Raw genomic sequence first — 55,876 nt, 5'->3', positions numbered from 1 at the left:
GACGGCGGCTCGCCCGGGCGCTGCTTCTTGAACAGCTCGATCAGCGCGCCCTCCTCCGAGCGCGTGACCTCCGTGTCGGCCTCGACCGTGTTGCGGATGTAGAGGCTGTTGTCGAAGAGGTTGAGGATCTCCTCGTCGGTGCTGTAGCCCATCGCGCGCAGCAGCACCGTGACGGGCAGCTTGCGCTTGCGGTCGATGCGGACGTAGACGCGGCCCTTCTTGTCGATCTCGAGCTCGAGCCACGAGCCGCGAGCCGGCATCAGGTTCGCGACGAAGACCTGCTTCTCCGGGTCCTTGGGCTCCATCAGGTAGGCGCCCGGGGAACGGACCAGCTGCGTCACGACGACGCGCTCGGTGCCGTTGATGATGAACGTGCCGCGGTCGGTCATCCACGGGAAGTCGCCCATGAACACCGACTGCTCGCGGATCTCGCCCGTCTCGCGGTTGATGAAGCCGACCGTGACGGTCAGCGGCCGCGCGTAGGTGAGGTCCTTCTCACGGCACTCGTCCAGGGACGCCACCGGCTGGTCGAACGTGAACTCCCCGAACTGCACCGCAAGGTTGCCGGTGTAGTCCTCGATCGGCGAGATGTCGTCGATCGTCTCGCGCAACCCACCGCCCTCGGAATCAACCAGCCAGGCGAAGGACTTCTTCTGGATGTCGATGAGGTTCGGAACATCGACGGGTTTGTCGAGGCGCGCGAACGTGCGTCGCGTGCGGGGAGCGTCAACAGAAGCCAAGACGGCGACTCCTCAAGAGGGTCGTAGGGCGGCGGGGGAGGTGGCCTAGAGGTGCCAGAGGCATACAGGCGCGACCAACCAAGATAGCACAGGGGGTCTCGGACCCCCCGGCGGGGGCGCTCGGCGCTCACGGACCCCGCCCGGCCCGGGTCCCGTATGTGGCGGGAAGGGCACTGTGGACGGCTGCGACTATCGGCCGAGTGGCATCATTTTAGCGCCCCGATCAAGCGCGCGGTACCCCGCCGACGAGCAGGCTGTTGCGCCCGCGAATCCGGCGTTCGGCTGGACGCTCGACCAGATGGTGCAGGAGCGCCGCGCCCGCGATCGCCAGCGGGAGGCTGACGATCAGATGACCTGAGGCGGGGAGGTCGAACGCGTCGATGAACCACAGGTGCACGAGGTAGAAGGCGAACGAGACCTCGCCCAGCCAGACGAGCCAGCGGCGTCGGAACGGCGTCCCGGCGCCGCCGCGGTCCGCCTCGGCAGCGGCCGCGATCAGCAACGCGAACGGGACCAGGGTGACCGCGGCGACCCCGAACGCCGACGGCGCCACACCGGCGGCGACGTAGGCGACCCCGGCGACGACGAGCGCCGGGAGCCAGCCGAGCGGGCAGCGGCGCCCGCGCAGCAGCTCGACGGCCAGGAGGGCGCCGAGGAGGAACTCGAGGATGCGCACGAACGGCGCGTGCCGCACGAACCACACCCACACGCTGTCGTCCGTGCGCAGGTAGTCGGCGCCCGGATCGACCACCGTGGCCACGGCCGCCATCCCTACCACGCCGGCCACCGCCGCGACCGCGAGCCCCGCACGTGCGCGTGAGCCGAGCGCCGCGAGCCGGTGCGCCCAGAACGGGAACGTGACGTAGAAGAAGACCTCGCACGACAGCGACCAGGCCACGCCGTTGATCGCGAAGTAGTACCGCTGCTCGGGGATCCAGTCCTGCACCAGCGCGGCGCCGACGATGAACTCGTCGGCCGACCAGGACAGGCCCTTGGCGGTGACGATGATCGCTCCGATCACCCACGCGACCAGGTGCGCGGGATAGATGCGCGCGAACCGGCGCCGATAGAACCGGCGCGCCCCCACCCGCTCGCCGTGGGACCACATCAGCACGAAGCCGCTCAGGATGAAGAAGAACGACACCCCGGCCGTGCCCTGCTTGGTGAAGTGGTCGAGCGTCGGCCCCACCGGCAGGTGGTGGAGGAAGACGACGAGCGCGGCGCCGAACCGCAGTCCGGTGAGCGAATCCAGCCGAGGTGCCCGCGTCGCAGCGACCACACCCGGGTGTATACGTGATTCGCCGCGTCAGCGCGCGCGGCTGGCGCACCTCTTGAACGTGCGCGACGCCTTGAGCGTCTGCCCGCGGGTGGTGGTCACGGTGATCCGGACCGTGAAGGTGTTCCTGGACACGCTACGCAGGTAGATCGAGCGCTTGAGCTTGGCGCGGGACAGGCGGATCGTCCGCTTGCCGTACTTGATGACCGCCGAGCGCAACGTCACGCCCTTGGGCGCACGCAGGCGCAGACGCACGTACGGCCGGCTCGCGCACCGCCGGGTCGTGGATACCGACAGCAAGCCGGTCGCGTTCCTGACCGCGGCCTGCGGGGTCGTCGTCGCCGGCGTGGTCGGTGAGGAGGGCGCGGTCGGCAGGACCGGCGGGGGCGGCGCCGTCGCCGCCCCGATGCAGTTCTCGGCCTGGCACTCGGCCTCCGAGAGGATGGTGATCCGGAACCGGCCGTAGTTGTCGGAGGTGGGGTTGTCCTCGAACCGGAACACCGCCGGGCGGCCGGTGCCCGTCAGGCGATAGGTGTACGTGTGGTCCGCGCGCGGGACCGCGAACGGCCCGCCGATCGGCTCGGCGTGCGTGAATTGCCCGTCGACTCCGATGTGGAACCCACCATGCGTCTGCGTGGTCACGTGCATCGGGATCTGAGCGCTCACGCAGCGGAAGTTCTCGAAGGGCACGCCCGGCGGTACGGCGAAGATCGTCTCGGCGTCGAACCCGACGGGTCCGTTGGTCACCCCGCTGGAGGGATACATCGGGCCGGACTCGGCGCTCCCGCAGACGTCGCCCGGCTGGCTCCACTGCGCGAGATTCCAGATCGACACGGTTCCGGAGACGCGCGCGTAGTAGGTGGCGCCCGCGGCCAGCGGCGCCGACGCGACGTCGGGCCCCCGGGCATCCAGGTGCAGCGCCTCTGAGGCGTGGGCCGGCGCCGCGACCAGTCCGGCGAGGGTTGCCGCGGCCATGGCGACCTGAAGTCTTCGGGGGATCACGCGGGCCATTGTGCCGGTTGTCGGCGCAGCGCGGGCGACGCACGTCCGGAATCGGTCCACTGTGCTCCAGATTCCGGTTACCACTTCCGGGGGATGGTACGGCTAGCCGCACCCCCGTACTCTCCCTGCAGTCCGAACTCCCGCACCCGAGGCCGCGGCCCGTCACCGCACCTCGGGGAATCCCCCGCCGGAGCACATCCGGCACCGTCACAGAAGGAACCAGAGAAAGGGCGGCCACGATGGCCGCCCTTTTTCGTTGCCGGCCTACTGCGGCTGCGGCGCGCGGCAACTAGCTCCTTCGTCGGGCTTGACCGCCCGATTCCCTCTGCAGCGCGCAGGGTTCGCAACCGCGTTTAACTGACGACGGGCGCCCCGGAGGGCGCCCGTCGGCAACGCCTGCTTGGGAAGCGGGTGCTACTTGATCTCGACGGAGCCGCCGGCCTCTTCGATCTCGGCCTTGAGCTTCTCGGCCTCTTCCTTCTCGACGCCCTCCTTGACGGGCTTCGGGGCCTCGTCGACGAGCGCCTTGGCCTCCTTGAGGCCCAGGCCGGTGGCCGCGCGAACGACCTTGATGACCTGGATCTTCTTGTCGCCGGCCGCCGTCAGGATGACGTCGAACGCGGTCTGCTCCTCGGCGGCCTCGGCCGCGTCGCCGCCGCCGCCGGTGCCCGGCGCCGGGGCCGCGACGCCGACCGCCGCCGCGGAGACGCCGAAGGCCTCCTCGAGGGCCTTGATGCGCTCAGAGAGCTCGAGGACGCTGATCGACTTGAGCTCGTCGATCCATTCCTGGGTGCTGGTAGCCATGTGTCTTATTCCTCCGTAGACGAGTCAGTCGAAGCGGGCGCAGCGCCGCCGCCCAGGAGATCCCGGTCGACGATCTGCTGCAGCTGCCGGGCCATGCCGGCGGGCAGGTTGTTGAGGGCGGTCACCAGGCCGCTGAGCGGCGAGACGATCATGCCGACGAGGCGGCCGACGAGGACCTCCTTCGGCGGGAGCTGGGCGATCGCGTCGACGTCCTCCGGGGACAACGTCTGACCGTCCATCCAGCCGCCCTTGAACTCCAGAAGCGTGTTCTGGGTGGACCGGCGGAAGTCGCGCAACGCCTTGGCGGCCGCGGCGGCGTCGCCCCGGACGAAGGTCATCGCGGTCGGGCCCTGCAGGATCGGCTTCAGGCCGTCGGCGCCGACACGGTCGGCCGCGATCTCGGCGAGCGTGTTCTTGACGACGGTGAAGCGGGAGTCGGCCGCGCGCAGCGTGGTGCGCAGCTCGGCGGACTGAGCCACGGAAATGCCGCGGTAGTCGACCGCGAAGACGGCCGAAGACTCCCGTAGGGACTCGGCCACCTCCTCGATGACCTGAGCCTTTTGCTCTCGGTTCAAGCGCTTTCTCCTATCCCGGTCTTACGCCTCGAGGGCGGCCGGAGTCTGTGGAGAGGCTGGTATGCGATTCCGCTTACGCGGCCGCGCCAGCCTCCGACTCGTTCAAGTCCTTCAGACGCGACGGATCGACCTTGATGCCGGGGCCCATGGTCGACGCGAGCGTCACGGTGCGGATGTACTTGCCCTTCGCGGCGGACGGCTTCGCGCGGATGATCTCTTCCATCACGGCGCGGTAGTTGTCCAGCAGCTGCTCGTCCGAGAAGGACGTCTTGCCGACGGTCATGTGCACGATCGCGGTGCGGTCCGTGCGGTACTCGACCTTGCCGGCCTTGGACTCCGCGACGGCCTTGGCGACGTCCATCGTGACCGTGCCGACCTTCGGGTTCGGCATCTTGCCCGACGGGCCGAGGATGCGGCCGAGGCGACCGACCACCGGCATCATGTCCGGGGTCGCGATCGCGACGTCGAAGTCCATGAAGCCGTCCTGGATCTTGGCGGCCAGGTCGTCCGCGCCCACGATGTCGGCGCCGGCCTCCTCGGCCTCGCGCGCCTTGTCGCCCTTGGCGAAGACGGCGACCTTGACCTCCTTGCCGAGGCCGTGCGGGAGCGCGATCGTGCCGCGGAGCTGCTCGTCGGCGTGGCGCACGTTGAGCCCGGTGCGGATGTGCACCTCGACGGACTCGTCGAACTTCGCCCGCTTGGCTTCCTTCATGAGCTGGACGGCCTCTTGCGGGGTGTACTCGCGCGTGCGATCCACCAGCGCCTTCGAGGCGACCGAGCCCTTGCCGTGCTTCGCCATTACGCGACGACCTCCACGCCCATAGAGCGGGCCGTGCCCGCGATGATCTTGGCCGCCTGGTCGACGTCGTGCGCGTTGAGATCGTTGAGCTTCTTCTCGGCGATCGCGCGCACCTGCTCGTTGGTGATCGTGCCGACCTTGGTGCGGTTCGGCTCGCCGGAGCCCTTGTCGATGCCGATCGCCTGGCGGATCAGCACCGCGGCCGGCGGCGTCTTGGTGACGAACGTGAAGGAGCGGTCCTCGTAGACCGTGATGACGACGGGGATCGTGACCCCCATGTCACCGGAGGTCTGGGCGTTGAACGCCTTCACGAACTCCATGATGTTGATGCCGTGCTGACCAAGGGCAGGGCCGACAGGCGGGGCCGGAGAGGCCTGGCCGCCCGGGGCCTGCAGCTTGATCTGGGTCATTACCTTCTTGGCCATTAGATCTTCTTCACCTGGTCGTACCCGACCTCGACTGGGGTCTCGCGCCCGAAGATGGAGACGAGCACCTTCAGCTTGGACGCGTCCTCGTTGATCTCCGAGATCTCGCCCGAGAAGTCGGAGAGCGGACCGGAGATCACCTTGACAGATTCGCCGATCGTGAACTGGGCCCTGCTCGGGACCTTCTGCGCCACCTCACGGTGGAGCAGGCGGTCGACCTCGGCCTGCGTCAGTGGGATCGGCTCGTTTGACGCGCCCACGAACCCGGTCACGCCCGGGGTGCCCTTGACGACCTGCCAGGAGTCCTCGTTGAGGTCCATGTTCACCAGCACGTAGCCGGGCATGGTCCGCTTCTCGACCGAGACCTTCTGGTTGTCCTTCATCTCCTGAACGGTCTCCGTCGGAACGACGACCTGACGCACGGCGCGCGTCTGGTTCAGGGAAGAGACTCGGTGCTCGAGGTTCTGCTTGACCTTGTTCTCGTGCCCGGAATAGGTGTTGATGACGTACCAGCGAAACATGGGTGGGGGCCTCTACAGGATGGCCTGGATCAGGGGGTTCCAGATGGCGTCGAGCAGGCCCAAATACGCGCCCGCGACGACCACGAACCCGAGCGTGACGGCAGTGCCCTGCCCGACCTGACGGCGGTCGGGCCACTGGACGCGGCGCAGCTCGGCCCACGACGCGCGCAGGAAGTCGGCCGCGCGGCCGAACAGGCCCTTGCGGTGAACCGGGGCGTCGCCGTGCTCGTGCGAGTCGCCGTTGCCGGAACCGGTGGGCGGCTCGGGCGGGGCGGGCGGCGCCGCGGCGGTGCGATCGCGATCGTCTCCGCCGACCTCGGCGAGGTGCGCCTCCGTCACGTCGGGCATCGCCTGCCCGAGCGGATCGGCGGGCTCGGTGTCACCCGTGTCGCGCGCGTACTCGTCGTTGCGGACGCGATCCTCTTCGAGGTCGTCGCTTCCACGGCGTGGACGATCGGTGGCCATCTCTGGAGTTCTTTCCTTGAGCTAGCGCGTCTCGCGGTGCCCGGTGTGACGGCGGCACCACTTGCAGTACTTGCGCAGGGTGATGCGATCCGGGTTGTTGCGCTTGGACTTCTTCGTCTGGTAGTTCCGGCGCTTGCACTCCTCGCACGCGAGGGTCACAGCGATCCGGACGTCTCCGCGGGCCATGGACGGCGTGCTCCGAGAGTCGTGGGTTCGTGGATGCGCCGGGGCAAAGGAAAACCCCGCTCCGGCGCGAGGTGGCAATGAAGAATAGCGCCTCGTCGCGCGTGCCCGTGAAGAGCCGGGCGAACTGTCCCGGTGTCCAGGCGAAAGGGTCTAGCGCGCCGAGCGCGGCGCGGGCTGCGGGCGCACCCGCTCAGGCGCGACCTGCGGCTCCGCGAACGCGGCCACGAAGCCCACCTCCTCGTCTTCCTCGCGCGCGTACGCGAGGGCGGCGAGGGCGTCGTCCCCGCGGCGAGCCATCGCGCACAGCGAGACGGCGAGGAGGCAGACGAAGAGCCAGAGGGAGGCGATGCCGATCAACCAGGTCACGTTCTCGGTGTCGGCACGGCCGGCGGTTCGCTTGAGCGGATCTGTACGAAGGCCCAGGTGCCGCGGCCGCTCGGGCGCAATCAGGCCCAGTGGGTAGGTTCACCGCGTGAACCCGCCCGCGCTCGAAGGCGTCACCCACCACTACGTCGACCTACCGAACGGCCTGCGCGTCCACGTCGCCGAGCACGGTGAGGGCCCGCCCGTCCTCGCCCTGCACGGCTTCCCGCAGCACTGGTACCAGTGGCGCCGGCTGTTCGCCGCGCTCCCCGACCACCGGATCATCGCGCCCGACCTGCGCGGGCTCGGGTGGACGAGCGCCGCGCCCGACGGCGACTACCGCAAGGCCACGATCGCCGCCGACCAGATCGCGCTGCTGGACGCGCTCGAGCTCGAGAAGGTGATCCTTGTCGGTCACGACTGGGGCGGCTGGGTCGGCTGGCACCTCGCGCTCGACCACCCGGACCGCTTCCACGGCTACGTCGCCGCCGGGATCGTCCATCCGTTCAATACGCCTCAGAAGCTGCTGCGCGAGCTGCCGCGCTTCCTCTACCAGCCGCCGATCGCCGCGCCGGTGCTCGGCCCGCTGCTGATCCCGCACGTCGTCACGCGCTTCCTGCGCGGCGCGTGGGGTGACCGGGAGACCTACGACCGGGCGGCGGAGCCGATCTACGTCGAGCGCTACCGCACCACCGCGGGGGCGGGTAGCCAGTACTACCGCCAGTTCCTCACGCGCGAGGTCCTGCGCGGGCCCTCCGGCCGGCTCACGCTCCCGACGCGGCTGCTGCAGGGCCGGCGCGACCCGATCGGCACCGCGCTCGCCCAAGGGCTGGACCGTCACGGCGACGACGCGATCACGCTGCTGCTGGACGGCTGCGGCCACTTCGTGCCGGAGGAGCGCCCGGCGGACATCGCGGCCGCAGTACGCTCGCTGCCATGGTCGTGAAGATCAACGCGATTGAGGTCGCCGAGGGCCGTGGGCCCGAGCTCGAGCAGCGGTTCGCCGCGCGCGCACGCGAGGTGGACAACCAGCCCGGCTTCCTCGGGTTCCAGCTGCTGCGCCCGGTCAAGGGCGAGACGCGCTACTTCGTCGTCACCCACTGGGAGTCCGACGAGGCGTTCCAGAACTGGGTCAAGAGCGCGGCCTTCACGCGCGGGCACGTGCAGGCCCGCGCCGACAGCCAAGGTGCCGTCGCGCACGGGTCCGCCGTGATGGAGTTCGAGGTCGTCGATCTGGAGGCGCCGGTCACCCCGGGGCCCGCCTGAGCGCGTCGATCACTCAGGCAACGGAAGGTCGATGTCGATCGGTTCCAGCGTCCCCCCCAGGGCGATCACGCCGGCTCCGGCGCGCTCGTCGGGGTCGAGCAGCAGCTGCGTGGCCTCGGCTCGCGTACGGACCCCGAGCTTGCGCAGCGACGTCGCGACGTGGCTCTTGACCGTGGTCTCGCCCAGGTGCAGGCGGCGGGCGATCTCCGCGTTGGAAAGGCCCATGACGACGAGGGTCATCACGTCGCGCTCGCGGCGGGTCAGCGCGCGCGGCCTGGCTCGGCCCTCCCCTTCGGCGGGCGAGCAGATCTGACCGGCGGCGACGGCGAACACCGTCGGCCCGAGGCTCGCGTCGAGGCGCGACGTGAGCACGATGCCCCGCAGGCCTGTCTCGAGCAGGCGCTCGAGCTCGACGCGAGCGCTCAGATCCGTGACGGCGATCACGGGCGCGCTCGCGGCTTCCACGACGACCTTGCCGCGCCGGCGCTGCTCGCCGGCCGAGCCGCGCAGCTCGGCGATGACCGCGTCCGCGTCGTCGAGGGTGGCGGGCGGGCGGCTGAGCCCCCACGCGGACAGCGCCGCCGCGATCCGCGGCTGCGCGTCGTCCTCGGCGATGACGGCGATGCGCAGCGGAGCGCGGTTCACGGGCGCAAGCCTATCCGGGACCAGCGGCAAGCAAAGGCGCCCCCCGCCCGTGGGCGGGAGGCCCCCACGCCCGCCTAGGAGAAGGTGAGGTTCGGGATCGGAGTCCCGTTCGGGAACGTCGCGTCGAGCCGGGAGCCAGAGGACTGGCCCGCGGTGATCTCGGCGAGATCGCCGTAGTCGACGACCTTCGGGATCTCGAAGGTCGGCTTGTCGTCGGTGTGCTTCACGACCCGGATTCTGGGTCAGCGGGCGCCCGGGGACAAGACGAAGAAAAGGAGGAGGTCAGCGCGTCAGGAAGGTGGCGAGCATCGCCGCGCGCCAGCTCTCGAACATCCATCCGGCCCGGCCGCGGGGGTGGGCGTCAGGGCCGGCTTGCACCTGGCGGCGCACGCGCGCCACGTCGAGATACGGCGCGAGGTCCGGGGTGAGCCGCTCGAGCAGCGCGGCCCGGTCGAGGTTGTCGAGGACGGCGTCGCCGAAGTGCGACTTCTCCGCGCGCAGGCGGACCACGTCCGGGACGTGCCCGGCGAGCGCGGTCCGCAGCAGCTCCTTGTCCCGGCGGCGATCGAAGGCGTGCTCGGGTGGCAGCGAGAGCACGGTCTCGACCAGTCGCCGGTCGGTCAGCGGGCTGGCGCCGGACACGCCCGCCATGGCCGTGACGCGGCGCAGGTAGTCGGCCGAGCCCGCCTCGGCCGGGAGCGTGACGATCAGCGCGATCCGCCGGGCAAGCCACCGGGGGCCTGGGCGCGACCGCCAGTCGAGCTGCGCCCGGCGTGCCCGCACCGCCGCACGGGCGCGCGGCGTCATCGCGTCCGCGAACCAGTCGAGGTCGGCGCCGACCCGCGCCGGCGGACGCAGGCGCGCCGGTGCGAGCGGTCCCGCCACCCAGCGGCGCGCGATGACGCGATAGGCACGCGCCGGCAACCGCTCGGGCGCGCCCGGGAGACGGTGCGCGACCCGCCGCGCGGCGGCCAGCCGGCCGTGGCGGACGAGGTCGGCGAGCAGGAACGGCTCGCACCCGAACAGCTCGTCACCGCCCTCGCCGTCGAGCACCACGTCGTGCGCCGCCGCCGCGGCCTCCAGCATCGGATGGAACAGCCCGCGGCCGGGGTACTCCTGCGGCACACCCCAGCGCGCGAGGAACGCGGCGCCGTCGGCCAGCAGGTCGCGCGGGCCGGCCGCGAACGTGCGCGACGGCGCCCCCAGCTGTCCCGCCACCGCGGCGATCAACTCCGCCTCGTCGGCCTCGGGATATTGCGGGAACACGGTGCTGACGGCCGCGGGCACCACCCCCTCGGCGATCGCCGCGGCGAGCACGGCGCTCGAGTCGAGGCCCCCGCTCAAGCGCACCGCGGGCCGTTCGGCCGCCCGCACGCACGGCCCGACCGCCTCCCGCAGAGCGGTCCACACCCGCTCCGCCGCGGCCTCGCGCCCCAGGCTCAGCGATTCCGGCGCCGGCTGCCAGTAGCGCCGCGCGCTCGCCGCGTCGAACGCGCGCCAGTGCCCCGCCGGGACGGGCGCGACGCCGGCGTACAGCGTCCGCTGGCCGAGCGGTTCCATCGCGAGCCACAGGGCCGCGGCCTCATCGTCGGTGCCCGGCGCGCCCGGCAGCAGCGCGAGCAGCTCGCGCACCTCGGACGCGAGGTACGTCACCTCGCCCTCCCGGCGCACGAAGAGCGGGCGGGCGCCGGTGAGGTCGCGGACAGCGGCGCCGCGGTCTTCGGCGGCGGCCCAGGCCAGGCCGGTGGGGACCTCGGGCGCCGGCGGTCGCCCGCGCGCGGCCCCGGCGAGCAGGGACGCGGCGCGCTCGCCGGCCGGCCCGTCGACGAGCACCGTCACGCCGTCGACCTCCAGCGGCGGTCCGCCGGTCCAGCCGAGCCACATCGCCCCGAAGCGGGCGACCGCAGTGGCCCCGGCCCGTCGCAGCGCCGCCTCGGGCCCCGCGCGGCGCCCGCCGGGATCGAGGATCGCGGCGATCATGCCGCCAGGCGGGTGGCGAGCTCCGCGGGGCCTTCCACGAGGCCCCGCGCGACCTCCACGATCTCGACGGTCTCGGCCACCGTTCCGCACGTCGCGAGCAGGTGCGCCAAGGAGGCCGGCTCGCGCGCCCCGACCAGGAACGCATTGCCGAGCAGCTGCACCGGGGTCACCCGCGCCGGCCGGATGACCGCGGCGTCCTCGTCCCCGCCGCCGAGCAGGTGCAGCCGAGCGAGTGGAAGCGCACGGGACTCGCGGGCGACGGTGTAATGGGACTTGGTCTGCCCCGTGCGACCGAGGCGGTCCCCCAGCTGCGCGGTCGCGGCCCCGAGCCGCTGCTCCTCCTGCGGGCGCAGGTTGGTGACGCCCAGGCCCGGGTGCACGAACGGCCTGCCGTCGCGCACCTCCAGGACGAGCACGTCGTCGGTCACCAGCCGGGCGCCCGCGCCGAGCACGAGGTTGACGGCCAGCGACGTCTTCCCCCACCCGCGCGCGCCCGCGAAGGCCAGCACGCGGCCGTCGAGCGCCACCGCGCTGGCGTGCAGGATCTCGTACCCGCGGTGCATCGCCGCGAACGGCAGCACGCGCCCGACCAGGAAGCGCTGCCAGCGCCAGGCGGGCACGGGCGGCGGCGCGCAGTCGATGCGCGCCGCGCCCGGGCGCACCACGCACGTGCCGAAGTAGCGCGCGCTGAGCCGATACCCGAGCTCGTCGTGCACGTCGATCGTCGCCGCGGGCGCCTCGGGGGCGCCCTCCACCAGCACCGAGCGCGCCCCCGCGCCGGCCCACTCGGCGGTCAGCGCCGCGCCCTCCACGAGCCGCAGCGAGCACTCCGGCAGCCGCTCCGTGGCCGCGTCGGGCACGAGCCCGAGCACGTCGAAGTCGCTCTCGAGCGCGAGCCCGAACGCGTGGCCCGCTCGGGCGCGGGGAGCGTCAACCATCCGTGACGACGAGCAGTCCGCGCTCGAGCATGGTCTCCACGAACTCGAGCAGGTACGGCTCGATCTCCGCCTCGGGGCGCTCGAAGTCGCGCGCGATCTCCGTGAGCGCCGCGCCGACGGACTTCTCACGGCCGAGCACCTCCACCATCCGCCCGGCCGAGGCGTTGAGCCCGTGGAACTTCTGCGTCTGCAGGTTGAGCACGACGGTCTCACTCGCGAACGAGCGGAAGACGACGTGCTCCGGGATGGACACGTTCCGAACGAGGGGATCGGTCAAAGACAAGGTCTCCGGCGCCTTTAATATTCGGTCATTGTGCCGCGCGCGCGGGCGTGCGCGAGCGCGGCCCGGAGCGCGATCAGGCTCAGGGGCAGCAATACCACGGTGAACGCGGCGAGCCGCGCGGCGTCGCCCCAGACGGACCCCTCCAGCGGGGAGGTCGCCAGCAGGTGCCGCAGGATGCCGACGGCCGGGGTGAAGGGCTGCACGTCCGACGTCCAGCGGATCCACTCCGGCAGCAGCGAGATGGGGAAGTACACGCCGGCGACCACGGAGAAGACGGTGATCATGAGCGTCACCCCCATCGTCGCCTGGCGCACGACGAAGGTGAGGGCCGCGGCCAGCAGCCCCAGTGGCGCGAACGCGAAGGCGACGAGCGCCAGCGCGGGCACGGCCGCCACGAGCTCCGGGAGCCCGGGACGCAGGTTGCCGATCGCCATCCCCATCAGGATCGTCACCATGCCCACGACCATGGCCTGCAACACGGGGTACACCGTCATGGCCACGCACGCGCGCAGGGGCCCGAAGGCGGACGTCGCCAGGCGCTCGAGCGTGCCCGCGATCTGCTCGTTGCGCAGCGTCGTGGACACCTCGGACACGGCGGCGGTGAGCACGGCCAGCCCGGCCATGCCGGTGATCACGAACGAGAAGTAGCCGTCCGAGGACCCGACGGACTCGACGACGACGAGCCGCGACACGTAGTAGAAGAGCACGACGAACACCGCCGGGCCGAGCAGGATCGAGATCCAGCGGAAGCGGTACGAGAGCAGGATCCGCAGGTCCCGCAGGACCATCGCCTGTGTGGCCCGCCACGCCGCCCGGCTCATGCCGGCACCAGCTTCCCACCCTCCAGCACCCAGTGCGCGTCGAAGTCGATGCCGTGCGCGCCCTCGCCGAACGGCTGCGCCCAGACGAGCACGCCGCCCGACGCGCGCGTGCGGGCCACCATCGTGCGCAGCAGCTCCAGGCCGACGTCGTCGAGCGAGTTCGCGGGCTCGTCGAGGAGCACGAGCTCGGGCCCGTGGAGGAACGTACCGGCCAGCCGCAGGCGCTGGCGCTGGCCCATGGACATGCGATCCGGGCGGCGGTCGAGCAGCTCGCGCAGGGCGAACGCCTCCACCATCTCGGCGGTGCGCGCGTCCTGCTCGGCCGCGGACAGGTACGCCAGCCGCGCCCACAGGTCGAGATGGTGGCGGACCTTCAAGCGCGGGTACAGCCCCGCCGAGACGACGCCGAGGTACGCCATCCGGCGCCGATAGTCGGTCGCCGAACGCTCGGGGTCCAGGTCGCCGTACCGGACCTCCCCGGCGTCGGCGCCGATCAGGCCGGCGAGGATGCGCAGCAGGGTCGTCTTGCCCGCGCCGTTGCGCCCCGTGAGCAGCGTCGAGGTCCCCGCGGGCACGTCCAGCGAAGCGCCCTCGAGCACCGTCGGGCCGCCGCGCCAGGTCTTGTGCACGCCGTGCGCTCGAAGGTCACTCACAGGCGCAGGATCTCGATGTGAGCGTCCCCGCCCGGTTCCAGCAGCGCGGCCCCGCCCGTCTCCACCCAGCAGTGGGCTTCGAAGCCCGCACCGCTCGCGACGCTGAACACGACCTCGTGGGCCAGCCCGCGCACGGCCATCAGGCGCGCGAGGACCAGCGACTGCAGCAGGCACCGGTCGTCGACGGGGAGCACGGCGAGCACCTTGACCGTCGCCCACGCCAGGTGCCGGCCCAACCCGGCGGGCGGCTGCCCGGTGGCGCGGCGCCCGCGGCTCGGCGAGCGCAGGCGCTGGAGCGTCGACGGCGCGTCGTGGCTGCGGAGCAGCCACCGGGCGCGGGCGTAGACGCCCACGATCTCGCCCGCCAGGACCAGCTTCGCGAGCGTCGAGAGGCCACCGGCACGCGGCGCCTCAATGGCAGACCTCATGGGTCCGGGGCGGTCCGAGGCGATCGGCAACGCCGCCCAAATTACCGGATGTGAGAGCGGACGGTGCGGCGAAAGACGCGCGCACTCGCCTGCAGCCACCGCAGTCCGAGCTTGGCCGGACGGGTCATCTGCTCGATGCGGCGGCCCACCACGCCGCCCGCGACGGGTCGATGCCAGCCCTCCATCTCCGGCAGCGAGATGAGCGCGTGACGCCGCAGCGTGGTCAGCTTTTCGCCCCGCGGCGCCAACGCGATGTCAACGAGCGACGCGTCGGCGCGCAGCCGGTCCTCGGAGCCGGCCAGGCGCCAGTTCGCCAGCCGTGCCGCGAAGGTCACGGCCCCGCGCCCGTCCCACGGGTCCGGCGTGGCGACCGTGCGCGCCGCGGTCGCGGCGCCCGCCTTGAGCGCGTCGGCCAGCGCGGGCGCCTCGTCGGCGACGGCCCGCAGCTCCGCGAGCACCTCGTCCTCCCCGTACCGATCCCACCAGGCCGCGATGTCAGCGGGTTGACGGAGCCCCGTGAGCCCGTCGCGCGCGTAGAACAGCAGCAGCATCGCCAGCTCGTCGGCACGGCGCAGCACCGGCCCGGGCTCGGCGCGCGCGAGGGCGCGGGCCGCGAAGTCCGTCTCGAACCAGTGCACGCGCCAGTGCAGCTCCAGGGCGGGATCGCCGTCGAGCGCGAAGTGCAGCAGCGGGAGCCCGGAGGCATCGACCGGGTCGGTGGGCTCGCCGTACCCGAGCCCGCGCGCGACCTCCACCGCCGGCCGGAGATCCTGCGCACGCACGAGCACGTCGATGTCCGAGGAATAGCGGGCAGCGGCATCGCCGTACAGGCGCTCGGCCATCAGCACGCCCTTCAGCGGCACGGCCGCGATTTCGTGGGCGGCGAGCGCGGCGAGCACCGCCATCGACGCCACCCGCTGGCGCGCGGCGGCCGCTTGGGAGATGGCCCGGACTTCGGCGAGCTCGGCGTCGAGCGTCGCCGCGAAGCGCTCGTCGGCCAGCTCGCGCAGCCTCGGAGCCGACGCTCCCGCGACCCCCAGCCGCGTCACCTCCGCGGCCAGCCGCCGCGGGTCGGCGTCCGCGAGCCAGCCGCGCGCGCGGTCACGGGTGCGGTCGCGGCCGGCGCGCGCGCTCACCGCCCAGCGGGCGAGCTCGGACTCGGCGGCATGGGCGCTCACGGAGCCTGCGTGGCGCCCGCGGACGGCTGGAGCGCCCGGGCGTCACGGACCGCCGAGAACATGGTCCGCCACAGCGTGGCCCCGGGCGTCGGGGGCGTGCTCGTGACGTCATAGCCGTCGAACAGCGCCAGGAGCGCGCGGGTGCGCTCGTCGTCCGGGTCGGCGTGGATCTCCCCGAACACGCTCACCACGTCCCGCAGGCGCGTCGTCGCCGGCAGCACGTCGAACTCGCCGCCTTCGATGTCGATCTTGAGCAGGTCCGCTCCCGCTTCGCCGATGAGGTCGTCCAGCTGGACCGCTGCGACCGTGACCGCGTGCTCCTCGTCGACCCACGCGCTTCCCATCGTCGAGCCCTGCCAGCTCTCCAGACCCTCGAAGAACGTGACGGGCTCCGTGGAGGCGCTGACCGCGGCATTGACGAGCCGCACGTTCGGCAGGCCGCCGACGTTGGCCTCCAGGACCTTGAACAGCGACGGGCTCGGCTCCACGCCGACGACCTCACAGCCCGGGAACTGCCACGTGAAGTAGAGGATCGTCGCGCCGACGTTGCTGCCGAGGTCGATGACCCGGGCGGGTGGCTGCGGCAGCGTGATGGCGTACTCGCCGTTGCAGAACACCTCTTCCAGGACGCGCAGGGCCGCGACGTCCGGCAGCAGGAAGCGGTGCCGCCCACTGGGGCCGCGCAGGTACACGGCGAGCGGGCGGCGGACCCGGCGGGTGCCAAGCGCCAGCCCCACCAGCACGATCCGCGCGCGCTCGCGCATGCCGGGCATCACTCGCGCCACGCGCACCGCAGCGCGCAGCCCCGCGGCGATCCGGGTGCCGGACCTCGCCTCGATCCGGCGGACCAGCTCGAACACGGCGTTGGACTCCGACACTCGCACCCTGCGCAGCCTATTGGCTGGTCGGCGCGGATGCGCTGAAGCCTCCCAGCCGCGCGCGCTACGCTTCCGCGCCCGTGAGCCGCCCCGCCGTGGCCTTCTTGATTCTCGCGCACCGCGGCCCGGAGCAGCTCGGTCGCCAGGCGCGGCGTCTGCTCTCGCCCCGTAGTTCCATCTATCTGCACATCGACCGCAAGACGCAGCCGGCCCTGTTCTCGGCGATCCGCGCGGCGCTGCCCGAGCATCCCCACCTGCACCTGCTCGACCGGATGTCGACGCCGTGGGCGTCGTGGAACACCGTCGAGGCGTACCTGCGCGGGCTGCAGCGGATCCTCGACGAGCCCGAGCCGCCCGAGCACATCGTCTTGTTCAGCGGCCAGGACTACCTGCTGCGCCCCGTGGAGCGGATCGTCGACTTCCTGGAGCCGTACGCCGGCCAGACCTTCGCGGCGACCTGGCCGATGCCGTCGGACGTGTACGGCCCGGACGGCGGCATGTGGCGCATCCGCTACTGGCACACGCCGATCCGCCGCCGCCGCTTCCGGATCCCGCTCCCGCGGCCCTACCCGGCGGGGGTGCGCCCGTACGGGGGCTCGGCCTTCATGGTGCTCGACCGCGCGACCGCCCAGTCCATCCTGGACTACACGCGTGAGCACCCTGAGGTGCCGCGCTTCCACCACCACGTCTGGGCCGTGGACGAGCACTACCTGCAGACGGCGCTCAACAACTGCGAGCGCTCCGGCGTCGTGATCGGCGAGCATCTGTGGCACATGGAGTGGACCCTGGGCGCGGCTCACCCGCACACGTTCACGCTCGACGACTTCGAGCGGCTCGCCGACTCGGCCCGCAACTCCTCCGAGGCCGGCGGCGTGTCACGGGCGAAGCTGTTCGCGCGCAAGTTCCACGACGAGGTCGACAGCCGCATCCTCGACCGGATCGACGAGGAGCTCCTGAGTGCCTGAGTTCGGCTTCGTGACCGAGTACACCGTCGGCCACGTGACCTTCGAGCGGCTGCTGCGCGAGGCGGCGGCCGCCGATCCGACCGTCGCGGCGTCCTGGTTTGCGATGACCTACCCGCCGCGCGGGCTGGTGGAGCGCCGCCTGCCGGGGCTGCGCTCGAACTGGTCGCTGCGCGCCAGCTTCCGCGCCCGCCGGTTGTTGGCGATGCACCGGCGCCCATGGGACGCGCTGCTGTTCCACACGCAGACCGCATCGCTGTTCTCGCGTGACGTGATGCGGCGGGTGCCGACCGTCATCTCGCTCGACGCCACCCCCGTCAACCTCGACGAGGTGGCGGTGGGCTACGACCACGCGGTCGGCGGGCGGCGGGTGGAAGCGGCCAAGCGCGCGGTCGTCGCCGGCGCGCTGCGCTCGGCGGCGGGCTTGGTGGCGTGGAGCGAGTGGGTCCGCGCGTCGCTGATCGACGACTACGGCGTCGACCCGGCGGTCATCCGCCTGATCCCGGCGGGCACGAGCGTGCCTGCCGCGCCGCCGGTCCGCGAGGCGCGGGAACGCCCGCGCGTGCTGTTCGTCGGGGGCAACTTCGCCCGCAAGGGCGGAGAGACGCTCCTGCGGGCCGTCGACGGACTCGACGTCGACGTGCACATCGTCACCCAGAGCCAGGTTGCGCCGCGCGCCGGGGTGACCGTCCACAACGACGTCCGGCCCGGCAGTGCCGTGCTGCACGAGCTCTACGCCGACTGCGACCTGTTCGTGCTGCCCACGGCGGCCGACGCATCGCCACACGTGGTGCTCGAGGCCATGGCCGTCGGCCTGCCCGTCGTCTCCACCCGCGTCGGCGCGATCCCGGAGATGGTCGCGGACGGGGAGACGGGACTGCTGACGGCGCCGAACGACACCGACGCCGTCCGCGCGGCCATCGAGCGGCTGCTCGACCCCGCGCTCCGCGCGCGGCTGGGCCGAGCGGGGCACGCGCGGGCCGCCGAGCGCTTCGACGCCGCCCGCAACGCGCGCGGCGTGCTCGACGTGATGGCGGACGTCAGCCGCGCGCGCTGACCGCGGGCACGCGGTCGCGCCGCACCGCGGAGAACACCGTCGTCCACTGGCTGTTGGCCGGCCCGGGGTCGGTGCTCACCAGCTCGGCGCCCTCGAAGAGCGCGAGCACGGCTTCGGCCTCCGGCGTCCCCGGCGCCGCGTGGATCTCGCCCAGCACCACCGGCACCTCCGCCAGCCGGCGTGAGGCCGGGAGCACGTCGAACTCACCGCCCTCGATGTCGATCTTGACCAGGTCGGCGCCGCCGTCGGCGATCAACTCGTCGAGCGTGACCGCGGCAACCTCGGTCGCGGCCTCCTCGCGCACCCAGCCGCTGACCCGCGTCGACCCCTCCCAGCTGGAGTTGCCCTCGAAGAACCGGATCGGCTCGTCGGTGGAGCTGACCGCAGCCTGGATCAGGGTCACGTTGGGCAGGTCCCCGACGTTGCGCCGCAGCACGCCGAACAGCTTCGGGCTCGCTTCCACCCCCACGATCTGCGCTTCGGGGTAGCGGAGCGCGAAGAACAGGATCGACGCACCGACGTTGCTGCCCAGGTCCAGGATGCGTCTGGGCGGATGCGGGAGGTCGACGGCGTACTCGTTCCAGCTGAACACCTCCTCGAGCACGGCCATCGCCACGCTGTCGGGGAGGACGAACTCGCGCTCGCCGTACGGCCCGCGGACGCGAACCGCGAGCGGCCGCCGGACGCGGCGGCTGCCCAGCAGCCAGCCCGCGAGGAACATGCGGGCCCGCGCTCGCCTGTCGGGCGCGAGCGCCGGGGCAGCTTTGACGCTCGCGCGCACGGTGCGCTCCAGGTCGGTCCCGGCGCGAGCGTCGACGAGGGCCAGGCCTCGACCCAGCACGGAGGCAAGGCTGTCCATGCCGGCGAGCCTAGCTTCTCAGCCCCGCCGCAACACGATCCGCCGGAAGATCGTCCAGCCCTCGAGCACCATCTCGCGGCGCACGAGCCCGAGCAGCAGGGTGTACAGGACGGCCGCGGAGACCGCCGCCGCGGCGGCGGCGAGCAGCGTCGGTCCCATCGCTGACTCGATCAGCCAGCCGATCGGCGCGACCAGCGCGGCGATCAGGACCGTCGGCGCCGCGCTGTGCACGATGCGCACCGACGGCAGCCGCGAGCGCAGTGCGCGCGTGAGGTAGACGGAATCCACGACGCCCGCCACCGCCCAGCCGATCGCGATCGCGACCGCGCCGTAGGAGGGCAGCAGCGCGAGCCCGACCGCGGCCCACGCGATCGAGTACAGGATCGTGCTGCGCAGCACCAGCCCCACCTGGTTGATCGCGGTCAGGTACGCACCGGTACAGGTCACGATCGGGCTCGAGAGCAGCAGCGCGAACAGGCACCAGGGCACGATCTCGATCACCGGGACCCACTGCGGGCCGAAGACGCTGGGCACGAGCGCCGGGGTCGCCGAGGCGAGCGTGACGACGCCCAGACCGGTCGCGCCGAAGGCCACGCGCAGGCCCTTCTCGAGCATCGGGCGCGGGTCGTCACCGGCGCGAAGCAGCCCGGCGACGGCGGGGAACGCCACGCGCCCGACCGCGTCGAACAACAACAGCAGCGGCTGCAGGACGCGCATCGTGAAGTCGAGGTAGCCCAGCGACGACACGCCGGCGACGCCCGCCGTGGTGAAGTTCAGACCCTGGGCCCGGAACTGGTTGACGAAGTCGATCGCCTGCAGGGTCGCCCCGAAGCGCAGCATCGGCTTGACGGTGCCCCATGACCAGCGCGGGCGCGGCACGCCGATCCCGGTGGCGAGCACCAACAGCACCGTGCCGGCCACGGCGCGACACATCACCGCGGCGGTCAGCGACCACACGCCGGCGCCGAGCAGGACGAGCACGACGGCGACGACGTTGTAGACGAGCATCTCGCCCACCTCGGCGCGCACCATCGGCCCGAACCGGAGCTCGCGCTGCGTCATCACCGCGGGCGCCGAGCGCATCACGTCGACCGGCAGCGAGAAGGCCATGATCCCCGCGATCAGGCCCGCCTGCCCGAGCGGCGCGCCGATCGCGAACGTCCCCACCGCGACCACGAGCGCGACCGCCAACTGAAAGCCGAACACCGCCTGCAGCTGCAGCTTGGTCGGCTCCCGCTCCTGCTGGATCAGTGCCGCGCCGATGCCTCCCGCCGTGAAGAAAGCGCCGATGCCGACGATGCTCAGCCCGAAGGCCGCCAGGCCGAAGTCGGTAGGGGTGAGCTCGCGCGCCAGCACGACGCTCGCCGCCAGCCCCATCCCTCGAATGGCCAAGCTGCGCAGCGCGATCGCGAGCACGCCGGTGAACGCGCGCCGCCGGAGCTCCTGGACCGAGTCCCCGCTCCCCAACGGTGGTTCGATCCCCGTCATCGGCAGGGTCTTTCCACGGCCGAACCAGTCGGGGGCGAGTGCGGGGTCGGTTCGGCGACGGAACGAGAGTACAAAGCGCGTGTGAACGGCCTGCCGATGGCGCTCGACCGCGCCAGTAGACTCGCGCCGTGGGCATCTCAGTGGTCATGGCGACCTACAACCGGCGCGACCTGCTCGACCGGGTCCTGCGGCCGCTGCTCGACGATCCGGCGACCGACGAGCTGGTCGTCGTCGTGGACGGGTACGACGACGGTTCGATCGAGTACCTCCGGGAGCTCGCCCAGAGCGAGCCGCGCCTGCGGCCGATCTGGATCGAGAACAGCGGAGCGGTGAAGGCGCAGCAGACCGGGGTCGAGGCGGCCACGGGCGAGGTCGTGCTGGTGATCGACGACGACGTGCTGGCCGACCCGGGCCTGGTGAGCGGTCACGCCCGTCACCACGAGCAGGCCGACGACCCGGGTCTGGTGGTGGTCGGCTACATGCCCACCCCGAAGCCCGAGAAGCGCGGACCGGGCTCATTCACCTCGTTCCTCTACCACGACGTCTACGAGTACCGCTGCGCGTCGTGGGAGGAGGGCGCGCCCGTACTGCGTGGCCTGTGGGGCGGGAACGTCTCGCTCAACCGCGAGGCGCTGCTGGCCGCGGACGGCATCGGCGGCCGCTATGTGCTCCCCTACCACTACGACTGGGAGCTCGGCCTGCGGCTGCAGCGGTGCGGGCTGTACGGGCGCTTCGACCGCGCGCTGAGCGCGACGCACCTGCACAGCCGCTCCTATGAGGCGTTCCGGCGCGAATGCCGCGCGCAGGGCCGCGCCTTCTGGCTGATCGACCACATGCACCGCGCCGTCATCACCGAGGACCAGATCCAGAAGCGCTTCGACGATCGCCGGCCGCTGCTGCGCTGGTTTCTCGTCGCGACGGACCGCCCACGCATCTACAAGGTGGGCACGACGGTCATCGATGCCGCGGTCCGCGCAGCCGGCAAGCTGAACCTGACGGTGACCGAACGGCGCCTGGCCTCGCTGCTCGGGCACGTCGAGCGGCGCCGGGGAGAGTACGAGGGCAGCGTCGTCTATGGCCATCCGGTCCGCTGGGAGCCGCCCTTCACCGTCCCGGCGCGCGGTGACCGCGCTCCGTCCGTCTAGGCTCGAGCGCATGGAGTCGCTGCGTACCGCGCTCAAGCGCGTGATGCTCCGGGTCGACCGGCGTCTCGGGACATCGCTGCAGCGCAGCGTGGAGGTCGGGCGCGGCGCGGCCGCGGCGGTGGCGCCCGACAAGCCGTCGGCGGCGTGGATCGTCGCCGCCTCGGTGCTGCTCGCCCTGCCGTGGTGGCGCTGGGCGCTGCGGATCCGCGTGCGGGGACCGCAGGGCCCGACGTGGTTCACGGTCCCGGACTGGGCCGCGATGCGGGTGTTCGAGGAGGTCTTCGTCGAGGCCGAGTACGCGGCCCCGGTCGCGCTGCAGCCGCGCCGCATCGTCGACCTGGGCAGCAACATCGGGGTCTCGATCCTGTTCTTCGCGCTGCGTCACCCCGGCGTCCCGATCACCGGCGTCGAAGCGAGCCCCACCGTGTTCAAGCGCCTGCAGCGCAACGTCGGATCGTTCCCGGGTGTGACGCTGCGCTTCGGCGCCGTGACCGCGCACCCGGGCCCGGTCGTGTTCCACGAGGGCGGCGCGAGCTGGTCGGGTTCGACGCGCCTGTCCGAGCACACCGGCGGCGGGGAGCAGGTCGAGGTGCCCGGGTTCCCGCTCGACGAGGTGCTGGCCGCGGGCGACGTGGACATCCTCAAGGTCGACATCGAGGGCGGCGAGTTCGACGTGCTGCCGGCCTCGGAGCGCATCCGTGACGTCGCGCTCGTGATGGGCGAGATCCACGCCACGCCCGGCACGCCGGAAGCGGATCAGGTGCTCGCGGTCTTCAAGGACTTCGACGTGCGCAGCACGCAGTTCGACCCCACCTGGCAATGGGAGCACTTCACGATCTTCTCGGCGGTCAAGCCCCGCGCCTCCGTGCCGTCATAGCGCGGCGTGCAGGTCGTACCAGCCGAGCGCGCGGCCCGTCAGCCGCGTGTGGGCCCTGCGGTAGGTCGCCGCGGGCCGTGAGTGCTCGCGGCGGCCACCGAACCCGGCCAGGTCGTGCTGGGACCAGAGCGCGGCACCGCGGGCGACCGCGACCGGGAACGGACGCCACACGCCCGGCGTCTCCTCGCCGAACGGGCCACTGGAGTCCTCCGAGAAGCGCTGGTCGACGTAGCCGCCCTCGCGCGCCGGGGGCGCCAGCCGGATCTCCGGGTGCCGGCGCTGGTCGACGTACTTGAAGCGGCGGTACCCGAGCGCCCACAGGTGGGCCAGCTCGTCGAACGCGTCGGCGTAGGACGCACCGCCGACGCTCACCTTCGATTCCAGGGAGACGTACGCGGGCCGGTCGTCGAAGCGGTGCAGCGCCCGCACGCACAGCATGTCGAGCCCTTCGATGTCGATCTTCAGGTAGTACGGGATGCCGACGTCCGCGAGCAGCTCGTCGAACCGCACGGCGGGCACGTCGACCGTGCGATAGCGCGTGCCGAAGGCCTCGTTGCGGCGTACGAAGTCCGCGTCCAGCGAGCTCCAGATGGTCGCGTCGTCGGAGACCGACAGGGACGCCGTCCCGGTCCGCTCGGCCACAGCGACGTTGAGCACCCGCAGGCGCCCCGCGGCGATCGCGCCGGCGAACCGCTCCTCGGCGGCGCGTGCGAGCACCGGGTTGGCTTCCACGGCCACCACGTCGAAGCCCTTGTCCAGGTAGTACGCCGTGTCCTGCCCGACGTGCATGCCGGCGTCGATGATCAGGTTCTCGTTCAAGGCTCGCCTCTCGGGTTCGCCTGAAGCGGCGCCGCCACTGGTCGCAGCGTATCCGACAGACTGCGCGCATGACCGAGGGGCTGGGAGTTCTCGAGGCGGCACGGACCCGGGCCAGGGCGCGCGCCGAGCGGCTCGTGCGCGGATGGCTGCGGCGGCGGGGCCTGGCGATCGTCGCCCACTCCCCCGACGAGTACGTGCACGCGCGCCGCGCCCGGGTGCTGGCCGAGCACGGCGTGGACGTGGTGCTCGACGTGGGCGCCAACACCGGGCAGTACGTCGGTCACCTCCGCCAGGAGGGCTTCCGCGGGCGCGTCGTGTCCCTGGAGCCGGTGCGCGCCACGTTCGAGCGGCTGCGCCAGGCGGCCGCGAGCGATTCGCGTTGGGACGTCCGGCACGCCGCGGCCGGCGAGGCCGCCGGCACGCTGGAGCTGCACGTGTACGCGGACTCCGTGCACAACTCGGCGCGCGCGCCTTCGCCCGGCCGTCCGATGCCGGCGCGGATCGGCAGCGAGACGGCGCCCGTCATCACGCTCGACAGCCTCAGCGGCGACGTCTGGAGCGCCGGCGACGCGATCGCGCTCAAGATCGACGTCGAGGGGTTCGAGGGTGAGGTGCTGCGCGGCGCGTCCTCGCTGCTCGAGCACGTCCGGGTCGTGGAGGTCGAGCTCTCGACCGTGCCGCTGCACGAGGGGCAATGGCTGCTGCCCGATGTGGCCTCCTACCTCTACGCCCGCGGCTTCGCGCTCACGTCGCTGCGCCCGATCTGGACCGATCCGGGCACCGGCGCGCTGGTCCTCGCCGACGGGATCTTCGAGCGTCGCGACGCTAGTCGCGCGCCGGGATGATCCGCGCCGGGTTGCCGACCGCGGTCGCCCCGGGCGGGACGTCGACCAGCACGACGCTCATCGCGCCGATCTTCGCGCCGCTGCCGACCCGGACGCCGCCCAGGATCTGCGCGTAGGCACCGATGTCGACGTCGTCCTCGATGACCGGCACGGGGCCGCCGGGACGGCGGTCGCCGATCGTGATCCCGTGGCGGAGCGTGCAGTTGGCGCCGATTCGCGCCTGATCGTGGATGACGATCCCGCCGAAGTGGTAGATCCGGCAGCCCGGCCCGACCGGCACGCTCTTGGGCAGGCTGATGCCGGTCACCGTCTCGACGATCCGGTAGGCGAGCCAGTAGCCCTTGACCGCCACGCGTCCGCGAAAGCCGCCGAGCGCGTCAGCCCAGCGCCCGTACCGGTGCACGGCGAGCACGTAAGCCGACTGGTCCCGGATCCACGGGCGCTTCGGGTAGCGCTTGAGGTCCTCGCGCAGGGCGTTCCACTCGTCGGCCATGGGTGCACGGCCGATGTTATGCGGTCGATGCGGTCCGAAGTCGTCCGGCGGATCAGCCGGAAGCGGTGAAGCGTGCGTGCCGGCGCGCCCGGACCGCTTCCTCGGAGGCCACCCGGCAGCGCCGCTTGGCGGTGATCGTCGCCCGCCGGCCGCGCGCCTTCGCGCACAACCGCTTGGCCTTGGCCTGCGCACGGTTCGCCTTCGCCTTCGCCTTCGCCTTCGCCTTGGGCGAGGTCACGGTCGTGGCCGTGGCCGGCGGGGTGGCTGCGGGTGCGGGCGGCGCCGGCACCGGCTGCGCGACGGGCGGCACCACCGGGGCCGGCGCCGTCGCGTCCGCGGTGGGCGGCACCACCGGGGCCGGCGCCGTCGCGTCTGCGGTGGGCGGGGTCTGGACTGCGGGCAGCACCGGCGGAACGAGCGGCTGGCGGAACACGCTGCGGTCGGGGACGACCGCCTGCATGTGCGACCACGGCATCTTCTGCATGATGAAGTGCGGCCAGTCGTTGAGCAGCTCGGGCCACGGGTTGTGGCCGTATTGCGCCGGGTCCTCGCCGAAGATCGTCACCGCGCCGGCCTGGTCGCGCACGATCAGCCCGTGGTCCTGCATCGCCTGCGCGAGGATGCGCTCGGGCCGCGTGAGGTTCAGCGTGTCGAGATCCAGGGCGGGGTCGATGCGGAAGCGCGTGCCGGCCGGGATCGCCTCAGCGCCGTCCGCCACGCCGTCGGTGCGCTGCGCCGGCCACACCCAGTCCGCGCGCTTGGTCTGCGGAATCGACAGCGCCAGCGCGTGATCGATCCGCCCCGCCCGCATCTCCGCGATCGTGATCAAGCCGCCGAGAAGCGCCAGGCTGGTCGCCGAGCCCCCGAACGGATGGTCGAAGTATCCCGGGTTGCGCGAGACGTTCTCCATCTTGCCGCCCCACACCGCGTGCCAGCCGTCGGACTCCCTGCGAGCCCGCCAGAACTCCCACAGGGTGTCCGTCAGCGGCTGGTAGACGACCAGGTGCGCGTCCGAGTCCGGCGAGGGCGCCGCGTGATCCGGGATCGGCACCCGCTCCAGGTCGGCCTGCAACGGAGGCGAGTAGGTCTCCAGCTCGACGCGCACGTTGGGCTGCGTGAGACCGACGGTGTAGACCGGCACGCTGAACTGGGTGGTGTTGATCCACACGCCGCCGGGTCCGGCGGCCTGGCGGCGCAACTCACCGACCAGCGCGCTCGAGTTCGGCGCGAGCGGGGCGTTGGAGGCGAGCGGCGCCTCCCACACCGAGTCGACGCCGAACGGCGCCGCCGCGGCCGGAGAAGCGGCGACGAACGCGAAGCCACAGCTGAGGACGAGCGAGCGCAGCACAGCACGGCCGCGACGGTCGGAAAGTGGGTGCATGGATGGTTGAGCGGGGGGCAGGGGCGGAGCCGGCACGGCCCCGCGGAGGGCGGGTTCTGGACGCTTTATGAATGCGTCCTGCAGCGTCCAGGGGACGATACCCGGAAGTGCATCCCCAACCACGGCCGATACAGGAACGGCGTCAAACGCTCAGGGCCGCGCCGCCCGCCGGACGGCGATCTTCGCAGTCGCGCACGCTCGTTTGGACTTTCGGCTCGCGCCCTTCGCCTTGGCCTTCTTGCACGCCGTGGCCATCCGGGCCCTGGCCTTCGCCGCCACCTTGGCGTTGGTCTTGGCCGGCTTGGGCGTGCCCGGCTTGGGCCGGACCGGGGCCGGCGTGCCCGCGGGCGGCACCGGCGGCGCCGTGGTCACGGGCGGCGCCGTGGTCACGGGCGGCGCCGTGGTCACGGGCGGCACGGGCGGCGCCGGGGCGTCCGGGGTGGGCGTCGGCGGCACGGGCGCGGGGGTCGGCGTGGACGTGACGGGTGGCGTGGGCGGACGTGGCACGAGCGGGTCCGACGGCGCGCGGAAGACGCTGCGGTCGGGCGCCACCGCCTCCATGTGCTCCCACGGCAAGCTGTTCATCAGATGGTGCGGCCAGTCGCCGAACAGCGACGGCCACGGGTTGTGCCCGATCGACAGCGGGTCCTCGCCGAACAGGATCACTGCGCCGGCCTGGTCGCGCACGATCATGCCGTAGTCCTGGATCGCCTGCGCGATCACGCGCGCCGGGCGGGAGAGGTTCAGGGCGTCCAGGTCGACGTCCGGGTCGATCCGGAAGCGGGTGCCCTCCGGGATCGCGTTCGGACCGGTCGCGATGCCGTCCCCACGCTGCGCGGGCCAGACGACCTCGCTCTGCTTGGCCTCGCGGATCGAGAGCGCCAGCGCGTGGTCGATGTGCCCGGCGGCCAGCTCTTCGGGCCGGATCAGCCCGCCCATCCAGGTGAGGCTCGTGGCGGTCGCGCCCCAATGCCAGTCGAAGTACCCCGGGTTCTGCGAGACGTTCTCCATCTTGCCGCCCCAGACCGCGTGCCAGCCGTCGGAGGCCTCGTACATCGCCCAGAACTCCCACATCGTGTCCGTGGAGGGCTGGTAGACGACCATGGCGGCGTCGGTCCCGGCCGCGGGACGCGCGTGCGACGGGATCGGCACCTCGTCCCAGTCCTGCTGCAGCGCCCAGTACGGCGTGTCGGCGATGACGCGCACGGTCGGCTGGTCCGGGCCCACGACGTACACGGGGGTGCTGTAGTCGTCGGTGGCGATCCAGGTGCCGCCGGGCATCCGCGTCTGGCGTTGCAGCTCGGCGACCATGCCGGCCGAGTTGGAGGCGAGCTCGGCGTCGTCGGCCAGCGGCGTGTCCCAGATGTTGCCCGAGGCGAACGGGCTGGCGGCGGTCGCGCCGGACGCGCACAGCATCAGCGCGAGCAGGGCCAGGCAGGCGGAAGTGAGGAGGCGGGAGAGCATGGGAAAGGAGGGGAGCGGCCCGCCGGTTGTGTCGGCCACCGGCGCGTTGCCAGTGAGCTCGCGGGCTTCTTGTTTCGATCTTCGTCCGGAGCGCCGAAACCCTTTAGCGCCGCCACCCCCGTACATCACGCGTCAGCGCGTGAACATCTGGCGCTAGCATCCGGCCCTTGACCGCGCTCGGCGTGTCCGTCGTGATCCCGGCGTTCAACCGCCCCGAGATGACCGCGCGAGCGGTGCGCAGCGCGCTCGGCCAGCGGCCTGATCCGCCGTTCGAGGTCGTGGTCGTCGACGACTGCTCCACCGACCACACCGGGGCCGCCGCACGCGCCGCCGGCGCCCGCGTCATCCACCACGCCGTCAACCGCGGCGAGGGCGGCGCCCGCAACACCGCGATCCGGGAGGCCCAGCAGCCGTGGGTGGCCCTGCTGGACTCCGACGACGAGTGGCTGCCCGGGCACCTGGCGGCGCTCTGGCCTCTGCGCGACGACCACGTGGTCCTCGGGAGCACCGCGGTCGCGACCTGCGCGGACGCGCCGCCGCGGCTATGGGGCCGCGAGCGCAACACGCCGGAGGCGCTGCGCTCGCCCGCGGATCTGCTGCGCGCGGGCAACGCGCTCGTGGCGAGCAGCGTGCTCGTCCGCCGCGACCTCGTGCTCGCCGTCGGCGGCTTCCGCGAGGACCTCCGGATGGGCGCCGACCTGGACCTGTGGCTGCGGGTGCTCGAGCGCGGCACCGGGCTCGTCAGTCCCGCGGTGACGGTGCGCTATCACGTGCACGCCGACCAGGTGTCAGGAGACCGCGCGGCGTTGTGGCTCGCCCACCGTGAGATCGTCGACACCTACGCGGACCGTCCATGGCACACGCCCGCGCTGCGGGCGCACGTCGAGGGCTATCTGCTGTGGAACGAACTGCGCTCAGGGGATCGCGCGACCGTCGCGCGCTGTGCGGCGCGGTTGACGACCGACCCGCGCAGGCTCGCCGGCGTGCTCGACGTGGTCTCGGCCCGCGCGCGGATGAGCGTGCGCAGCTGGCGCTATCGCAGGGTCACCGCGCGACGCGCTGGCGGGAGTGCGTCCACAACTGCGTCCGGGTGACCTGCAGCTCCCGCCACGGGAAGCTGCGCAGGATCTCCCAGGCGGCCGGCTCCATCGCCTTCAACCAGGGATCGGAGCCGATCGAGGCGGGGTCCTCGGCGTAGAAGATCACGACGGGCGCGGTGTCGCGCACGTAGATGCCGTAGCGCTGCGCGGCCCGAGCGAGAAGCTTCACGAACGCCGGCGCTTGGAGCGCGTCGACGTCGAAGGCGGGGTTCAGCCGGAAGCGAGCGCCCTGGGGAATCGCGTCCACGGAATCGATCTGGCCGTCGGATCGCTGTGCCGGGTAGCTCCAGACATTGGCGCGGCTGCGTGGGATCGCCATGCCGAGCGCGTGGTTGATCTCCCCGCGCACCAGGTCGGCCCGGGTGATCGTCCCGCCGGCCATCGTGAGGCTGGTCGCGGTCGAGCCCCCGTGAATCCCGCCGGGGTCGAAGAAGTAGCCGCGGGACCGCGAGGCGCGGTCCATGCGCCCACCCCACTGCGCGGTCCAGCGGCCCTTGACCTTCTCGGCCACCCACAGCTCCCACATCGTGTCCGTCGCCGGCTGCCAGACGACCATCTGGTGGTCCGTGCCCCCACCCGCGCGCGCGCCGGCGGGGATCGGCACGCCCTCGGCGAGCTGCGCCGCGACCGCCTTGCCGAAGCCGGCGCGGCTGCCAACGAGCTTGACCGGGACCCGCGGCTGGTTGGCCGGGACCGTGTACAGCGGGCTGCTGTACTCCGTCGTGGCGATCGTGGGCGGGGTCTTGGCGGCGAAGTTCTCGTCGACCTGGTTGGCGAGGTCGGCCACCCACTGCTCCGAGCGCGGATCCAGCGGCGCGTTCTCCACGCGCTGGTTCCAGATGGCGCTCGGGCCGAAGTAGCGCCCGCAGCGAGGTGGCTGCGGGGCCAGGGTCCGGCTGCGGCGCGCGACCACCCTCCCGCTGCGCGCGCGCAGCACGACGCTGAGCCGGGCGGGCCGGCACGCGCGCAGCAACCGCGCGGCGCCCGCCGGGATGCCGACCTGGACGGCGTGCACGTCGGAGGTTGACAGCTCGGCGCCCGTGAGCGAGATCGGGTCCTCACCCCTCGGCGTGACCGTGGCCTCCAGGGTGCCCGGCCCGGGCGCGCGGACGAACACGGGCACGCGGGCGACGAGGTCGACGAGGCTGGTCGGCGCGATCGTGAGGCGCTCGGGGGCGCGGTCAGGCGCGCGCGGCGTCGAGGGCGCCTCGTCCGTCCGGGTGACGGCCCACCCGACCGCGAACGCCAGCAGGCCGAGCGCGACCACTCCCGCGACCGCGCGCCTCACCGCTGCGCGGCCTCCGCGAACAGGCGCTGCAGGACACCGGCCGCCGTCCGGACGTCGAACTCGGCGGCGACCTTCGCCTGCCCGGCCCGGCCCAGCCGGGCGCGCAGGTCCGGTTCCCGGACGACGCGGCGGAGCGCGTCGGCGAACGGCTCGGGCCGGCCGGGCGCGACCAGCAGCCCGGACTCGCCGTCGTCCACGAGCTCGGGGACGCCCATGATCTGCGTCGTCACGACGGGGAGCCCGGACGCCATCGCCTCCATCAACACGACGGGCACCCCCTCGGCGAACGACGCCAGGCAGAACACATCCGCCGCCCGCAGCCGCTCCGTCACGGCGGGCGCTCCCAGCGCCCCGGTGAAGGTGACGGGCAGCCCGCGCGCCCGCGCCTCCAGCGCCGCGCGTTGCGGTCCGTCGCCCACGATCGTCAGGCGCACCGGCTCGCCCTCGCGCACGAGCGCGGCGACCGCGTCGATCAGCACCGCGAAGCCCTTCATCGGCTCCAGCCGCCCGATCGCCAGCAGCTCCACCACGTCGCGCACCTCCCGCGCCGGGGCGGCGTAGCGCTCGGGTTCCAGGCCGCAGTGGACGATGTGCAGCTTGTCCCAGTGCGCGGGCTCGACCAATCGCATCAGCTGCGCCCGGCAGAAATCGCTGATGCAGGCGACGAACGCCGCATCGCGGACCTTGTCGGCGATCGCGTAGCGCTCCACCGCGTCGAACTCCAACGGGCCGTGCATGGTGAAGCTCCAGGGCTTGCCGAGCAGGCGCGCGGCCAGGAGTGCGACGGCCGAGCCGACGGTGGCGAAGTGCGCGTGCACGTGCTCGGTCCCGCGCCGGTGCAGCTCGTCGGCGAGCAGGCCGGCCTCGGCGAAGTAGAACAGCTGCCACAGGCGGTTGCGCAGGCCGGGCGCGCCGAGGCGCACGGCCTGGGCAAGCGTGCGCACGTAGCGCCGGGGCCCGCGCCGCCCCCAGCGCGCGTGGGCCCGCAGCAGCGCGGCCGGCGCTGCCGGTAGGACCGCGAACGTCTCGGCCGCCGCCCGCCGGTCCTCCTCGCTCAACAACCCGGTCTCGGGCGTGCGCCGGATGGTCACCGTGTCGATGGTGGCCCCTGCCGCACGCAGCGCCGCGACCTCGCGCGCGACGAACGTGTGCGAGACCTTCGGGTACTCGGCGACGACGTAGGCGAGCCGCGGCGCCGTCACGTGCGGCTCCAGCAGATGCCAGCCCACAACCACAGCACCGAGTGGCAGAACGCGTAGTACATCGGCGTGAAGTTGGCGACGACCAGCCACCCGATGGCGACCGCGATCAGCCCGGCGCGCCAGACGCCCAGGTCGGGCGGCCCGCGCCGACGCAGAGCGCCCCCGATCGCGATGGCCAGCGCGGCGATCCAGGCGACGAGCACGAGCGCGCCCAGTTCCGCGCCGTTGGCCAGGAAGACGTTGTGCGGGCGGCTCACCGCCCCGGTCCAGGCCCGGTCGGGCGCGAGGCGGAAGAAGGTGTTGATGTTCTCGCGGTAGCCGCCCCACCCGTACCCGGTCAACGGGCGCTCGGCCAGCATCCGCCAGGTCGCCGCATTGGAGTTCAAGCGGTCCCACACCGGGCGCTGGTCGCGGACCCGGTCTTCCGCCCGCGAATTGAAGCCGGGCACGGTGGCGAAGATGACGAACACGGCGACGCCGGCGGCGGCGAACGTCGGAAGCACCCATACGCGCAGCCGCCGCTGGGCGAGCATGGCGATCAGCGTCCCGAGGCCGGCGGCCAGCCACACCTGGCGTGTGAGCGCGAAGACGATGCCCACGCCGCACAGGCCGATCACCGTCGCCAGCAGCACGTGCCGGCGTTTGTCCGTGGCCAGCAGGACCGCCGCGGCCACGGCGCAGAAGAACATGCTCAACCCGTTGGCGGCGGCTTCGGCGAACGGTCCGCGCGCGCGGCCGTAGTGCAGCCCGACGGTGGGGTCCAGGATGTAACGCGGGAAGATCGCCCAGTTCCAGTTGAGCGTCTCGGCGAGCGCCGTGATCCCGAGATAGGCGCCCACGCCGGTCAGCACGCACAGCAGCAGCCGGCGTTCCCGCGGGGTCCCGAACGCCGCCGGCGCGACCCAGAACAGCAGGAACGGGACCACGCCCAGGTTGTCCACGAGCGCGAAGAACGGCCCGTTCTGCCGCCAGGTGCCGGCGAAGTAGGCCGACACGGCGGCGATGAGGAGGATCCCGGCGAGCCACAGGTCGATGCCCCGCACCCGCAACCGGGCCGTGGGTGAGCGCAGCTCGCGCACGACCACGGCGAGGACCCCGGCGACGATCACGACCCGGTCGAGCCCGATCGGACTGCCGAGATCGCCGAACCGGCCGGACGCGAGGCTCAGGATCAGCCCGGCGCTGATCGTCAGCGCCGGCGACAGCCACGCGGCGAGCGCCACCCCGCCGGTGAGCGCCGCCAGCCCGGCCAGGACCAGGAAGCCGTCAGCGGGTCCCGAGCGCACGCCGGCCGCCACGGCGAGGCAGAGCACTCCGGCCGTGCCCACCGCCACGAGCGCCGCAGTGGGCGGAGTGCGTAGCGTCCCCGCCGCCACGGGATCAGCGGCGGCGGCGGTCGACCAGCAGCGCCGCCGCTCCGCCGAGCATCAGGCCCGCGAGCAGGCCGATGACCAGCGAGCGCTCCAGCGTGCGCCTGCGATCGCTCTCGGCCGACACGGGACGGGTCACGACCTGGATGCCGGCCGACGAAGCGGACTCCGCCATGCGTTCGTTGTACTGGCTGACGAGCACCTGCTTGCGCAGCTCGGACGTGTCCAGCGAGGTCTGCAGACGCTCGATCCGGTCGTTGCGCTCCTCCCGGGCCCGGCGACGCGCGCTCTCGGACGCCGTGCTGGTGGCCGCCGCCGCGGCCGCGCGGTCGATCTGCGCCTGCAACTCGTCGATCCGGCGCCGGTAGCTCGCTGACCGGCGCGACTGCTCACGGAACTGCGTCATCAGGCGCTCGATCGTCCGGTCGCTGGTCTCGGTCGACTTGACGTACCGCTCGAACTGCGAGGTCGCGGCGCCCGTGAGCTCGGTCGCCTCGGCGGCGCTGCCTCCGGTGCCGTAGACGGCGAACATCGTGCTCTCCGGGACGGGCACCGCCCACAGACGCTCGCGCACCTCGGCGGGGGGGATGCCCAGCTGCCGGGCAAGCGGCAGCACGATCGGGTCTGTCGGCACCGTGCGGCTGTAGGCCGCGGCCAGGGTCTGTGCACCCGCGACATAGCCCGGCAGGGTCTGCACGCGAACGTCGACGCGGCCGACGCTGATCACCGCGTTGGCGGTGTAGGTCGGCGCCTGCGCGTAGCCCGCCACGAGCGCGACGCCGCACAGCACCACGGTCACGGCGAGTACGACGGGCCACCGGCGCACGATGCCGCGCAGCGGGCCGAACGGGTCGGGTTCCGGCACCGGCGGCAGGGCGGGAGCGAGCTTCGCGGGCGACTCAGCTGCGGCGCTGCGCACAGGCGACTTCGACTTACTCGACGCAGGCATCCTTCGCTTCCTCGAACGGGTGGAGACGCGTCCGACTGGACACTAAGTGACGGAAAGTTAAACCGTCCAGACAGGCGTTTGACGTTCGCCCCTCTGGGCGCAGCATACCGGCCACACTCCGCCCCGGTGACCACATCCGGCCGACGTTCGACCCCAGGTCCAACCGGCTTGGTCCGACGGTCCCTGGAACGTCGCAAACCGGCGCCACAGCATAAGTCCCCGGTTCATGGTGGACATCGAACGTTCGAACGATTACCCCGTCTCGCAATGGCGTTCACGAACCCGTAGCGTGCACCCACGGAGTGCCCGAGTAGCTTGCGTCAGCATGCTCGGTGTGCCTGAAACAAGGGGGGGACCCAGGACATGCGGTGCACACACTCCTGTGTGACAGTGAGGCAGCTTCTGCCTTGAAAGATTCGGCGGTGGTAATGGGGTTGGAGGTCCAGCGGGTCGACGAGGCGGAGGTGATCGTCCGCACCCTCGAGGCCGTCGCGACCGGCCGAGGCGGATGGATCTGCCCCGTCAATCTCGACGTGCTGCGGCAGACGGTGCGCGACCCCGCCCAGCGCGATCTCGTCGAGCAGGCGGACATGGTGGTCGCCGACGGCATGCCGCTGATCTGGGCGAGCCGCCTGCAGCGCACGCCTCTGCCCGAGCGCGTCTCGGGCTCCTCGCTGATCCGCAGCCTGCCCGCCGCGGGGCGCGAGGCGGGCGCGTCGATCTTCCTGCTCGGGGGCGAGCCGGGCGTTGCCGACGCGGCGGCCGACGAGCTCCGGCGCACCCTTCCGGGCGTCGACGTCTGCGGCACGCTGTGCCCGCCGTTCGGCTTCGAGCGGTTCCCGGAGGAGTTGGCGGCGATCGAGGCCAGCCTCGAGCGCACGCGCCCGGACATCGTCTTCGTCGGCCTCGGCTTCCCGAAGCAGGATCGGCTCATCCTGCGCCTCCGTTCTCGATTTCCGTCAATCTGGTTCATCTCGTGTGGAATCAGTCTGAGCTACCTCAGTGGAGACGTGTCACGAGCGCCGGTGTGGCTTCAGCGAGCCGGCCTCGAATGGCTGCACCGGCTGGCTCAAGAGCCGCGCCGGCTGGCGCGCCGCTACCTGGTCGACGGCTTCCCGTTCCTCGCCCGGCTGATGATCAGTGCGCTACGGCAACGGGTCTCCCCCGCGTGAGGCGGCTGATCCGTGCCAAGGCACCGCTCCGCGTGTCGTTCGCCGGCGGCGGCACCGACGTCCCGCCGTTCCCGGCGACCGAGGGCGGGCTGGTGCTCAGCGCCACCATCAACCGGTACGCCTACGGCGCGCTCGCGCCGCGCGACGACGGCCAGATCGGCATCGAGAGCTTGGATCTCGGCATGAGCGTGGCGTACGCGCACGACGACGCACTCGACTACGACGGCGATCTCGACCTGGTGAAGGCGGCGATCCGCAAGCTCGGGCGGGGCGGCTTCGACCTGTTCCTGCACTCGAGTGCACCGCCGGGCTGCGGGCTGGGCTCGTCCTCGTCGATGATCGTCACCCTGATCGGGCTGCTCAAGGAGTACCACCGGCTGGCGCTGACCGACTACGACATCGCGCACCTGGCCTTCACCGTCGAACGCGAGGACCTCGGCATCAAGGGCGGCCTCCAGGATCAGTACGCAGCCACCTTCGGCGGCTTCAACTTCATCGAGATGGACGGCGAGAACGTGCTCGTGAACCCGCTGCGCGTGGCCGACGAGGTCCTGCACGAGCTCGAGCACAACATGCTGCTCTGTTACACGGGTCGCACACGCCGTTCGGACCACATCATCGAGGACCAGACGAGCCGCTTCGTCGAGCGGGACCAGCACGCGCTGGACGGGCTGCGGATGCAGAAGCGGCTCGCGGTCGAGATGAAGAACGCGTTGCTGCGCCGGCGGCTGAACGACTTCGGCTCCCTGCTCGGCACCGCCTGGGAGTTCAAGAAGAAGATGTCGCCCAGGATCAGCAACGGGTTCATCGACGAGGCCTACGACGCGGCCTGTCGCGAGGGCGCGCTGGGCGGCAAGGTCACGGGCGCGGGCGGCGGCGGCTACATGCTCTTCTTCTGCCCGTTCCATCGCAAGCACCGCGTGGCGGAGCAGCTCACCCGGATGGGTGGGCAGGTCACGGAGTTCGAGTTCGCCCCTCGGGGGCTCACAACCTGGACGGTCAATGATGACTGAGCACGCCCCGGCATCGACGCTGGAACCCTTCGTAGGCACGGTGGCGACGGTGCAGGCTCGCATCACCGAGCACATCGCCGCCACCCAGAACCTCCTGCGCGGCGACGTGCCGCACCAGGCCGCCGCGGTGGCGGAGATGGCCATCGACACGTTGCGGTGTGGCGGCAAGCTGCTGCTGTTCGGCAATGGCGGCAGCGCCGCCGACGCGACGCACCTGGCCGCGGAGTTCGTCGGGCGCTTTCGCGTCGACCGTCCGGCCCTTCCCGCTCTCTCACTCACCGACAACGCCTCCACGACCTCGGCCGTGGGCAACGACTTCGGGTTCGACGAGGTGTTCGCCCGCCAGATCGCCGCGTTCGGCCAGCCCGGGGACCTGGCCATCGGGCTGACGACCAGCGGCCGCTCGCTCAACGTCATCCGCGGGCTGCACGCGGCGCGGCAGCGGGACATGCGCACGATCGTCTTCTGCGGGCTGCCGAACGCCACGTTGGACCGTGTCACCGACCTGTGCGTGTGCGCGCCGGCGCGCGAGACGGCCCGCATCCAGGAGTGCCACATGCTGGTCGGCCACATCGTCTGTGAGCTGGTGGAGCGGGCGATGTTCCCCCCCGAGGCGACATGACGGCCCAGCTCGTCCTGTTGACCGCGACCGACCTGATGACCGCCGTGCGGATGGTGATCAGGTGAGGCGAGCCGCCCTCGCGCCGTTCGTGGGCCTCGAGGCGTGGGTCGCCGCGACCACCGGCTACCTGCTGGGGCTGCTCGGCATCGCCGCCGTCCGGGGGCTCGAGGATGCGGCTCCGCCGGAGGGCGAGCCGCTGAAGGTCGTCGTCATCGTGCCGGCGCACGACGAGCAGCACGGGCTTCCCGCCACGCTCGGGTACCTGGCCGAGCAGGACTACCCGGCCGAGAGGCTCGAGGTGATCGTCATCGCCGACAACTGCACGGACGCGACCGCGACCGCCGGGCGTGACGCGGGCGTCGAGGTGTGGGAGCGCACGGACGACGATCGCGGCAAGGGCCAGGTGCTGGCCTGGGCGATCGAGCGCGTGTGGGAACAGCGCCCGGACACCGAGGCGATCGCGATCGTCGATGCCGACTGCCGTCCGCTGCCCGACCTGATCTCGGCCCTCGAGCGGCCACTGCGGGGCGGCGCGCCGGCCGCGCAGGCGATCTATGACGTCCTCAACGCCGAGGCGTCGCCGACCGCCGCGCTGCGCTGGGCGGCGTTCGCGCTCAAGCACCGCGTGCGCCCGCGCGGCCGCGTCGCGCTCGGCTTGTCCGCGGGCCTGTTCGGCACCGGGATGGCGTTCCGTGCCGACCTGCTGAAGGCTTTGCCGTGGGACGCGTTCTCGGTGGCCGAGGACATCCAGTACCACCTGCATCTGGCCGAGTTCGGGGCACGCGTGGCCTACGTGCACGACTCGATGATCCGCTCGGCGATGCCGACCACCGGCGACAAGGGGCACCGCCAGCAGCTGCGCTGGGAGAGCGGCAACGCCCGCCTGGCGCGCGAGTACGCCCCGCGCCTGATCGCCTCCGGGCTGCGGCGCCGCGACGCGAACCTCACCCTCGCCGGTGTCGAGCTCGTGCTGCTCCCCCAGTCCCTGCTCGGTCCGCTCAACGTCGTCTGTCTGCTCGCCGCCGGGGTCCTGCGCAGCCGCCGGCTGGCGCTCATGGCGGTGGCCACCACGGCCGGCCAGGCGTTCTACGTGCTGGCTGGGCTGCGGCTGGTGGACGCCCCGCCGAACGTCTTCCGGGCGCTGCTCAGCGCGCCGCGGCTGGTCGCCGACAAGCTCGGGATCTTCGCGCGCATCGCGCGCGGCCGCGGGACCAACCAATGGCTGCGCACCGACCGTGAGCCCGTCACCGAGCCCCCCGTCGCGGTCGAGGTGAGCTAGATGGCCTTCGTCACGAAAGAGCCGCGCGTCGCCAGTCGCCCGCCGGCGCCGCCGTTCCTGCTCGAGACGGCGCCTCCGGCCGCGGTGCGGCGTCGCGACCGCGGATTCCGCCGTGGCCTGCTGCTCGCGGACGTGGCCGCGAGCCTGCTCGTGAGCCTGGTGGTCGGCATCTGGGTCGATCCGACCGCGCTCTCGCTGGGGCACGTGCTGCTGTTGCCGCTGCTCGTGGCCATCGTCAACACCGCGGGCGGCATGTACGAACGCGACGAGAAGCTCATCAACAAGAGCACGCTGGACGAGACGCCCGCCACGCTGCAGCACGCCGCGCTGGTGTCCGTGCTCGCCCTCATCGCCGGCGCCGCGCTGCGCGGTACGTGGAGCGATCCGACGACGATCGCCGCCACCTGGATCGGGCTGGTGCTGGCCATCACCGTCCTGCGGATCGTGGCTCGCCTGGTCGTGCGCGCCTTGATGCCGCCCGAACGCTGTCTGGTGGTGGGCGACCATGACCACGGGCGCCGCCTCGCGCGCCGCCTGGTCGACGGCACGACGTCCAAGGTGGAGCTCACGGGCATCCTCGCCCTACCGGAGGCGGCCGCCGCTCACGGTCAACTCTCGGCCGAGGTGGCCTCCGGCGACGTGCACCGCGTGATCATCGCCGCCGACGCCAGCGGCTCGCAGGCCGAGCTGCACACGATCCAGGCGGCCAAGGCGCTCGGCGTCAAGGTCAGCGTCGTCCCGCGCGTGCTGGAAGTGCTCGGCTCGTCGGCGACGTACGACTACATCGACGGGTTGACGGTCCTGGGCATCCCGCGGTTCGGCCTGTCCCGCACGGCCAAGATCACCAAGCGCAGCTTCGATCTGGCGGGCTCGTTGTTCCTGCTGGTCGCCCTCGCTCCGATGCTGGCCGTGATCGCACTCGTCATCAAGCTCACCTCGCCGGGGCCGGTCCTGTTCAGCCAGACGCGGATCGGACGCAACGGCGAGCCGTTCTCGATGTTCAAGTTCCGTTCCATGAGCGAGGACGCCGAGTTGCTCAAGGACATGCTGCGCGCGCGCAACGAGGCGGACGGGTTGTTCAAGATCGTCGACGATCCACGCATCACCCCGGTCGGTCGCATCCTGCGCCGGTCGTCGCTCGACGAGCTCCCGCAGCTGCTCAACGTGTTGCGCGGCGAGATGAGCCTCGTGGGTCCGCGCCCGTTGATCCCCGAGGAGGACGGCAAGATCCGCGGCTGGCACCGTCGGCGGCTGCAGCTGACCCCGGGGATGACGGGGCCGTGGCAGGTGCTCGGCGCGGCTCGCATGTCCCTGCACGAGATGGTGACCATCGACTACCAGTACGTCGGGAACTGGTCACTGTGGGGGGACATCAAGATCATGCTCCGGACGCTCGGGCTGATGCTGACCGGCCGCGGCCGTTGAAGCAGCTGCTCCGGAGATTCACCACCCGCGCCGAGCTCAGGCGCAAGGTGCTGCACAGGCGTGCGCGGCTGAGCGGATACCGGCTGCCGTCGTTCGGGCGGCGGCTGGCGCCGTTCAGCCGCGACTACGGCTTCGACCGGGGCACGCCGGTCGACCGCCACTACATCCAGGCCTTCCTCAGCCGCTATGCGACCTTCGCCGGGTACGGCACGGGAGATGTGCGCGGCGTGACGCTCGAGGTCGGAGGGGACGAGTACGCGCGCGCCTACGGCGGGTCGATCGAGCGCCTGGACGTCCTGCACGCGACCGCGGACAACCCGCAGGCCACGATCGTCGGCGATCTCGCCACGGGCGACGGCCTGCGACCCGGCGTCTACGACTGCGTGATCTGCACGCAGACGCTGCAGTCGATCTACGACGTGCGGGCCGCGGTCGCCACGCTGCACGACATCCTCAAGCCGGGTGGCGTCGTGCTCGTCACGGTGCCGGGCATCGCGGGCGCAGTGGTGCCCGACCGGCACCTCTGGGGTGACTTCTGGCGCTTCACCCGCGGGTCGCTCCGACGTCTGTTCGAAGCCAGCTTCCCCGCCGAGAACGTCGAGGTCGAGGGCTTCGGCAACCTGCTCACGGCCACGGCCTACCTGCACGGGCTGTCGGCCGAGGAGCTGAGCGCCGGGCAGCGCGACAGCCACGATCCGCGCTACGAGCTGCTGCTGGCGGTGCGGGCGCGCAGGGCGGCCGAGTAGGTCCAGGCGAGGTCGTACGCGAACCGCGCGGTGCTGTCGGCGAGGACCCCGGGGCGGTTGAGCAACAGGAGCGGCGTGTCGGGCCCGCGGGGGGCCATGGCGGTGATGAAGCCGAGCTCGACCCCGGCGGCGGCGGCCGCCGCCGCGACCCGCTCGTCGGCGTCGCCATGCGGATACGCGATCGTGGTCATCGGCGCCCCGGCCACCGCCTCCAGGCGCGCGCGCCCCTCGTGCAGGGCCAGCTCGAGCGCGGCGTCGTCGAGCGCCGTCATGCGCGCGTGTGCGCGGGTATGGAATCCGGCCCCGAAGCCGTCCGCCGTGAGGCGAGCGATCTCCTCGCCGGAGAGCGCACGCCGGTCCGGGTCCGGACCGGCCAGCGCGTCCAGTCGCTCGGCCAGCGCCCGTCGCGCCTCCGGCGCGAGCCGCTCGATGCCGGCGGCGAGCGCCGCCGGCGGTCCCGCTGGAAGCCCGAACTCGCGGGCCACGGGAGCGAGGTCGGCGTGGCGATCGATGGCCGCCTGCAGTGACTGCCACCAGAACGCCTCGCCGTCGAGCCCGATCCCCGTCAGGAAGAAGGTGGCGTGCGCGTCCGCCGCCCGTAGCAACGGCGCGGCGACCTCCAGGTGCGAGCGCAGGTCGTCGTCGAACGTGATCGCGACCGGGATGCGTTGTCCGCGCCGGCGCCGCCGCGCCGCGTCCGGCAGGTCGCTCGCGGGCACCACGCGATAGCGGGAACGCAGCACACCGATATGGCGCTCCAGCGCCTCAGCCCTCAGCGCGGGAACCACCATGGGGCGTGCCGAGACGCCTCGGGGGAGGATCTCGTGATAGACGAGAACGACGCCCAGCGGCCTTCCGGAGAGCCGCGCCGCCCACTCCGCCGCACGCGTGGCCGTCGAGCGCGCAGCGTCTCGTACGCGAGCAGTCACGGTCATACAAAGATCTGTTCCCGAGAGTATCCTGAGGTCGTGTCCGTGGCGCCGGCCGTCTCCGTTGTCGTGCCCACGCACAACCGTCGTGACACGGTCGTCTCCACGGTGCGCGAGCTGTTCGCCCAGCACGCCGTCGACCTGGAGATCGTCGTCGTCGACGACGGTTCCACGGACGGGACCTCCGAAGCGCTTGAGGCGCTCGGCGACCCTCGTGTCCGTGTCGTCCGCCACCCCCGTGCGCTCGGGCAGTCCCGGGCGCGTGACGCCGGCGTGGCCGCGGCGCGCGCCGAATGGGTCGCCTTCCTCGACGACGACGACCGCTGGGCTCCGGACAAGCTGCGACGCCAGTTGGACGCCGCCGCAGCCGCGAACGCGGACTTCGTGTACTGCACGGCCGTCACCGCCAGCGTCACCGGCACGGTGTTCGACCACCTGCCGGCCCCGGACCCGGACGCGCTTCGTCGCCTCATCCGGGCCTACAACGTCATCCCGGCGGGCTCCTCCAACGTGCTCGTGCGCGCGGACCTGCTCCAGCGAGTCGGCGGCTTCGACCCGGCGCTGACCCACCTCGCCGACTGGGACGTCTGGATCCGGCTGACCGAGGCGGGTCAAGCCGCCGTCTGTCCCGAGCCACTGGTCGCGTACATCCTGCATGAGACCAACATTCACCTCGACCAGTCCGGGCTCGCATCCGAGGCGCGGCACCTGCGCGCCAAGCATGCCCGGTCCTCACTTCCGGGGCAGCTGGACCGCGCCGCGCTCGACGGCTGGCGCGGGTGGGCGCATCAGCGGCGCGGAAGCTCGCTGACCGCCGCGCGCTTCTACCTGGCCGCCGCGGTGCGCAGCCGGCGGGCGTCGTATCTGCCCGCGGTCGCGAGCGCGCTGCTCGAGCACCTGCGCGTGCGCCGGCCGAAGGTCCGTGAGCTCGTGCCTCCGGACTGGCTCGCGCGCAGCCCGGCGCGCTAGCGAGGCGCGGCCGCGTCGGGGCGGCGGCCCGGCTGGCTGGGGTGCACCAGCACGGTGTTGTTGGGGTACTCGTCCTGGGGCGCTCTGTCGTCCAGCCGGCGTAGCCGGTGCGCGTCGCGCAGGTACTCGAACTGCTCGTACCCCAGCGCCTCGAGGAACTCGCCGTCCTCGGAGCTGAACCCCTCGATCATCAGGACCGGCAGGCTGCGGCGCAGCGTCTGCTCCAGGCCTCGCAGCGCCGCGCTCTCGGCGCCCTGCACGTCGAGCTTGACGAACCCCGGGTCCAGGGCGAGCTCGTCCAGGCGCCGGACCGGGACCGTCGTCTGGACGATCTCGAAGTCCGAGCTGTCCATGCGGTCCCCGAGCCGCCAGCGCAGGCTCGGGCTGGATGCGACGTTCTCACGGTCCAGCGACGCCTCGGTGGTGAGCGGCACGCCGCGGAACACCGGCACGAACAGGGTCATCGTCTCGTCGCGATCACCGGCCGCCATGAGGTGGTAGGTGTGGTGGCGCACGACCTTGCCCGTGAACTGCAGGTCCCGTTTGTGGTACGGGTTCGGCTCGACCGACACGATCGGCGAACGGCGGTTGTAGATCCGGAACGAGAGCGCCGACATCCCCGCGTTGGCCCCGACATCCAGGAATGGCCGCTCGTCACCGGCGAACAGGGCGAACACGGCGTAGTCCGCTTCGTGCGGACGGCGCAGCAGATACCGCGACAGGGCATACGGGCGACGCGCGGCGTCGTACGCCCGCGGGTACCGCGTCAGCAGCACTTTCAGCGTGTCGCTGCTGACGAGCTGAGGCAAGGGTCGCAACCCTATCGGCCGGCGCCACCGGGGCGCATTCACCGCCCGGCCCGGTCAGAAGTCCGACTCGCGGTGCTCAGCTCCACAGGGCCGCAGGAGCCAGACGGAGGTTGAGGGCCGATCACCGATGCCCCCGTGGGGTAGTGCCGCCGTGTGAAGAAACTCGCACCGGCCGTCGCGGCCCTCGCGCTCCTGCCCGCCTCGGCGAGTGCCCAGACGCCGGTCACCGGCGCGATCAACGAGCCCGCTCCGCGCCCGGCCACGCCGGAGCGGATCGCCACGCTGCAGGTGGCCGCGGGCTTCAAGCTCAGCGTCGCCGCCCAGAACCTCGGCAACGCGCGCATGCTCGCCGTCGGGCGGGACGGCACCGTGTTCGTCACCCGGCGCGAGGAGGGCGACGTGCTGGCGCTGCGCGACCGCGACGGCGACGGCGCCTACGAGCGGCGGCGCACGGCCACGCGTGGCCTCAAGCTCGTGCACGGCATCACGCTGCGCGGCAATCGCGTCTACCTAGTCACCGACACCAAGCTCTACCGGGCGCGGGTGGACGGCGACCGCTTCACGCAGCGGCGCCTGCTCACCGCCGACCTCCCGGACGCCGGCCAGCACCCCAATCGCACGCTCGCCTTCGGCCCGGACCAACAGCTCTACATCACGGTCGGCAGCACGTGCAACGCGTGCGACGACTCGAACCCGCAGAGCGCGACGATCCTGCGCGCCCGCGCGGACGGCACGCACCGGCGCGTGTTCGCGAGTGGGCTGCGCAACACGATCGGCTTCGGCTGGCACCCGCAGACCGAGCAGCTGTGGGGCATGGACCACGGGTCGGACTGGCGCGGCGACGACCAGCCGCCGGAGGAGCTCAACCGGATCGTCCGCGGCGGCAACTACGGCTGGCCGTTCTGCTTCGGCGCGCGCGCCGTCGACCGCTACCTGCCGGCGGATCCGCCGAGCGGCACGCCGGAGTCCTACTGCGCGCGCACGGCGCCGCCGACGCTGACCTACCAGGCGCACAGCGCGCCGATCGGCATGGCGTTCACGGGCGACGGCAACGCGTTCATCGCGATGCGCGGCTCGTGGAACCGCGGGGCGCCGGTGGGCTACAAGCTCGTCCGCCTCAACTTCTCCGGCGGCCAGCCCACGGGCTTCGAGGACATCGTCTCCGGCTTCTTGACCGAAGGTGGCCAGGCGCAGTTCGGGCGCCTGGCCGGCGTCACGGTCGACCGCGACGGGTCGGTGCTCTTCAGCGACGACTCAAACGGCGTGCTGTACCGGCTCAGCCGGAGCTGACCTGGGTCAGCGGGGCTGAAGGCGGACGAGCGTGAGCCCGCCGGGGCTGCGCTCTACGACGCTGAACGTGAAGCGCCGTTGCAGGACCTCGAGCGCCTGCGTCTGCGGACGCGTGAAGTCGCGCGGCGAGTGATGGCCTTCACGCGTCGGGTCCGTCCGGCCGCCGAGCGAGTTGAGCCGGCCGGGCGGGCGCACCGGCGGTGAGGTCAGCAGCAGCGCCCCGGGCGGGACGTCCTCGGCCGCCGTTCGCGCCCGTTCGACGAGCGCGGCCACCAGGTCGTCCTGCATCGCGTTGGCGATCGGCAGGACGTTGTCGCGGTGGGCGCGCAGCAGGATCTCCGTCGTCAGGTCGGGTTCGGTGATGACGAGCGCTCGCTCGCCGGCGGGAAGGTGACGATCGAGCAGCGCGACGCCCGCCGGTGCGCGGGGGTCGAGCACGGGGTTGTCCCAGAGCCGCTTCCACGCGCTCGGCGCGTCGCCGGCCCGGCCGATCGCCGTGAGCTTGAAGTTCGTCTCGATCTCGCTCCGGGAGGTGACGAGCGTCAGGCCCGCGCCGGCGAGCAGCGCGCCGGCCGCGAGCACCCGCAGCAGCTGCCGCTCGGCGCGCAGCAGGACGTGCACCCACAGCGCGCCGATCGCGACGACCGGCACCAGCACGTTCATCAGCGTGAAGGTCGACGAGCGGGAGATGTAGTAGGTGAACGCGCCGATCGCGAAGCCGGTGAAGCCCGCGAGTGCGGTACGCGCCGGCGCGTCGAGCCAGTGTGGCCGGTCCAGCGCCAGCCACAGCACCAGCGTGGCGGTGAGGAAGATCCCGGCGGCGGTCAGCGGCCCGGGCGAGAAGAGGACGATCGGCACCTGGCCGAAGGAGGAGCCGGCGTACAGCCGCAGGAACTCGGCGTACGGGCCCCAGTCCACGCCGCCGCTGGCGACCAGCGTAATCAGCGTGAGCACCACGATGCTCGCGACGGTCACGGCGAGTGCCTGTGCGACCCGCACCAGCACGACCCGCACGACGGTCGGGCGGTCGCGAAGCGCGTCCGCTAGAACGAGGAAGCCGAAGGTCGTCGCGCTGTAGACCCAGGTCTCGAAGCTCCACACCGCCGCGCACGCGATCAGCGCGAGCTGGGCCACGAGCGTCGAGCGGTCCCGCCGTGCGCCCAGCACCGCCGCCAGCACGATCAGGTACGGGATGCCGAAGCGCAGCGGCGTGATGCTGGGGTAGATCGCGTAGATGCCCGGCAGCGCGAGCAGGCTGCCGGCGACCGCGAACAGCAGCGCGACGGCCGCGAGCAGCATGTGCAGACCGGCCAGCCGCAACGTCGCGTACACGCACACGAACTGGAGGACGGTCATCACCACGCACAGCAGGAACAGCTGGCCGTAGCCGATCGGCAGTGCGCTGAAGATCACCGCCAGCGCGTCGATCGAGACGACGCCGTACTGCGACCACGTCTCGTCGAGCATCGCCCGGCCGTGCAGGACGGCGTTCGCCGGCCCGAGGAAGAAGTTGTAGTGGTGCTGGAGCGTCGCCGGCCACTGCGCGAGCAGGTCGGGCAGGGTGACGACCAGGCCCGTGATCAACAGCGCCACCAGGACGTCGAGCGCCCAGCGCGGCCCGGGCGCCGGCGTCCGGGTCCGCGTCACCCGCAGCGCCACCACCAGGACCGCCGCGAACACCAACGCGGCGAGCAGCGCGCCGGGCCGGCGGGCGCCTGCGGTGAGGAACGGGACGATGCCCGCCACGAGCGCGACCAGCACGATCGCGAGAGCCGGACCCGGGCTCGCGTCCTGGGGGTCGCGCCAGCGCGCGGCGGCGACGAACGGGGCCGCGAGCGCCGCGGCGGCCGCGAGGGCGACGATCAGGTGGAACGGACGCGTCGCCGAGCCCGCGGCGCGGACGAGCAGGCCGGCGACGAGCACCGCCACGCCGAGCGCCAAGCCGCGCCAGGCGGCCGCGGGCGCCGCCGCCGCGAGCCGCCGCTCCTGCCACGCGCCGAGGATCAGACCGGCCGGCAGGGCGACGCCGAACGCGCCCGCCCACGCGAGCGTCTCGAGGCGCTCAGCGGGACCGTTGAGGCCCACGACGGCGGCGACGCCGAACACGAGCACCGCCGAGGCGGCCAGCAGACGCAGCCCCGCGGACGCGGAACGCGGAGCATGCAGCGGCGAACCGCCCGCGCGAGTCTGGAAAACAGCGGTCCACACACGCGGAGCCTACCGTCGCGTGCCTCCGGCCAGGCGCAGCTCGAGCGCCTGACCGTCCGGGCCTTCAGCGACGACTCACGCCGCGTGGTGAACCGCGTCTGAGGCGGCTTCCTCACGCGTCTGGGGCGTCTTGCCCCAGCGCGTCTGCTGGGCGTACTCGATCAGCCGCGGGAAGTAGTCGGTCAGGTGCGGGCACTTGATGCCCGCCGGGCCGAGCAGCGCGCGGGCGCGCGCGTCGTCGAAGACCATGTCCATGTCGAAGTACGGGAAGTAGACCTGGGCCTGGTCGTCGGCGTGGGCGGAGCCCGTGCCGGTCGAGCCGGGGGCGACGACGGGCGGGCGCTCGCGGCCGAACGCGGCCGACGTCATCCCGACGAGGTCGTCGACCGAGCAGGCCTCGCGGCCGCTCACCAGGTTCACCACGCCGGACGCGGACGTGTCGTCGAGCAGGTGGACGAGCGCGTCGGCGACGTAGTCGACGGGCACGACGTCCACCAGCGCCTCGGGCCGCGCCGGGACGCTCTCGAACAGCCCGCGCGAGAACGCGCGGATCGGCCAGTACAGGACATTGAAGGCCGGGGTCCAGCCCGACTCGGACTCACCCATGACGATCGACGGGCGCGCGATCACGGGGTCCAGGTCGGACGCCTCGTTGACCACGTGCTCGGCTTCCCACTTGGTCTGCTCGTACGTGTTGCGGAACTCCTGGCCCGCGTCGAGCTGGCGCTCGCGGAAGAGGCCCTTGGTGATGCCGGCCACATACGCGGTCGAGACGTGGATGAAGCGATCCAGCCGGCCGCAGTTCTTGGCCTGCCGCGCGAACCCGATGATCTCGCGCGTGCCCTCCACATTGATCTGGCGCGCCTCCTCGAGCGGGAGGTCGAACGAGATCGAGGCCGCGCAGTGCATCACCGCGGTGACCTCCTCGGCGATGTGCGCGCGCTCCTCGCGGTCCATGCCCAGGCCCGGCGAGGTGACGTCGCCCGCGACGGCCTGGACGCGCTCGAAGTACGGCGAGGGGTCCCGCCACAGCTTCGCCATCACACCGTGCAGGCGCTCGGTCGCGGCGGCGGAGTCGGCCGCGCGCACGAGCGCGACGACGTCCCGGTCGCCGCGCTCGACGAGGCGCGCGAGCACCTCCATGCCGAGGAAGCCGGTCGCGCCCGTCAGGAAGACGGCGTTCTTCATGCCTCGACCTCTTCCCGCAACGGCACGATCTGCGTGCCCATCGCGTGGAAGCCGCCGTCGACGTGGATGATCTCCGCCGTGATGGCCCGCGAGCCGTCGCCGAGCAGGAAGTTGATCGTCTCCGCGACCGGCGCCGGGTCCTCGACGTCCCACGGCAGCGGCGCCTGCTTCTCCCAGGCGCTCGCGAGATCGCTGAACCCGGGGATCCCGCGCGCGGCCAAGGTGGCCAGCGGCCCGGCGGACACCAGGTTCACGCGCACGCGCCGGGGCCCGAGGTCACGGGCGAGATACCGCGCCGTGGCCTCCAGCGCCGCCTTCGCGACGCCCATCCAGTCGTAGACCGGCCAGGCGACCTGCGCGTCGAAGTCGAGCCCGACGATCGACGCGCCCTCCTCCGGGAACAGCTCGGAGAGCCCGACCGTCAGCGCCTTCAGCGAGTACGCGCTGGTCTGGAACGCGGTGATCGCGCTCTCGGGTGGCGTGTTGAGGAAGTTGCCGCCGAGCGCGTCCTCCGGGGCGAACGCGATCGCGTGCAGCACGCCGTCGACGCGCCCCCAGCGCTCCTTGAGGTCGGCGGCGACCGCCTCGATGTCCTCGGGCTTGTTGACGTCGAGCTCGAGCACGTCCGGCACCGGATCCAGCCGGTTGGCCGAGCGCTCGGTCATGCGCTTGGCGCGCCCGAAGCCGGTGAGGACGATCTCCGCACCGGACTCCTGGGCCTGCTTGGCGACCTCGAACGCGATCGACTCGCGGTTGATGACGCCCGTGATCAGGAGCTTCTTGCCCTTGAGGCTCATGCTGCCTCCAGCGCGACGACGGCGTTGTGGCCGCCGAACCCGAACGACGACGAGATCGCGATCGCGGGCTTGTCGTCGATGTTGAGCGGCTTGGCGGAACCGGGGACGTAGTCGAGATCCAGGCCCTCGCCCGGGTTCTCGAGCCCGAGCGTCGGCGGGGCGATCCGGTCGCGCAGCGCGAGCAGGGTCGCCACGGCCTCCACGGCGCCGGCGGCGCCGAGCAGGTGGCCGATCGACGACTTCAGCGACGACACGGGGATCTCGTACGCGCGATCGCCCAGGGCGGTCTTCAGCGCGGCGGTCTCGGCGGAGTCGTTCAGCGACGTGGACGTGCCGTGCGCGTTGACGTAGACGATGTCCTCGGGCGTGATGCCGGCGTCCTTCATCGCGAGCTGCATCGCCCGCGACGGGCCGCCGCCGGTCTTGTCCGGTGCGGTCAGGTGGTAGGCGTCCGCGGACGCGCCGTACCCGCGCAGGGTGCCGAGGATCTTGGCGCCGCGCTTCTCGGCGTTCTCGCGCGTCTCGAGGATGAGGATCGCGCCGCCCTCGCCCATGACGAAGCCGTCACGGTCCTTGTCGAACGGGCGCGAGATGCCGGACGGCGAGAGCGCGTCGAGCGCGCTGAACGCCGCGTTGGACAGCGGCGTCAGCGCCGCCTCCGAGCCGCCGGTGACGACGGCGTCGACGTGGCCCGACTCGATCATCATCTTCGCGGCACCGATGGCGTCCGCGCCGCCGGAGCACGCGGAGACGATGCCGTGGCAGGGGCCGAGCAGCTTGAAGCGCATGGAGACCGCCGCGGCCGCGGCGTTGCTCATCATCAGCGGCACGGAGAGCGGCGGGACCTTCTTGGGCCCGTGCTCGATCAACAGCTCCTTGCCGCGCTCGAGCGTGCCGATGCCGCCGATGCCCGTGCCCAGGATGGAGGCGATGCGGTCGCCCTCGTAGGGCAGCTCGTCGCTCCAGCCCGCTTCGGCCAGCGCCTCGTCGCCCGCGACCAGCGCGAACTGCGTGAAGCGATCGGCCCGGCGGACCTCCTTGACGGACAGGTGCTCGGTCGGTTCGAACTCCGTCGCGGCGCCCTTGCCGTCGGCGATGCCGACGACGCCGGCGCTCCAGCGCTCATGCAGCGTGCGCGCGCCGACCCCGAGCGGGGTGACGGCGCCGACGCCGGTGATGACGACCTCGCGGCTCATGAACCCTTCTGCACCACCAGGTCGATCGCGTCGCCGACCGTCTTGATCTTGCCGACGTCGTCACCCTTGAGGGCGACGCCGTACTCGTCCTCGATGATCTGCGAGAGCTCGGCGAGATCCAGCGAGTCCACGTCGAGGTCCTCGAAGGTCGCCTCGCGCGTGATGTCGGACTCGTCGACGCCGAACTGCGGCAGCGCCTCGTAAACGGTCTTCTGAACGGCTTCTTCGGTGATGGCGTTGGCCATGGGTGGGTCTCCTTCTGGGTTTAAGCGGACATTCCGCCGTCGACATACAGCGTGGTGCCGGTGACGTACCCGGCGTCGTCGGAGGCGAGGAAGCGCACGGCGGCGGCGACCTCCTCCGGCGTGCCTTGCCGGCGGGCGGGGATCGCCTTGACGATCTCGTCCGTGGCCAGCTCGGCCGTCATGTCGGTGGCGATGAAACCAGGTGCGACCGCATTCACGGTCACTCCCCGGCGCGCGACCTCGGCGGCGATCGTCTTGGTCATGCCGATCAGGCCCGCCTTGGCCGCCGCGTAATTGGACTGCCCGGCGTTCGCGCGTGGCCCGACGACCGACGCGATGTTGATCACGCGGCCGTAGCGGGCCTTGATCATCGAGCGCAGCGAGTCGCGCGTGAGCCGGAACGCGGGCGAGAGGTTGGTGCCGATGACGACGTCCCAGTCCTCGTCCGTGAGCTGCAGCGCGATGTTGTCGCGCGCGACGCCCGCGTTGTTGACGAGCGCCAGAACGGGACCGCCGAGCGCCTCCTCGACCTGCTTGAGCAGCGCCTTGGCGTCGCCGTTGGTGACATCGGCGTGGATGGACTTCGCCGTGCCGCCTTCGGCCTCGATGGCCTCGACCACGGCGTTGGCGCCGGCCTCGTCGGAGCGGTAGTTGACCGCGACCGCCCAGCCGTCGGCCGCGAGCGCCTTCGCGATCGCCGAGCCGATGCCCTTGGACGCGCCCGTGACGAGCGCGACGGCGTTCTCGGGACGGGCGCTCACGACGCGGTCCACTCCATCACGCCGGCGCCCCACGTGAAGCCCGCGCCGATCGCGCCGATCAGGATCTTCTGCCCGGGGCGCAGCCGCCCGTCCTCGCGGGAGAGGCTCAGCGTGAGCGGGATCGACGCGGCGGACGTGTTGCCGAGCTGGGCGATGTAGTCCGCGACCTTCGACGCGTCCAGCTCGAGGCGCTCGCCGACGGCCTTCAGGATCCGGCTGTTGGCCTGGTGGTAGACGAACAGGTCGATGTCGTCGAGCTCGAGACCCGCAGCGGCGACCGCGTAGACCGTCGACTCGGACAGGTTCTTGACCGCGATCTTGAACGTCGAGATCCCGTCCATGCGGATGTACGGGTCCTCGGGCGTGGCCATGATCGTGTCGCCCAGGCCGCCGTCGGCCTGCAGGTCGATCGGGCCGATGCCGCCCTCGCCCTCGTTGGGGCCGAGCACCACGGCGCCCGCGCCGTCGCCGAACAGCATGCCGGTCTTCTTGTCGTCGAAGTCGGTGATGCGGGTGAGCTTCTCCGCGCCGACCAGCAGGATGCGCTCCGCGCGGCCGACCTCGATCAGCGCGGCGCTCTGGGAGAGGCCGGCGAGGAAGCCCGTGCAGGCGGCGCCGATGTCGAAGGCGGCGGCACGCCCGGCGCCGAGCGCGTGGGCGACGAGCGGCGCGGCGTTCGGGGTGATCTCGTCCGCGCTCATGGTGGCGACGATCACGTAGTCGAGGTCCTTGGCCTGCACGCCCGCGTCCTGCAGGGCACGGCGCGCGGCCTTGACGGCCATGTCGGTCGTGCCCTCGTTGGCCGCGGCGCGGCGGCGGGCCTTGATGCCGGTGCGCTTGACGATCCAGTGGTCGTCGACGCCGATGCGCTCCGCGATCTCGGCGTTGGGTACGACCTCGCTGGGCAGGTAGTGGCCGAGCCCGAGGATCGTCGCGGTCCGCGGGGGTGCGGGTCGCCGCCCGGTGCGCGCGGCGTCGCGCGCGATCTGATGCAGCTCAGGGGGAAGGGTGGCGTTGCTCACACTCTGCACCTTCACGCAGGTGTGCGCCGCCTCACACCCTCGCCGCCCGCCTACCCCCCGCTTAGGGGGTGGCGCCCACCCACTCGCTCACGAGATGAGGCCGAGCCGCTGCGCCTTCTGCACCGCCTCGGCGCGGTTTCTCACACCCAGCTTGCGATAGAGCGACGACGTGTGCTCCTTGACGGTGTGCGGCGAGAGGAACAGCTCGCCCGCGATCTCGCGGTTGGTCGCGCCGCCCGCGATCGCCTCCAGAACCTCGCGCTCGCGTTCGGAGAGCGGTGGGCCGGCGGGCGCCTCGTGCGGCTTGAACACGGTCATGCCGAGGCCGACCATGCGCACGGCGCCCGCGATGTCGGCGGCGGGCCAGTCCTTGGAGATGAACCCGGACGCGCCCGCGGCCCGTGCCGCGTTCGGGGAGATGCGGCCGGCACCCGAGATCAGCAGGACGTTGATGCGGGGGCTGAGCGCGATCAGCTGCGCGCAGATCTCCGCGCCCGACTCCTGCCCGACGAACAGGTCCACGAGCGCGACGTGCGGGTCATAGCGGCGGGCGAGCGCGAGCGCCTCCTGCGTGTTGCGCGCGGACAGGCAGCGCTCCACCCACGGCTGCTCACCGAGCATCAGCCGCAGGCCCCAGTGCACGACCTCGTGGTCGTCGACGACCAGCACGCGCAGCTTGCGGTCGCTCGTGCCGGCGGCGATCCGGCTCGGGCTCAGGTCAGGTCCGGTCAAGCGGCACCGTCAATCGCACCCGCCAGCGCCCGGGATCACGCTCCCCGAACTCCACGATCCCGCCGAACTGCAGCGCCTCGAGCGCGGCCAGCTTGAGCCCCATGCCGCTCTGGCGCGCCCGGCCGCGGACGCCGTCGTTGACCACGTCCAGCATCAGGTTGTCGTCCTCGCTGATGCTCAGCGTCACCTCGACCTTGCTCGGGTCCGCGTGCTTGTGCGCGTTGCGGACGGCCTCCGCGAGCACGGACTGCGCCAGCGGCTCGTAGCGGGCCGGGATCTGCGTGGCCTCGCTGCCGGGCGTGAGCACGAGCTGCAGGTCGCGGTGCTCGGAGCGCAGGCGCTGGACCTCCTCCAGCAGCGTGGTGTTCGTTTCCGGCGCCTGGCGGGCGAGCGGCCGCTGCAGGGCTCGCCGCAGGTCGAACAGCGCGGCCTGGAGCTCGGCCGCGATCCGCTGACGGGCGGCGGGGCTGAGCTCGGACTGGCTGGAGAACACGAGCTGGATGCCGAACAGGCGCTGGATCACCGACTCGTGCACCTCGCGCGCGAGGTCCATGCGTTCCTGCAGTTGGCGCGCCTGCGCCTGCTTGTTGGTGGCCTGGCGGGCGTAGGCGGCGAGCGCGGCGGTCTTGCCGAGCGTCCACAGCACGTAGCGCTCGGAGTCCGAGAGCGGCGGGCGGTCGGGCTTGCGGTCGGACAGGATCACGCCCAGCCAGCGGCCCGCGGCCGCCATCGGCGTGCACACGAGCGTGTTGGTCGCGGTGATCAGCGGGCGGTACTCCTCCGGCACGTCCTCGGCCACCGCGCCCGTGATCTCGATCACGCGGTCCTCGACGAGCGAGTCACGCGCGACGCGGACCGTCTCCACCGTCACCTGCGCGTCGGCGAACACCTCGAGGTCGATGCCGTACGCGCCGGCCGCCCGCACGCGGCGGCGCGCGCCGTCGTAGCGGAAGATGACGGCGCGATCCATGTCCGCCAGCCGGCACGTGGCCTCGCACAGGCGGCTGTAGAAGTCGTCGGTCGCGGGGTCGGCGTCGACGCGCGCCAGCAGCTCGACGAACGTCTCGAGCGCGTCGATGCTGACCGTCGGTTGCTGGGGGACGGTGTGGCTCTCCACCGCCGTCGAGCCTACCCCTCGTCGAGGACGCCGTAGACGCCGGCGAGCTCGAACACGCGCTTGACCGCGGGCGACGGGCGCGTGACCGTGAACGTCCAGCCGTTGCGCTGGGCGAGCAGGTGGGCGTCCATCAGGGTCGTGAGGCCCGTCGAGTCCATGAACGTGACCTCGGCCAGGTCCACCGTGACGGCGTGGCCGTGGCGGCGCAGGCGCTCCAGCAGCTCGACTAGCTCGGGCGCCGTGGCGATGTCCAGCTCGCCATAGACGACGAGCGTGCGGTCACCGCGCAGGTCGGCGACCTCCGTGACCTTCCAGCTCGATGGGCCGCGGTTCGGGCTCGTGGACCGGACGCTACCGCACCGGCCGCGTCAGTGATGCTGCAACACGAACCACACGGTGGTGCCCTCGTCGGTCTCCACACCCCAGCGGTCCGCGAGCGCGCCGACGAGGAAGAGGCCGTAGCCGCCGGGGTCGTCGAACGGGCGAATGCGCGGGTCCGGGGCGAACCCGCGGCCGCGGTCGGACACCTCGACGCGGACCTCCGCGTTCCAGTGCGCGTGGACCTCGACCGGCTCGCGGCCGTCCCCGTGGCGGACGGCGTTCGTGACCAGCTCGGAGATCAGCAGCTTGACGGTCTCGACCTCGGTGTCCCGGAGGTCCTGGGCCATCGCCTCGCACAGCGTGGTCCGCGCTTGAGCCACCGAGGTGGGCTCCGGCGGGAGCGTCAGGTCGAGCACGTGGGCCTCCATGCAACTGGCGTGCCCACCGCCATTGGGCCGGAAACGAGCCGAGTCGCGGAAGTGACCCGGCGTGATGGCGCTCGCCGGCATTCACGCGATGGCCGGCGGCGCCTGCGCCCCGCCCGCTCCGGGGGCCACTTTGCCGTCGCGCATCGCGATCACGGTCGTGGCGCGGGCGGTCACGGAGGCGTCGTGCGTGGCGCAGACGACGCACGCGCCCTGCGCGGCCGTGTCGGCGAGCAGCTCCGCGACCTTGATGGCGTTGGCCTCGTCGAGGTTGGCCGTCGGCTCGTCGGCGACGATCAGCGGCGCGCGGGTGGCGAGCGCGCGGGCGAGCGCGACGCGTTGGCGCTCGCCGCCGGAGAGCCCGGCGGCCGGCCGCTGGGCGAGATCTTGCAGGCCGAGCCGGGTGAGCGCGGCCAGCGCCTGCGGCTTGGCGTCGCGGACGCCGCGAGCGCGCAACCCGAGCGCGACGTTGTCGAGCACGGACAGGCCCGCCACGAGCGCGCTCACCTGCGGCACGACCGCGACCAGGTCGCGCCGGATGGTGGCGAGCTGTTCGCGGGTCTGCGTGGTCAGGTCCAGGTCGCCGAGCGTGACGCGGCCGTGATCCGGCCGGTCGAGGCCGGCGATCAGGTGCAGCAGGCTCGTCTTGCCGCAGCCGGACGGGCCGACGAGCGCGTGGAAGGCGCCGCGCTTGAACGCGAGGTGCACGCCCGCGACGGCGTCGATCGTCTCGGCCTTGGTGACGAAGCGGCGACGGACGTGCTCGAGGCGGACGAGGGTGTCGCCGCCCTGGGCGCGCTCGGGCGGCTCGACGGCGTGGAGGCGATGGTTCCCGGTGCCGCGCAGGATCACCGCGCCCGGAGCGAGGCTGACCTCGGCGTGCTCGGCGATCCCGGCGGCCTTGAGGTCGTCGGGGTCCAGGCGCAGCAGGCCGCCGTCGTCGACGAACACGTACCGCCGCTGTGTGCCGCCCTGGTACTCGCCTGTCACGCGGCCGTCGCGGATCGTCACGGTGCGGTCGGCGACCTCCGTCGCGCGCGGGTCATGGGTCGCGAGCAGGACCGCCGCCTGCTCGTCGTGGGCGAGCTCCTTCAGGAGCGCGAGGATGCCGCGTCCGGTGGCGGCGTCGAGCTGGCCGGTCACCTCGTCCACGAGCAGGAGCTTCGGCCGGGCGGCGATCGCGACGCACAGCGCGGCGCGCTGCTGCTCGCCGCCGGAGAGCTGCGCGCGGCGGGCGTGCTCGCGGCCTTCGAGGCCGACGCGGGCGAGTAGCTCCGCCGCTCGCGCACGGGCCGCGTGTCGGCGAGTGCCGGCGAGCCGGGCCCGGAGCGCGATCCTCGTGCCGATCGCCTGATCGTCCCCGAGCGCCTTCGCCGCGTCCTGCGCGACGGTCGCCACCGGCCCGCCGACGCGCAGCGTTCCCGCCGTGATGGGTTGCAGGCCGGCGAGGCAGTTCAGCAGCGTGGATTTGCCCGACCCGCTCGGGCCCATCACCGCCACCAGCTCGCCCGCGTCGACCTGCAGTGAAGCGCCCTGCAGCGATACGACGTTCCCCGATGCCGTCTCGTGGACGACGAACACCTTGCGCGCGTCAACCATGCCTACGGCTCCCACACGGGCGGGGGCATGCCCGCCCACGTTCGCGGAGCGCACGTTTATCGGCACACCCCCGGCGGCTCATGCGCGGAGCCTCCCGACCGAGTCCCCGCGGAACGCGCGCCGGGCCTGTCCGGCCGCGGCGAGGCACGCCGTCGCGGCGGCGGCGCCCACGGCCAACACGGCCGGCGCCCACGGGAACGCCGGCAGCAACTCCGGCAGCGGAACTCGTCCGTCGGCGCCGAGCGCGACCAAGTCCGGGAACAACCCGGTCAGCGCGGCGCCGCCGAGCAGGCCCGCGGCCAGGCCGGCCAGGGCGGTCGCGGTGGCGCCCGCGATCATCTGCACGCGCAGGGTGCGCGGGGCGACGCCGATGGCCTCGAGCTCGGCCTGCTCGCCGCCGCGGTCGTGCGCGGTCGCGGCGACGGCGAGCGCGACCGCCGCGAGGGCGACGAGCGCGCCGAGCAGCGCCAGGCCGCGCAGCGCCGC

At 72.4% G+C, this 55,876-nt stretch carries 62 protein-coding genes (1 of these 62 cut by a window edge); 16 read left to right on the top strand and 46 right to left on the bottom strand.

Annotation, left to right across the window (positions count from 1 at the left end; all coding sequences use genetic code 11):
* From rpoB to OJ962_RS19340, 11 genes are all read right to left on the bottom strand, one after another.
* On the bottom strand, positions 1-740 hold the start of the coding sequence (gene rpoB, locus OJ962_RS19390; protein ID WP_202955623.1) for a DNA-directed RNA polymerase subunit beta. The gene continues 2,827 nt to the left of window position 1, outside the view; the window shows 740 of its 3,567 coding nt (coding positions 1-740); it begins with the start codon at positions 738-740; its stop codon lies beyond the left edge, outside the window.
* 223 nt (positions 741-963) lie between these two features.
* A complete protein-coding gene (locus tag OJ962_RS19385) occupies positions 964-2,019 on the bottom strand; it encodes an acyltransferase family protein (protein WP_202955622.1) in 1,056 nt (351 codons plus the stop codon).
* A gap of 27 nt (positions 2,020-2,046) precedes the next feature.
* Entirely contained in the window at positions 2,047-2,991 is a 945-nt protein-coding gene (locus OJ962_RS19380) for a hypothetical protein (protein WP_202955621.1), read from the bottom strand.
* Between the two features lie 441 nt (positions 2,992-3,432).
* The gene (rplL, locus tag OJ962_RS19375; protein WP_202955620.1) at positions 3,433-3,822 is read right to left on the bottom strand and encodes a 50S ribosomal protein L7/L12; all 390 of its coding nucleotides are present in this window, start codon (positions 3,820-3,822) and stop codon (positions 3,433-3,435) included.
* Positions 3,823-3,827: 5 nt separating this feature from the next.
* Positions 3,828-4,397, bottom strand: coding sequence for a 50S ribosomal protein L10 (gene rplJ / locus OJ962_RS19370; protein WP_202955619.1), 570 nt, complete (start codon positions 4,395-4,397; stop codon positions 3,828-3,830).
* A 73-nt stretch (positions 4,398-4,470) separates the two neighbouring features.
* Complete coding sequence (gene rplA, locus OJ962_RS19365) at positions 4,471-5,196, bottom strand: 50S ribosomal protein L1 (protein ID WP_202955618.1); 726 nt, start codon at positions 5,194-5,196, stop codon at positions 4,471-4,473.
* Positions 5,196-5,621 carry a 50S ribosomal protein L11 gene (rplK, locus tag OJ962_RS19360; protein WP_202955617.1) on the bottom strand — a complete coding sequence of 142 codons (426 nt, stop codon included), beginning with the start codon at positions 5,619-5,621 and terminating at the stop codon, positions 5,196-5,198. The genes rplA and rplK overlap by 1 nt, the downstream gene beginning before the upstream one ends.
* Entirely contained in the window at positions 5,621-6,142 is a 522-nt protein-coding gene (gene nusG / locus OJ962_RS19355) for a transcription termination/antitermination protein NusG (RefSeq protein WP_202955616.1), read from the bottom strand. The genes rplK and nusG overlap by 1 nt, the downstream gene beginning before the upstream one ends.
* A 12-nt stretch (positions 6,143-6,154) precedes the next feature.
* A complete protein-coding gene (gene secE / locus OJ962_RS19350; protein WP_202955615.1) occupies positions 6,155-6,607 on the bottom strand; it encodes a preprotein translocase subunit SecE in 453 nt (150 codons plus the stop codon).
* A gap of 21 nt (positions 6,608-6,628) precedes the next feature.
* Complete coding sequence (rpmG, locus tag OJ962_RS19345) at positions 6,629-6,793, bottom strand: 50S ribosomal protein L33 (RefSeq protein WP_084283998.1); 165 nt, start codon at positions 6,791-6,793, stop codon at positions 6,629-6,631.
* Between the two features lie 150 nt (positions 6,794-6,943).
* Positions 6,944-7,159, bottom strand: a complete 216-nt coding sequence (locus tag OJ962_RS19340) for a hypothetical protein (protein ID WP_202955614.1) — start codon at positions 7,157-7,159, stop codon at positions 6,944-6,946.
* 106 nt (positions 7,160-7,265) lie between these two features.
* Between OJ962_RS19340 and OJ962_RS19335 the strand changes: the two genes are divergently transcribed.
* A complete protein-coding gene (locus OJ962_RS19335; protein ID WP_202955613.1) occupies positions 7,266-8,102 on the top strand; it encodes an alpha/beta fold hydrolase in 837 nt (278 codons plus the stop codon).
* Positions 8,093-8,422 (top strand): antibiotic biosynthesis monooxygenase family protein, encoded by a 330-nt coding sequence (locus tag OJ962_RS19330; protein ID WP_202955612.1) that lies wholly within the window; start codon positions 8,093-8,095, stop codon positions 8,420-8,422. The genes OJ962_RS19335 and OJ962_RS19330 overlap by 10 nt, the downstream gene beginning before the upstream one ends.
* A 9-nt stretch (positions 8,423-8,431) precedes the next feature.
* On the opposite strand, the gene OJ962_RS19325 is transcribed toward OJ962_RS19330, so the two are convergent.
* The 10 genes from OJ962_RS19325 to OJ962_RS19280 all read right to left on the bottom strand — a co-directional run bounded on the left by OJ962_RS19325 (position 8,432) and on the right by OJ962_RS19280 (position 16,232).
* Positions 8,432-9,067 (bottom strand): helix-turn-helix transcriptional regulator, encoded by a 636-nt coding sequence (locus OJ962_RS19325; protein ID WP_270006544.1) that lies wholly within the window; start codon positions 9,065-9,067, stop codon positions 8,432-8,434.
* A gap of 74 nt (positions 9,068-9,141) precedes the next feature.
* A complete protein-coding gene (locus OJ962_RS19320; protein ID WP_202955611.1) occupies positions 9,142-9,294 on the bottom strand; it encodes a lasso RiPP family leader peptide-containing protein in 153 nt (50 codons plus the stop codon).
* A 55-nt stretch (positions 9,295-9,349) separates the two neighbouring features.
* Complete coding sequence (locus tag OJ962_RS19315) at positions 9,350-11,047, bottom strand: asparagine synthase-related protein (protein WP_202955610.1); 1,698 nt, start codon at positions 11,045-11,047, stop codon at positions 9,350-9,352.
* Positions 11,044-11,985, bottom strand: coding sequence for a phosphoenolpyruvate carboxykinase (ATP) (locus tag OJ962_RS19310; protein WP_202955609.1), 942 nt, complete (start codon positions 11,983-11,985; stop codon positions 11,044-11,046). The genes OJ962_RS19315 and OJ962_RS19310 overlap by 4 nt, the downstream gene beginning before the upstream one ends.
* Positions 11,978-12,238 (bottom strand): PqqD family protein, encoded by a 261-nt coding sequence (locus OJ962_RS19305; protein WP_202955608.1) that lies wholly within the window; start codon positions 12,236-12,238, stop codon positions 11,978-11,980. The genes OJ962_RS19310 and OJ962_RS19305 overlap by 8 nt, the downstream gene beginning before the upstream one ends.
* A gap of 44 nt (positions 12,239-12,282) precedes the next feature.
* Positions 12,283-13,089 (bottom strand): ABC transporter permease, encoded by an 807-nt coding sequence (locus OJ962_RS19300; protein WP_202955607.1) that lies wholly within the window; start codon positions 13,087-13,089, stop codon positions 12,283-12,285.
* Positions 13,086-13,742: an ABC transporter ATP-binding protein gene (locus tag OJ962_RS19295; protein ID WP_202955606.1), complete on the bottom strand. Its 657-nt coding sequence runs from the start codon at positions 13,740-13,742 to the stop codon at positions 13,086-13,088. The genes OJ962_RS19300 and OJ962_RS19295 overlap by 4 nt, the downstream gene beginning before the upstream one ends.
* Positions 13,739-14,170: a lasso peptide biosynthesis B2 protein gene (locus tag OJ962_RS19290; protein WP_202955605.1), complete on the bottom strand. Its 432-nt coding sequence runs from the start codon at positions 14,168-14,170 to the stop codon at positions 13,739-13,741. Before OJ962_RS19290 ends, OJ962_RS19295 begins: the two co-directional genes overlap by 4 nt.
* Positions 14,171-14,211: 41 nt before the next feature.
* Positions 14,212-15,348, bottom strand: coding sequence for a nucleotidyltransferase family protein (locus tag OJ962_RS19285; protein ID WP_202955604.1), 1,137 nt, complete (start codon positions 15,346-15,348; stop codon positions 14,212-14,214).
* The gene (locus tag OJ962_RS19280; protein WP_202955603.1) at positions 15,345-16,232 is read right to left on the bottom strand and encodes an FkbM family methyltransferase; all 888 of its coding nucleotides are present in this window, start codon (positions 16,230-16,232) and stop codon (positions 15,345-15,347) included. The genes OJ962_RS19285 and OJ962_RS19280 overlap by 4 nt, the downstream gene beginning before the upstream one ends.
* A gap of 74 nt (positions 16,233-16,306) precedes the next feature.
* Here OJ962_RS19280 and OJ962_RS19275 point away from each other — a divergent pair, with 74 nt between their 5' ends.
* Complete coding sequence (locus OJ962_RS19275; protein WP_202955602.1) at positions 16,307-17,191, top strand: beta-1,6-N-acetylglucosaminyltransferase; 885 nt, start codon at positions 16,307-16,309, stop codon at positions 17,189-17,191.
* The gene (locus OJ962_RS19270) at positions 17,184-18,245 is read left to right on the top strand and encodes a glycosyltransferase family 4 protein (protein ID WP_202955601.1); all 1,062 of its coding nucleotides are present in this window, start codon (positions 17,184-17,186) and stop codon (positions 18,243-18,245) included. Before OJ962_RS19275 ends, OJ962_RS19270 begins: the two co-directional genes overlap by 8 nt.
* On the opposite strand, the gene OJ962_RS19265 is transcribed toward OJ962_RS19270, so the two are convergent.
* Both OJ962_RS19265 and OJ962_RS19260 read right to left on the bottom strand, forming a co-directional pair.
* Positions 18,229-19,104 carry an FkbM family methyltransferase gene (locus OJ962_RS19265; RefSeq protein WP_202955600.1) on the bottom strand — a complete coding sequence of 292 codons (876 nt, stop codon included), beginning with the start codon at positions 19,102-19,104 and terminating at the stop codon, positions 18,229-18,231. The genes OJ962_RS19270 and OJ962_RS19265 overlap by 17 nt on opposite strands.
* An 18-nt stretch (positions 19,105-19,122) precedes the next feature.
* Positions 19,123-20,592: an oligosaccharide flippase family protein gene (locus OJ962_RS19260; RefSeq protein ID WP_202955599.1), complete on the bottom strand. Its 1,470-nt coding sequence runs from the start codon at positions 20,590-20,592 to the stop codon at positions 19,123-19,125.
* Between the two features lie 128 nt (positions 20,593-20,720).
* Here OJ962_RS19260 and OJ962_RS19255 point away from each other — a divergent pair, with 128 nt between their 5' ends.
* Positions 20,721-21,737 carry a glycosyltransferase family 2 protein gene (locus OJ962_RS19255; protein WP_202955598.1) on the top strand — a complete coding sequence of 339 codons (1,017 nt, stop codon included), beginning with the start codon at positions 20,721-20,723 and terminating at the stop codon, positions 21,735-21,737.
* A 10-nt stretch (positions 21,738-21,747) separates the two neighbouring features.
* Positions 21,748-22,614 (top strand): FkbM family methyltransferase, encoded by an 867-nt coding sequence (locus OJ962_RS19250; RefSeq protein WP_202955597.1) that lies wholly within the window; start codon positions 21,748-21,750, stop codon positions 22,612-22,614.
* Here OJ962_RS19250 and OJ962_RS19245 read toward each other — a convergent pair.
* Positions 22,609-23,433, bottom strand: coding sequence for an FkbM family methyltransferase (locus tag OJ962_RS19245; RefSeq protein ID WP_202955596.1), 825 nt, complete (start codon positions 23,431-23,433; stop codon positions 22,609-22,611). The genes OJ962_RS19250 and OJ962_RS19245 overlap by 6 nt on opposite strands.
* Before the next feature lie 68 nt (positions 23,434-23,501).
* Between OJ962_RS19245 and OJ962_RS19240 the strand changes: the two genes are divergently transcribed.
* Positions 23,502-24,278 (top strand): FkbM family methyltransferase, encoded by a 777-nt coding sequence (locus OJ962_RS19240; RefSeq protein ID WP_202955595.1) that lies wholly within the window; start codon positions 23,502-23,504, stop codon positions 24,276-24,278.
* Here OJ962_RS19240 and OJ962_RS19235 read toward each other — a convergent pair.
* The 3 genes from OJ962_RS19235 to OJ962_RS19225 form a co-directional block, all read right to left on the bottom strand.
* Complete coding sequence (locus tag OJ962_RS19235) at positions 24,259-24,771, bottom strand: serine O-acetyltransferase (protein ID WP_202955594.1); 513 nt, start codon at positions 24,769-24,771, stop codon at positions 24,259-24,261. The two genes, OJ962_RS19240 and OJ962_RS19235, sit on opposite strands and share 20 nt — an antisense overlap.
* A gap of 52 nt (positions 24,772-24,823) precedes the next feature.
* Positions 24,824-26,119: a hypothetical protein gene (locus tag OJ962_RS19230; RefSeq protein WP_270006543.1), complete on the bottom strand. Its 1,296-nt coding sequence runs from the start codon at positions 26,117-26,119 to the stop codon at positions 24,824-24,826.
* A 183-nt stretch (positions 26,120-26,302) separates the two neighbouring features.
* Entirely contained in the window at positions 26,303-27,616 is a 1,314-nt protein-coding gene (locus OJ962_RS19225; protein ID WP_202955592.1) for a hypothetical protein, read from the bottom strand.
* A gap of 167 nt (positions 27,617-27,783) precedes the next feature.
* Here OJ962_RS19225 and OJ962_RS19220 point away from each other — a divergent pair, with 167 nt between their 5' ends.
* A complete protein-coding gene (locus OJ962_RS19220; RefSeq protein WP_202955591.1) occupies positions 27,784-28,710 on the top strand; it encodes a glycosyltransferase family 2 protein in 927 nt (308 codons plus the stop codon).
* On the opposite strand, the gene OJ962_RS19215 is transcribed toward OJ962_RS19220, so the two are convergent.
* From OJ962_RS19215 to OJ962_RS19200, 4 genes are read right to left on the bottom strand one after another with little or no spacing between them, the layout of a single operon-like run.
* Positions 28,661-30,004, bottom strand: a complete 1,344-nt coding sequence (locus OJ962_RS19215; RefSeq protein WP_202955590.1) for a hypothetical protein — start codon at positions 30,002-30,004, stop codon at positions 28,661-28,663. The two genes, OJ962_RS19220 and OJ962_RS19215, sit on opposite strands and share 50 nt — an antisense overlap.
* On the bottom strand, positions 30,001-31,233 hold the full coding sequence (locus OJ962_RS19210) for a glycosyltransferase family 4 protein (RefSeq protein ID WP_202955589.1): 1,233 nt from the start codon (positions 31,231-31,233) through the stop codon (positions 30,001-30,003). Before OJ962_RS19210 ends, OJ962_RS19215 begins: the two co-directional genes overlap by 4 nt.
* Entirely contained in the window at positions 31,203-32,534 is a 1,332-nt protein-coding gene (locus OJ962_RS19205; protein WP_270006542.1) for an O-antigen ligase family protein, read from the bottom strand. The genes OJ962_RS19210 and OJ962_RS19205 overlap by 31 nt, the downstream gene beginning before the upstream one ends.
* A gap of 52 nt (positions 32,535-32,586) precedes the next feature.
* Positions 32,587-33,525: a YveK family protein gene (locus OJ962_RS19200; protein WP_202955587.1), complete on the bottom strand. Its 939-nt coding sequence runs from the start codon at positions 33,523-33,525 to the stop codon at positions 32,587-32,589.
* Between the two features lie 368 nt (positions 33,526-33,893).
* Here OJ962_RS19200 and OJ962_RS19195 point away from each other — a divergent pair, with 368 nt between their 5' ends.
* The 6 genes from OJ962_RS19195 to OJ962_RS19170 all read left to right on the top strand — a co-directional run bounded on the left by OJ962_RS19195 (position 33,894) and on the right by OJ962_RS19170 (position 39,782).
* Positions 33,894-34,697 (top strand): WecB/TagA/CpsF family glycosyltransferase, encoded by an 804-nt coding sequence (locus OJ962_RS19195; protein ID WP_270006541.1) that lies wholly within the window; start codon positions 33,894-33,896, stop codon positions 34,695-34,697.
* On the top strand, positions 34,694-35,710 hold the full coding sequence (locus OJ962_RS19190; RefSeq protein ID WP_270006540.1) for a GHMP family kinase ATP-binding protein: 1,017 nt from the start codon (positions 34,694-34,696) through the stop codon (positions 35,708-35,710). Before OJ962_RS19195 ends, OJ962_RS19190 begins: the two co-directional genes overlap by 4 nt.
* Before the next feature lie 49 nt (positions 35,711-35,759).
* On the top strand, positions 35,760-36,332 hold the full coding sequence (locus OJ962_RS19185; protein WP_270006539.1) for a D-sedoheptulose-7-phosphate isomerase: 573 nt from the start codon (positions 35,760-35,762) through the stop codon (positions 36,330-36,332).
* Between the two features lie 61 nt (positions 36,333-36,393).
* Positions 36,394-37,611, top strand: a complete 1,218-nt coding sequence (locus tag OJ962_RS19180) for a glycosyltransferase family 2 protein (RefSeq protein WP_202955584.1) — start codon at positions 36,394-36,396, stop codon at positions 37,609-37,611.
* Entirely contained in the window at positions 37,612-39,036 is a 1,425-nt protein-coding gene (locus OJ962_RS19175) for a sugar transferase (RefSeq protein WP_202955583.1), read from the top strand.
* A complete protein-coding gene (locus OJ962_RS19170) occupies positions 39,033-39,782 on the top strand; it encodes a methyltransferase domain-containing protein (protein ID WP_202955582.1) in 750 nt (249 codons plus the stop codon). The genes OJ962_RS19175 and OJ962_RS19170 overlap by 4 nt, the downstream gene beginning before the upstream one ends.
* Here the strand turns inward: OJ962_RS19170 and OJ962_RS19165 are convergent.
* Positions 39,737-40,573: a polysaccharide deacetylase family protein gene (locus tag OJ962_RS19165; RefSeq protein ID WP_270006538.1), complete on the bottom strand. Its 837-nt coding sequence runs from the start codon at positions 40,571-40,573 to the stop codon at positions 39,737-39,739. The genes OJ962_RS19170 and OJ962_RS19165 overlap by 46 nt on opposite strands.
* A 177-nt stretch (positions 40,574-40,750) precedes the next feature.
* Here OJ962_RS19165 and OJ962_RS19160 point away from each other — a divergent pair, with 177 nt between their 5' ends.
* A complete protein-coding gene (locus tag OJ962_RS19160; protein WP_202955580.1) occupies positions 40,751-41,680 on the top strand; it encodes a glycosyltransferase family 2 protein in 930 nt (309 codons plus the stop codon).
* On the opposite strand, the gene OJ962_RS19155 is transcribed toward OJ962_RS19160, so the two are convergent.
* Positions 41,677-42,489 (bottom strand): FkbM family methyltransferase, encoded by an 813-nt coding sequence (locus OJ962_RS19155; RefSeq protein ID WP_202955579.1) that lies wholly within the window; start codon positions 42,487-42,489, stop codon positions 41,677-41,679. The two genes, OJ962_RS19160 and OJ962_RS19155, sit on opposite strands and share 4 nt — an antisense overlap.
* A 153-nt stretch (positions 42,490-42,642) precedes the next feature.
* Here OJ962_RS19155 and OJ962_RS19150 point away from each other — a divergent pair, with 153 nt between their 5' ends.
* Entirely contained in the window at positions 42,643-43,779 is a 1,137-nt protein-coding gene (locus tag OJ962_RS19150; protein WP_202955578.1) for a PQQ-dependent sugar dehydrogenase, read from the top strand.
* A gap of 6 nt (positions 43,780-43,785) precedes the next feature.
* Here OJ962_RS19150 and OJ962_RS19145 read toward each other — a convergent pair whose 3' ends face one another.
* The 13 genes from OJ962_RS19145 to OJ962_RS19085 form a co-directional block, all read right to left on the bottom strand.
* Complete coding sequence (locus OJ962_RS19145) at positions 43,786-45,987, bottom strand: hypothetical protein (RefSeq protein ID WP_202955577.1); 2,202 nt, start codon at positions 45,985-45,987, stop codon at positions 43,786-43,788.
* A 75-nt stretch (positions 45,988-46,062) separates the two neighbouring features.
* Positions 46,063-47,175, bottom strand: a complete 1,113-nt coding sequence (locus OJ962_RS19140; protein ID WP_202955576.1) for an SDR family oxidoreductase — start codon at positions 47,173-47,175, stop codon at positions 46,063-46,065.
* Positions 47,172-47,972: an enoyl-ACP reductase FabI gene (gene fabI / locus OJ962_RS19135; protein WP_202955575.1), complete on the bottom strand. Its 801-nt coding sequence runs from the start codon at positions 47,970-47,972 to the stop codon at positions 47,172-47,174. The genes OJ962_RS19140 and fabI overlap by 4 nt, the downstream gene beginning before the upstream one ends.
* Entirely contained in the window at positions 47,969-49,168 is a 1,200-nt protein-coding gene (locus OJ962_RS19130; RefSeq protein ID WP_202955574.1) for a beta-ketoacyl-[acyl-carrier-protein] synthase family protein, read from the bottom strand. Before OJ962_RS19130 ends, fabI begins: the two co-directional genes overlap by 4 nt.
* Positions 49,165-49,413, bottom strand: coding sequence for an acyl carrier protein (locus OJ962_RS19125; RefSeq protein WP_202955573.1), 249 nt, complete (start codon positions 49,411-49,413; stop codon positions 49,165-49,167). Before OJ962_RS19125 ends, OJ962_RS19130 begins: the two co-directional genes overlap by 4 nt.
* Before the next feature lie 20 nt (positions 49,414-49,433).
* The gene (gene fabG / locus OJ962_RS19120; protein WP_202955572.1) at positions 49,434-50,174 is read right to left on the bottom strand and encodes a 3-oxoacyl-ACP reductase FabG; all 741 of its coding nucleotides are present in this window, start codon (positions 50,172-50,174) and stop codon (positions 49,434-49,436) included.
* Complete coding sequence (locus OJ962_RS19115) at positions 50,171-51,196, bottom strand: beta-ketoacyl-ACP synthase III (protein ID WP_202955571.1); 1,026 nt, start codon at positions 51,194-51,196, stop codon at positions 50,171-50,173. Before OJ962_RS19115 ends, fabG begins: the two co-directional genes overlap by 4 nt.
* 87 nt (positions 51,197-51,283) lie before the next feature.
* Positions 51,284-51,928 carry a response regulator transcription factor gene (locus OJ962_RS19110; RefSeq protein WP_238931831.1) on the bottom strand — a complete coding sequence of 215 codons (645 nt, stop codon included), beginning with the start codon at positions 51,926-51,928 and terminating at the stop codon, positions 51,284-51,286.
* Complete coding sequence (locus OJ962_RS19105; protein ID WP_202955570.1) at positions 51,915-53,045, bottom strand: sensor histidine kinase; 1,131 nt, start codon at positions 53,043-53,045, stop codon at positions 51,915-51,917. The genes OJ962_RS19110 and OJ962_RS19105 overlap by 14 nt, the downstream gene beginning before the upstream one ends.
* Before the next feature lie 11 nt (positions 53,046-53,056).
* Entirely contained in the window at positions 53,057-53,335 is a 279-nt protein-coding gene (locus tag OJ962_RS19100) for an STAS domain-containing protein (RefSeq protein WP_202956076.1), read from the bottom strand.
* Between the two features lie 78 nt (positions 53,336-53,413).
* Positions 53,414-53,794 (bottom strand): ATP-binding protein, encoded by a 381-nt coding sequence (locus OJ962_RS19095; protein WP_270006537.1) that lies wholly within the window; start codon positions 53,792-53,794, stop codon positions 53,414-53,416.
* An 81-nt stretch (positions 53,795-53,875) separates the two neighbouring features.
* On the bottom strand, positions 53,876-55,390 hold the full coding sequence (locus tag OJ962_RS19090) for an ABC transporter ATP-binding protein (protein WP_202955568.1): 1,515 nt from the start codon (positions 55,388-55,390) through the stop codon (positions 53,876-53,878).
* Between the two features lie 78 nt (positions 55,391-55,468).
* On the bottom strand, positions 55,469-55,876 hold a 408-nt coding region (locus OJ962_RS19085), incomplete at its 5' end, for an FtsX-like permease family protein (RefSeq protein WP_270006536.1).

The sequence above is a fragment of the Solirubrobacter deserti genome (assembly GCF_027587175.1).
In the GTDB taxonomy this organism is placed as follows: domain Bacteria; phylum Actinomycetota; class Thermoleophilia; order Solirubrobacterales; family Solirubrobacteraceae; genus Solirubrobacter; species Solirubrobacter deserti.
This window is presented reverse-complemented; position numbering and strand designations above follow the sequence as displayed.

Coding starts and splice junctions, on each gene's coding strand:
- OJ962_RS19240 (WP_202955595.1), top strand. CDS start 23,502: ATGACCGAGGGGCTGGGAGTTCTCGAGGCGGCACGGACCCGGGCCAGG.
- OJ962_RS19260 (WP_202955599.1), bottom strand. CDS start 20,592: ATGACGGGGATCGAACCACCGTTGGGGAGCGGGGACTCGGTCCAGGAG.
- OJ962_RS19310 (WP_202955609.1), bottom strand. CDS start 11,985: ATGGTTGACGCTCCCCGCGCCCGAGCGGGCCACGCGTTCGGGCTCGCG.
- OJ962_RS19140 (WP_202955576.1), bottom strand. CDS start 47,175: ATGAAGAACGCCGTCTTCCTGACGGGCGCGACCGGCTTCCTCGGCATG.
- OJ962_RS19330 (WP_202955612.1), top strand. CDS start 8,093: ATGGTCGTGAAGATCAACGCGATTGAGGTCGCCGAGGGCCGTGGGCCC.
- OJ962_RS19175 (WP_202955583.1), top strand. CDS start 37,612: ATGGCCTTCGTCACGAAAGAGCCGCGCGTCGCCAGTCGCCCGCCGGCG.
- OJ962_RS19300 (WP_202955607.1), bottom strand. CDS start 13,089: ATGAGCCGGGCGGCGTGGCGGGCCACACAGGCGATGGTCCTGCGGGAC.
- OJ962_RS19235 (WP_202955594.1), bottom strand. CDS start 24,771: ATGGCCGACGAGTGGAACGCCCTGCGCGAGGACCTCAAGCGCTACCCG.
- OJ962_RS19165 (WP_270006538.1), bottom strand. CDS start 40,573: ATGGTGGTTCCCGCGCTGAGGGCTGAGGCGCTGGAGCGCCATATCGGT.
- OJ962_RS19380 (WP_202955621.1), bottom strand. CDS start 2,991: ATGGCCGCGGCAACCCTCGCCGGACTGGTCGCGGCGCCGGCCCACGCC.
- rplK (WP_202955617.1), bottom strand. CDS start 5,621: ATGGCCAAGAAGGTAATGACCCAGATCAAGCTGCAGGCCCCGGGCGGC.
- rpmG (WP_084283998.1), bottom strand. CDS start 6,793: ATGGCCCGCGGAGACGTCCGGATCGCTGTGACCCTCGCGTGCGAGGAG.
- fabI (WP_202955575.1), bottom strand. CDS start 47,972: ATGAGCCTCAAGGGCAAGAAGCTCCTGATCACGGGCGTCATCAACCGC.
- OJ962_RS19290 (WP_202955605.1), bottom strand. CDS start 14,170: ATGAGGTCTGCCATTGAGGCGCCGCGTGCCGGTGGCCTCTCGACGCTC.
- OJ962_RS19200 (WP_202955587.1), bottom strand. CDS start 33,525: ATGCCTGCGTCGAGTAAGTCGAAGTCGCCTGTGCGCAGCGCCGCAGCT.
- nusG (WP_202955616.1), bottom strand. CDS start 6,142: ATGTTTCGCTGGTACGTCATCAACACCTATTCCGGGCACGAGAACAAG.
- OJ962_RS19265 (WP_202955600.1), bottom strand. CDS start 19,104: ATGGACAGCCTTGCCTCCGTGCTGGGTCGAGGCCTGGCCCTCGTCGAC.
- OJ962_RS19250 (WP_202955597.1), top strand. CDS start 21,748: ATGGAGTCGCTGCGTACCGCGCTCAAGCGCGTGATGCTCCGGGTCGAC.
- rplA (WP_202955618.1), bottom strand. CDS start 5,196: ATGGCGAAGCACGGCAAGGGCTCGGTCGCCTCGAAGGCGCTGGTGGAT.
- OJ962_RS19095 (WP_270006537.1), bottom strand. CDS start 53,794: ATGGAGGCCCACGTGCTCGACCTGACGCTCCCGCCGGAGCCCACCTCG.
- OJ962_RS19090 (WP_202955568.1), bottom strand. CDS start 55,390: ATGGTTGACGCGCGCAAGGTGTTCGTCGTCCACGAGACGGCATCGGGG.
- secE (WP_202955615.1), bottom strand. CDS start 6,607: ATGGCCACCGATCGTCCACGCCGTGGAAGCGACGACCTCGAAGAGGAT.
- OJ962_RS19225 (WP_202955592.1), bottom strand. CDS start 27,616: ATGCTCTCCCGCCTCCTCACTTCCGCCTGCCTGGCCCTGCTCGCGCTG.
- OJ962_RS19125 (WP_202955573.1), bottom strand. CDS start 49,413: ATGGCCAACGCCATCACCGAAGAAGCCGTTCAGAAGACCGTTTACGAG.
- OJ962_RS19130 (WP_202955574.1), bottom strand. CDS start 49,168: ATGAGCCGCGAGGTCGTCATCACCGGCGTCGGCGCCGTCACCCCGCTC.
- OJ962_RS19315 (WP_202955610.1), bottom strand. CDS start 11,047: ATGATCGCCGCGATCCTCGATCCCGGCGGGCGCCGCGCGGGGCCCGAG.
- rplL (WP_202955620.1), bottom strand. CDS start 3,822: ATGGCTACCAGCACCCAGGAATGGATCGACGAGCTCAAGTCGATCAGC.